Annotated in this window: 56 protein-coding genes and 1 pseudogene (1 of these 57 running past the window's edge); 32 read left to right on the top strand and 25 right to left on the bottom strand. The window is 57.8% G+C overall.

Features of this window, described 5'->3' with window-relative positions; genetic code table 11:
• Both ahcY and JAO32_RS15465 read right to left on the bottom strand, forming a co-directional pair.
• Positions 1 to 1,048 carry the 5' portion of an adenosylhomocysteinase gene (gene ahcY, locus JAO32_RS15470; protein ID WP_334241997.1) on the bottom strand. It extends 389 nt beyond the left edge of the window, so the window shows 1,048 of its 1,437 coding nt (coding positions 1–1,048); the start codon lies at positions 1,046 to 1,048; its stop codon lies beyond the left edge, outside the window.
• Positions 1,049 to 1,179: 131 nt separating this feature from the next.
• Entirely contained in the window at positions 1,180 to 2,292 is a 1,113-nt protein-coding gene (locus JAO32_RS15465; protein WP_334241995.1) for a cellulase family glycosylhydrolase, read from the bottom strand.
• A 206-nt stretch (positions 2,293 to 2,498) separates the two neighbouring features.
• Here JAO32_RS15465 and JAO32_RS15460 point away from each other — a divergent pair, with 206 nt between their 5' ends.
• From JAO32_RS15460 to JAO32_RS15450, 3 genes are all read left to right on the top strand, one after another.
• Complete coding sequence (locus JAO32_RS15460; RefSeq protein ID WP_334241992.1) at positions 2,499 to 2,960, top strand: helix-turn-helix domain-containing protein; 462 nt, start codon at positions 2,499 to 2,501, stop codon at positions 2,958 to 2,960.
• 97 nt (positions 2,961 to 3,057) lie between these two features.
• Positions 3,058 to 4,230 carry a methionine adenosyltransferase gene (metK, locus tag JAO32_RS15455; protein ID WP_334241991.1) on the top strand — a complete coding sequence of 391 codons (1,173 nt, stop codon included), beginning with the start codon at positions 3,058 to 3,060 and terminating at the stop codon, positions 4,228 to 4,230.
• A gap of 298 nt (positions 4,231 to 4,528) precedes the next feature.
• Positions 4,529 to 4,984, top strand: coding sequence for a GNAT family N-acetyltransferase (locus tag JAO32_RS15450; RefSeq protein WP_334241988.1), 456 nt, complete (start codon positions 4,529 to 4,531; stop codon positions 4,982 to 4,984).
• A 46-nt stretch (positions 4,985 to 5,030) separates the two neighbouring features.
• Here JAO32_RS15450 and JAO32_RS15445 read toward each other — a convergent pair whose 3' ends face one another.
• The 6 genes from JAO32_RS15445 to ispD all read right to left on the bottom strand — a co-directional run bounded on the left by JAO32_RS15445 (position 5,031) and on the right by ispD (position 10,475).
• Positions 5,031 to 5,537 (bottom strand): DUF1801 domain-containing protein, encoded by a 507-nt coding sequence (locus JAO32_RS15445; RefSeq protein ID WP_334241987.1) that lies wholly within the window; start codon positions 5,535 to 5,537, stop codon positions 5,031 to 5,033.
• A gap of 41 nt (positions 5,538 to 5,578) precedes the next feature.
• A complete protein-coding gene (locus JAO32_RS15440) occupies positions 5,579 to 6,331 on the bottom strand; it encodes a DUF899 domain-containing protein (protein WP_334241985.1) in 753 nt (250 codons plus the stop codon).
• Positions 6,332 to 6,454: 123 nt separating this feature from the next.
• Positions 6,455 to 6,907, bottom strand: coding sequence for an SRPBCC family protein (locus JAO32_RS15435; protein ID WP_334241983.1), 453 nt, complete (start codon positions 6,905 to 6,907; stop codon positions 6,455 to 6,457).
• 16 nt (positions 6,908 to 6,923) lie between these two features.
• Positions 6,924 to 7,286, bottom strand: coding sequence for an ArsR/SmtB family transcription factor (locus JAO32_RS15430; RefSeq protein WP_334241981.1), 363 nt, complete (start codon positions 7,284 to 7,286; stop codon positions 6,924 to 6,926).
• A gap of 106 nt (positions 7,287 to 7,392) precedes the next feature.
• Positions 7,393 to 9,675, bottom strand: coding sequence for a hypothetical protein (locus JAO32_RS15425; protein ID WP_334241978.1), 2,283 nt, complete (start codon positions 9,673 to 9,675; stop codon positions 7,393 to 7,395).
• 95 nt (positions 9,676 to 9,770) lie between these two features.
• On the bottom strand, positions 9,771 to 10,475 hold the full coding sequence (ispD, locus tag JAO32_RS15420; protein ID WP_334242028.1) for a 2-C-methyl-D-erythritol 4-phosphate cytidylyltransferase: 705 nt from the start codon (positions 10,473 to 10,475) through the stop codon (positions 9,771 to 9,773).
• A 134-nt stretch (positions 10,476 to 10,609) separates the two neighbouring features.
• Here ispD and ispF point away from each other — a divergent pair, with 134 nt between their 5' ends.
• Together ispF and JAO32_RS15410 are read left to right on the top strand one after the other, a co-directional pair.
• Positions 10,610 to 11,047, top strand: a complete 438-nt coding sequence (gene ispF, locus JAO32_RS15415) for a 2-C-methyl-D-erythritol 2,4-cyclodiphosphate synthase (RefSeq protein WP_334241977.1) — start codon at positions 10,610 to 10,612, stop codon at positions 11,045 to 11,047.
• Between the two features lie 5 nt (positions 11,048 to 11,052).
• Complete coding sequence (locus tag JAO32_RS15410; RefSeq protein WP_334241975.1) at positions 11,053 to 11,229, top strand: hypothetical protein; 177 nt, start codon at positions 11,053 to 11,055, stop codon at positions 11,227 to 11,229.
• Positions 11,230 to 11,293: 64 nt separating this feature from the next.
• Here JAO32_RS15410 and JAO32_RS15405 read toward each other — a convergent pair whose 3' ends face one another.
• Positions 11,294 to 11,848: a DinB family protein gene (locus JAO32_RS15405; protein WP_334241973.1), complete on the bottom strand. Its 555-nt coding sequence runs from the start codon at positions 11,846 to 11,848 to the stop codon at positions 11,294 to 11,296.
• A gap of 157 nt (positions 11,849 to 12,005) precedes the next feature.
• Here JAO32_RS15405 and JAO32_RS15400 point away from each other — a divergent pair, with 157 nt between their 5' ends.
• The 5 genes from JAO32_RS15400 to JAO32_RS15380 all read left to right on the top strand — a co-directional run bounded on the left by JAO32_RS15400 (position 12,006) and on the right by JAO32_RS15380 (position 16,643).
• Positions 12,006 to 12,380: a hypothetical protein gene (locus tag JAO32_RS15400; protein ID WP_334241971.1), complete on the top strand. Its 375-nt coding sequence runs from the start codon at positions 12,006 to 12,008 to the stop codon at positions 12,378 to 12,380.
• A gap of 39 nt (positions 12,381 to 12,419) precedes the next feature.
• Complete coding sequence (gene gltX, locus JAO32_RS15395) at positions 12,420 to 13,961, top strand: glutamate--tRNA ligase (protein WP_334241969.1); 1,542 nt, start codon at positions 12,420 to 12,422, stop codon at positions 13,959 to 13,961.
• A 151-nt stretch (positions 13,962 to 14,112) separates the two neighbouring features.
• A complete protein-coding gene (gene lptE, locus JAO32_RS15390; protein WP_334241967.1) occupies positions 14,113 to 14,754 on the top strand; it encodes an LPS assembly lipoprotein LptE in 642 nt (213 codons plus the stop codon).
• Between the two features lie 92 nt (positions 14,755 to 14,846).
• Positions 14,847 to 16,022, top strand: a complete 1,176-nt coding sequence (gene holA, locus JAO32_RS15385; RefSeq protein ID WP_443082604.1) for a DNA polymerase III subunit delta — start codon at positions 14,847 to 14,849, stop codon at positions 16,020 to 16,022.
• A 3-nt stretch (positions 16,023 to 16,025) separates the two neighbouring features.
• Positions 16,026 to 16,643, top strand: coding sequence for an HAD family hydrolase (locus JAO32_RS15380; protein WP_334241965.1), 618 nt, complete (start codon positions 16,026 to 16,028; stop codon positions 16,641 to 16,643).
• Positions 16,644 to 16,859: 216 nt separating this feature from the next.
• Here the strand turns inward: JAO32_RS15380 and JAO32_RS15375 are convergent, their stop codons facing one another.
• The gene (locus tag JAO32_RS15375; protein ID WP_334241963.1) at positions 16,860 to 17,765 is read right to left on the bottom strand and encodes an Fpg/Nei family DNA glycosylase; all 906 of its coding nucleotides are present in this window, start codon (positions 17,763 to 17,765) and stop codon (positions 16,860 to 16,862) included.
• A 39-nt stretch (positions 17,766 to 17,804) separates the two neighbouring features.
• Between JAO32_RS15375 and JAO32_RS15370 the strand changes: the two genes are divergently transcribed.
• Positions 17,805 to 18,281 (top strand): hypothetical protein, encoded by a 477-nt coding sequence (locus JAO32_RS15370; protein ID WP_334241961.1) that lies wholly within the window; start codon positions 17,805 to 17,807, stop codon positions 18,279 to 18,281.
• Here the strand turns inward: JAO32_RS15370 and JAO32_RS15365 are convergent.
• Positions 18,278 to 23,119, bottom strand: coding sequence for an Lhr family helicase (locus tag JAO32_RS15365; protein ID WP_334241960.1), 4,842 nt, complete (start codon positions 23,117 to 23,119; stop codon positions 18,278 to 18,280). The two genes, JAO32_RS15370 and JAO32_RS15365, sit on opposite strands and share 4 nt — an antisense overlap.
• A gap of 85 nt (positions 23,120 to 23,204) precedes the next feature.
• On the opposite strand from JAO32_RS15365, the gene JAO32_RS15360 reads away from it, so the two are divergent.
• Together JAO32_RS15360 and JAO32_RS15355 are read left to right on the top strand one after the other, a co-directional pair.
• Positions 23,205 to 23,660: a cytidine deaminase gene (locus JAO32_RS15360; protein ID WP_334241958.1), complete on the top strand. Its 456-nt coding sequence runs from the start codon at positions 23,205 to 23,207 to the stop codon at positions 23,658 to 23,660.
• 2 nt (positions 23,661 to 23,662) lie between these two features.
• On the top strand, positions 23,663 to 24,997 hold the full coding sequence (locus JAO32_RS15355; protein WP_334241956.1) for a thymidine phosphorylase: 1,335 nt from the start codon (positions 23,663 to 23,665) through the stop codon (positions 24,995 to 24,997).
• On the opposite strand, the gene JAO32_RS15350 is transcribed toward JAO32_RS15355, so the two are convergent.
• The 3 genes from JAO32_RS15350 to JAO32_RS15340 all read right to left on the bottom strand — a co-directional run bounded on the left by JAO32_RS15350 (position 24,994) and on the right by JAO32_RS15340 (position 27,559).
• The gene (locus JAO32_RS15350; protein WP_334241954.1) at positions 24,994 to 25,710 is read right to left on the bottom strand and encodes a glycosyltransferase; all 717 of its coding nucleotides are present in this window, start codon (positions 25,708 to 25,710) and stop codon (positions 24,994 to 24,996) included. The genes JAO32_RS15355 and JAO32_RS15350 overlap by 4 nt on opposite strands.
• Positions 25,607 to 26,413 carry a UDP-2,3-diacylglucosamine diphosphatase gene (locus tag JAO32_RS15345; protein WP_334241953.1) on the bottom strand — a complete coding sequence of 269 codons (807 nt, stop codon included), beginning with the start codon at positions 26,411 to 26,413 and terminating at the stop codon, positions 25,607 to 25,609. Before JAO32_RS15345 ends, JAO32_RS15350 begins: the two co-directional genes overlap by 104 nt.
• 147 nt (positions 26,414 to 26,560) lie before the next feature.
• On the bottom strand, positions 26,561 to 27,559 hold the full coding sequence (locus tag JAO32_RS15340) for an AraC family transcriptional regulator (RefSeq protein ID WP_334241951.1): 999 nt from the start codon (positions 27,557 to 27,559) through the stop codon (positions 26,561 to 26,563).
• Positions 27,560 to 27,680: 121 nt separating this feature from the next.
• On the opposite strand from JAO32_RS15340, the gene JAO32_RS15335 reads away from it, so the two are divergent.
• The 3 genes from JAO32_RS15335 to JAO32_RS15325 all read left to right on the top strand — a co-directional run bounded on the left by JAO32_RS15335 (position 27,681) and on the right by JAO32_RS15325 (position 30,728).
• Positions 27,681 to 28,415, top strand: a complete 735-nt coding sequence (locus JAO32_RS15335) for an SDR family NAD(P)-dependent oxidoreductase (protein WP_334241949.1) — start codon at positions 27,681 to 27,683, stop codon at positions 28,413 to 28,415.
• Positions 28,416 to 28,626: 211 nt separating this feature from the next.
• Entirely contained in the window at positions 28,627 to 29,379 is a 753-nt protein-coding gene (locus JAO32_RS15330) for an SDR family oxidoreductase (protein WP_334241947.1), read from the top strand.
• 92 nt (positions 29,380 to 29,471) lie between these two features.
• Entirely contained in the window at positions 29,472 to 30,728 is a 1,257-nt protein-coding gene (locus tag JAO32_RS15325) for a NupC/NupG family nucleoside CNT transporter (protein ID WP_334241945.1), read from the top strand.
• A 118-nt stretch (positions 30,729 to 30,846) separates the two neighbouring features.
• Here JAO32_RS15325 and JAO32_RS15320 read toward each other — a convergent pair whose 3' ends face one another.
• The 3 genes from JAO32_RS15320 to JAO32_RS15310 form a co-directional block, all read right to left on the bottom strand.
• Positions 30,847 to 31,569 (bottom strand): Stp1/IreP family PP2C-type Ser/Thr phosphatase, encoded by a 723-nt coding sequence (locus JAO32_RS15320; protein WP_334241943.1) that lies wholly within the window; start codon positions 31,567 to 31,569, stop codon positions 30,847 to 30,849.
• A 134-nt stretch (positions 31,570 to 31,703) separates the two neighbouring features.
• Positions 31,704 to 33,347 carry a M28 family metallopeptidase gene (locus JAO32_RS15315; protein ID WP_334241941.1) on the bottom strand — a complete coding sequence of 548 codons (1,644 nt, stop codon included), beginning with the start codon at positions 33,345 to 33,347 and terminating at the stop codon, positions 31,704 to 31,706.
• 86 nt (positions 33,348 to 33,433) lie between these two features.
• The gene (locus JAO32_RS15310) at positions 33,434 to 34,120 is read right to left on the bottom strand and encodes a YqjF family protein (RefSeq protein WP_334241939.1); all 687 of its coding nucleotides are present in this window, start codon (positions 34,118 to 34,120) and stop codon (positions 33,434 to 33,436) included.
• Positions 34,121 to 34,517: 397 nt separating this feature from the next.
• On the opposite strand from JAO32_RS15310, the gene rimO reads away from it, so the two are divergent.
• The 13 genes from rimO (at position 34,518) to JAO32_RS15245 (ending at position 49,918) form a co-directional block, all read left to right on the top strand.
• Entirely contained in the window at positions 34,518 to 36,185 is a 1,668-nt protein-coding gene (rimO, locus tag JAO32_RS15305; protein ID WP_443082605.1) for a 30S ribosomal protein S12 methylthiotransferase RimO, read from the top strand.
• 246 nt (positions 36,186 to 36,431) lie between these two features.
• Positions 36,432 to 36,893: a GyrI-like domain-containing protein gene (locus tag JAO32_RS15300; RefSeq protein ID WP_334241935.1), complete on the top strand. Its 462-nt coding sequence runs from the start codon at positions 36,432 to 36,434 to the stop codon at positions 36,891 to 36,893.
• A gap of 25 nt (positions 36,894 to 36,918) precedes the next feature.
• The gene (locus tag JAO32_RS15295; protein ID WP_334241934.1) at positions 36,919 to 37,347 is read left to right on the top strand and encodes a DUF4760 domain-containing protein; all 429 of its coding nucleotides are present in this window, start codon (positions 36,919 to 36,921) and stop codon (positions 37,345 to 37,347) included.
• A gap of 22 nt (positions 37,348 to 37,369) precedes the next feature.
• On the top strand, positions 37,370 to 37,579 hold the full coding sequence (locus JAO32_RS15290) for a DNA gyrase inhibitor YacG (RefSeq protein ID WP_334241932.1): 210 nt from the start codon (positions 37,370 to 37,372) through the stop codon (positions 37,577 to 37,579).
• A 2-nt stretch (positions 37,580 to 37,581) separates the two neighbouring features.
• Positions 37,582 to 38,160 (top strand): phosphatidylglycerophosphatase A family protein, encoded by a 579-nt coding sequence (locus JAO32_RS15285; protein WP_334241931.1) that lies wholly within the window; start codon positions 37,582 to 37,584, stop codon positions 38,158 to 38,160.
• A gap of 43 nt (positions 38,161 to 38,203) precedes the next feature.
• The gene (locus JAO32_RS15280) at positions 38,204 to 39,247 is read left to right on the top strand and encodes an IPT/TIG domain-containing protein (RefSeq protein WP_334241929.1); all 1,044 of its coding nucleotides are present in this window, start codon (positions 38,204 to 38,206) and stop codon (positions 39,245 to 39,247) included.
• Positions 39,248 to 39,757: 510 nt separating this feature from the next.
• Positions 39,758 to 40,978 carry a competence/damage-inducible protein A gene (locus JAO32_RS15275; protein ID WP_334241927.1) on the top strand — a complete coding sequence of 407 codons (1,221 nt, stop codon included), beginning with the start codon at positions 39,758 to 39,760 and terminating at the stop codon, positions 40,976 to 40,978.
• Positions 40,979 to 41,585: 607 nt separating this feature from the next.
• Positions 41,586 to 42,221, top strand: coding sequence for a glycerol-3-phosphate 1-O-acyltransferase PlsY (gene plsY / locus JAO32_RS15270; RefSeq protein ID WP_334241926.1), 636 nt, complete (start codon positions 41,586 to 41,588; stop codon positions 42,219 to 42,221).
• Positions 42,218 to 43,210: an NAD(P)H-dependent glycerol-3-phosphate dehydrogenase gene (locus tag JAO32_RS15265; protein WP_334241923.1), complete on the top strand. Its 993-nt coding sequence runs from the start codon at positions 42,218 to 42,220 to the stop codon at positions 43,208 to 43,210. Before plsY ends, JAO32_RS15265 begins: the two co-directional genes overlap by 4 nt.
• A 200-nt stretch (positions 43,211 to 43,410) precedes the next feature.
• Positions 43,411 to 44,991, top strand: a complete 1,581-nt coding sequence (locus tag JAO32_RS15260; protein WP_334241921.1) for an OmpA family protein — start codon at positions 43,411 to 43,413, stop codon at positions 44,989 to 44,991.
• A gap of 76 nt (positions 44,992 to 45,067) precedes the next feature.
• Entirely contained in the window at positions 45,068 to 45,871 is an 804-nt protein-coding gene (locus JAO32_RS15255) for an SDR family NAD(P)-dependent oxidoreductase (protein ID WP_334241919.1), read from the top strand.
• A gap of 49 nt (positions 45,872 to 45,920) precedes the next feature.
• A complete protein-coding gene (locus JAO32_RS15250; RefSeq protein WP_334241917.1) occupies positions 45,921 to 48,995 on the top strand; it encodes a TonB-dependent receptor in 3,075 nt (1,024 codons plus the stop codon).
• A 134-nt stretch (positions 48,996 to 49,129) separates the two neighbouring features.
• A complete protein-coding gene (locus tag JAO32_RS15245) occupies positions 49,130 to 49,918 on the top strand; it encodes a glycosyltransferase family 2 protein (RefSeq protein WP_334241915.1) in 789 nt (262 codons plus the stop codon).
• Between the two features lie 119 nt (positions 49,919 to 50,037).
• Here JAO32_RS15245 and JAO32_RS15240 read toward each other — a convergent pair whose 3' ends face one another.
• The 6 genes from JAO32_RS15240 to JAO32_RS15215 all read right to left on the bottom strand — a co-directional run bounded on the left by JAO32_RS15240 (position 50,038) and on the right by JAO32_RS15215 (position 54,737).
• Positions 50,038 to 50,895: a hypothetical protein gene (locus JAO32_RS15240; RefSeq protein WP_334241913.1), complete on the bottom strand. Its 858-nt coding sequence runs from the start codon at positions 50,893 to 50,895 to the stop codon at positions 50,038 to 50,040.
• 78 nt (positions 50,896 to 50,973) lie between these two features.
• Positions 50,974 to 51,888, bottom strand: a complete 915-nt coding sequence (locus JAO32_RS15235; RefSeq protein WP_334241911.1) for a proline dehydrogenase family protein — start codon at positions 51,886 to 51,888, stop codon at positions 50,974 to 50,976.
• Between the two features lie 77 nt (positions 51,889 to 51,965).
• Complete coding sequence (locus tag JAO32_RS15230) at positions 51,966 to 52,820, bottom strand: phosphatidate cytidylyltransferase (RefSeq protein WP_334241909.1); 855 nt, start codon at positions 52,818 to 52,820, stop codon at positions 51,966 to 51,968.
• Positions 52,821 to 52,844: 24 nt separating this feature from the next.
• Positions 52,845 to 53,186, bottom strand: coding sequence for a hypothetical protein (locus tag JAO32_RS15225; protein WP_334241907.1), 342 nt, complete (start codon positions 53,184 to 53,186; stop codon positions 52,845 to 52,847).
• Positions 53,187 to 53,189: 3 nt separating this feature from the next.
• Complete coding sequence (locus tag JAO32_RS15220; RefSeq protein WP_334241905.1) at positions 53,190 to 54,083, bottom strand: isoprenyl transferase; 894 nt, start codon at positions 54,081 to 54,083, stop codon at positions 53,190 to 53,192.
• Between the two features lie 120 nt (positions 54,084 to 54,203).
• Positions 54,204 to 54,737 carry a helix-turn-helix domain-containing protein gene (locus tag JAO32_RS15215; RefSeq protein ID WP_334241903.1) on the bottom strand — a complete coding sequence of 178 codons (534 nt, stop codon included), beginning with the start codon at positions 54,735 to 54,737 and terminating at the stop codon, positions 54,204 to 54,206.
• A gap of 304 nt (positions 54,738 to 55,041) precedes the next feature.
• On the opposite strand from JAO32_RS15215, the gene pncA reads away from it, so the two are divergent.
• Together pncA and JAO32_RS15205 are read left to right on the top strand one after the other, a co-directional pair.
• Entirely contained in the window at positions 55,042 to 55,662 is a 621-nt protein-coding gene (pncA, locus tag JAO32_RS15210) for a bifunctional nicotinamidase/pyrazinamidase (protein ID WP_334241901.1), read from the top strand.
• A 10-nt stretch (positions 55,663 to 55,672) separates the two neighbouring features.
• Positions 55,673 to 56,104, top strand: coding sequence for an acyl-CoA thioesterase (locus JAO32_RS15205; RefSeq protein ID WP_334241899.1), 432 nt, complete (start codon positions 55,673 to 55,675; stop codon positions 56,102 to 56,104).
• Here JAO32_RS15205 and JAO32_RS15200 read toward each other — a convergent pair.
• The gene (locus JAO32_RS15200; protein WP_334241897.1) at positions 56,101 to 56,391 is read right to left on the bottom strand and encodes an HU family DNA-binding protein; all 291 of its coding nucleotides are present in this window, start codon (positions 56,389 to 56,391) and stop codon (positions 56,101 to 56,103) included. The genes JAO32_RS15205 and JAO32_RS15200 overlap by 4 nt on opposite strands.
• A 160-nt stretch (positions 56,392 to 56,551) precedes the next feature.
• Positions 56,552 to 57,016 carry a hypothetical protein gene (locus tag JAO32_RS15195; RefSeq protein ID WP_334241895.1) on the bottom strand — a complete coding sequence of 155 codons (465 nt, stop codon included), beginning with the start codon at positions 57,014 to 57,016 and terminating at the stop codon, positions 56,552 to 56,554.
• A gap of 63 nt (positions 57,017 to 57,079) precedes the next feature.
• On the opposite strand from JAO32_RS15195, the pseudogene JAO32_RS15190 reads away from it, so the two are divergent.
• A pseudogene (locus tag JAO32_RS15190) lies at positions 57,080 to 57,671 on the top strand (1-deoxy-D-xylulose-5-phosphate reductoisomerase); the annotation flags it as partial.

Below are 57,671 nucleotides of genomic sequence, written 5' to 3'. Positions count from 1 at the left end.
TGTCGAAGTGGCCGATGTTGCAAACGATGGCCTGATCCTTCATCTGCTGCATGTGCTCCAGCGTGATGATGTCCAGGTTGCCGGTGCAGGTGACATAGATATCGCCGCGACCCAACGTGTCTTCCAGCGTCGTTACTTCAAAGCCTTCCATCGCAGCCTGCAGCGCATTGATGGGATCGATCTCCGTCACCACAACGCGAGCGCCCATGCCGCGCAGCGAATGCGCAGAGCCCTTGCCCACATCGCCATAACCGCAAACCACGGCAACCTTGCCCGCCATCATCACATCGGTAGCGCGCTTGATGCCATCAGCCAGCGACTCGCGGCAGCCATACAGGTTGTCGAACTTGCTCTTTGTAACGGAGTCATTCACGTTGATCGCCGGCACCAGCAGCGTACCCTTGCGCATCATCTCGTACAGGCGATGCACACCGGTAGTGGTCTCTTCCGAAACGCCGCGCCATTCCTTCGCCAGCTTGTGCCAGTGCTGCGGATCTTCTGCCAGCACCTTCAGCAACAGCTTCTGAATCACAGCTTCTTCTTCACTGATACCCGTCTTGGCATCCACAAAGCTACGGTCGCCATCTTCCAACTCAACGCCTTTGTGGATCAGCAGCGTCACATCGCCACCATCATCCACCACAAGCTGCGGTCCCAGACCGCCGGGGAACGTCAACGCCTGGTACGTGCACCACCAGTACTCTTCCAGCGTCTCGCCCTTCCATGCGAAGACCGGCGTGCCCGTCTCTGCAATGGCAGCAGCCGCATGATCCTGCGTGGAGAAGATGTTGCAGCTTGCCCAGCGAACGTCTGCTCCCAGATCCTTCAGCGTCTCAATCAGCACAGCCGTCTGGATGGTCATGTGCAGCGATCCGGTCACACGTACACCCTGCAGCGGCTTGCCTGCGGCATACTTCGCGCGGATGCTCATCAGTCCGGGCATCTCCTGCTCAGCAATGTCGATTTCCTTGCGGCCCCATGAGGCCAGCGAAAGGTCAGCGACCTTGTACGGGAGAACTTCTTCGGGTGCGATTACGGCAGTAGCCATGCGTCGTGAAACCTCGTGATTAAGAGAATGCTCACTGCCAAGGTTAACACTGCACGGCTTGCAAACTCCGCAAACAACAAACGCCGCGACCACTGCCGAAATGGCTGCGGTCGCGCGTTCATATTTGCTCTCTACTGCAAACCACGCCCGGTCAACTGCCGGATCAAATCGGCCTCATGCTGACGATACGGTGTGCCATCCGCATGAAACACGTCATGGAACCAAAGCACCGGCTGCGACAGCACATAGGGTTTCTGCCATGAATCCCAGGGATAGCGCGTCTGCGTCTTGCCATCCACAAGACCCCAGTTGATTGCGCCTACGTGATACTGCTTCGCGATCGGCAGGCTGTTATCAAACGTGCTGCCCGCACCGCGCGCCATGTACTCCGTGCAGATGATCGGTCGACCATACTGCTGCAGTTCCTTGATCTTCGCCTCAAACTCCTCAGGCCATCCGTAGTTGTGGAAGCTGATCACGTCAGATTCTTCAAGCTGAATCTTCGCGGTCGACTTCAACTTTCCCGGATTCCAGTCGTCATGCCACACGCCACTGGTCAACGGCTGCACCGGATGCACGCTACGCGCCCACGCAAACGCCTTGGGCAAGTAGTAATCAATGCGTGCTGTCTTGTTTGCAATCACACCGTACTGCGGCGTGTCGTTATCGGGCTCATTCCAGATGTCCCATGCCAGGATGCGGTCATCCTTCGCAAACGCACCAACGACGCCCTTCACATACGCTTCCAGCTTCGGCTCATACGCAGGATCAGTCAGCCCCTTGCGGCCAGGGCTCTGCACCCAACCCGAATTGTGCACACCGGGGATCGGCGGATGTTGCGGTCCCAGCTTCGGCTCCGGATCCCACACAGAATCAAACAGCACCAACATCGGCTTGATGTGATGCTTCGCGCAGATAGCCAGAAACTCATTCAACCGCTTCTTGAATCCTTCCGGATCCTGCGCCCACAACTGGTCATGCAGGAACACGCGCATGGTGTTCATGCCAATGCCTTCAGCCCATCCCAGCTCCTTGTCATTCAGCGCCGGATTCCACGTAGCGGCCTGAAACATTTCAAGCTGGTTAATGGCATCGGAAGGCACATAGTTTGCTCCAACCAGCCACGGCTGCTTGGCATACCAATCCTTTGCCTTCTCAGCAGACCAGCGCTCTTGAGCGCACAACGAAATCACCGAAACAAACACCGCAACAAGAACAACGAAAAACAAACGGCAAGCTTTCACAACATTCTCCAAGCAGAATTTCCTGGCCACCCCTTATACCGCACCGTGTTTTGACCCTGCTGGCAATATCAACCGTTCCGTTTCGGGTTCGGTAATAACCTTTTTCTTCTCCTGTTTCTTTGGTTTTTCTCGGCTTACATGTAGCATGACGGCGTAGCGTCAGCGTCGCAAACCTCTGCAGAGCACATATACGAGCAACGGAACGCATGCCATTCGGTCAGGAACTCAGAGAACAGCGAGAATCCCTCGGCATCTCGCTGGACGAAGTCTCGGTTTCCACGCGTGTCTCCCTGCGCCATCTTCAGGCGCTTGAGGGAGACCGATATACTGACCTGCCCGGTGGCGTCTTCAATCGCGGCATCGTCCGTTCCTATGCAAATTTTTGCGGACTCGACGTCGACGAAACGGTACGTCGCTTTCAGGACGCCATGCGTTCCAAAGGCCTCGATACAGAAGGACGGGAAGACGACTGGCGTGAACTCGCCGAAGCCGTACATCGCAGCCGCGTCACCGATGCCCCGGCCCGTCGCCTGCGCTGGCTTGGTGTAGCAGCCATGCTGCTCATCGTCCTTGCCCTTGCAGCCGGAGTTCTGTGGGTTCTGGTGCATCGCGGCATCGTGCATCTGCCGGAAAAGAAATGGGTTCCATCCGTTTACAGGTCGCACTAACACCGATTCCTTTCTAAATCAGCCTTTTCTGCATCCATGACGCGTTAAAATGGATCGAATATCTATTACTCGCTGCAAGCGCCTCAAGGAGCAGTTTTTGTCCACTCGCGATCGTTTCCTCTTTACCTCTGAGTCCGTCACCGAAGGCCATCCCGACAAGATTGCCGACCAGATCTCCGACGCCATCCTCGATGCCTGCCTGGCTCAGGATCCGTATAGCCGTGTTGCCTGCGAGACCCTCACCTGCACCGGCCTCGTCGTTGTTGCTGGCGAAATCACCACCAAGGCCTACGTTGACTTCCAGAAGCTGGTACGCGAGACGGTTGCAGGCATTGGCTACACCCACTCTGAGTACGGTTTCGATAGCAACACCTGCGCCGTCATCTCCTCCATCAACTCGCAGTCGCCGGACATCGCCATGGGCGTGGACACGGGTGGCGCGGGCGATCAGGGCATGATGTTCGGCTATGCCACCAACGAGACCCCGGAGCTGATGCCCACTCCCATCTCGCTGGCGCACAAGCTGGCCGCACGCCTCACCGAAGTGCGCAAGAACGGCAAGCTCGGCTACCTCCGTCCCGACGGCAAGAGCCAGGTCACCGTGGAGTACGACGCGAACCACAAGCCCGTCCGCATCGACGCAGTCGTCATCTCCTCGCAGCATGACGAAGCTGTCACCACGGAGCAGCTCCGCGCCGACGTTCTGGAGCATGTGATCCAGGCTGTTCTCCCTGCTGAGCTTCTCGATGCAGACACCAAGTACCACATCAACCCGACCGGCCGTTTCGTTGTCGGTGGCCCAATGGGCGACTCCGGCCTCACCGGCCGCAAGATCATCGTGGACACCTACGGCGGCATGGGCCGTCACGGCGGCGGTGCATTCTCCGGTAAGGACAGCACCAAGGTTGACCGTTCGGCTGCATACATGGCGCGCTACATCGCCAAGAACATCGTTGCCGCCGGCCTCGCAGACCGCGCTGAAGTTCAGCTTGCCTACGCCATCGGCGTAGCTGAGCCCGTCAGCGTCCTGGTGGACACCTTCGGCACGGGCAAGATCTCTGAAGGCGAAATCACCAAGCTCGTCCGCGAGAACTTCTCACTGACGCCGAAGGCCATCATCGAAACCCTCGACCTGCGCAAGCCCAAGTTCCAGGCCACCGCAGCTTACGGCCACTTCGGCCGCACGGGCGAAGGCTTCACCTGGGAGAAGACCGACAAGGCTGCAGCTCTTAAAGCCGGTGCCGAGCAGCTCGCAGGAGCCGCCCGCTAAATCGCTGTCACCCAATCAGGGCGGCAGCAAAGCCGCCCATCAAGCCAAGTAAGGGCGGCCCACAGGCCGCCCTTCTTCTTTCCACTTGAACTTGAACGACTGTCATTCTGACGCTGAGCCTGTCGAAGGGGAAGAATCCCAACGCACTCGTATCAGCCGATACGCTTCAAAGTTTCTCGCAACTACGTCAGCCAGCGAAGCTCATACGAACGAAGTTCGTCATCCTGAGCGAAACGAAGTGAAGCCGAAGGACCTGCATTCTTTTCGCACCACTGCAATGCTGAAGGAGACCACAGAGATGTCCACCATCCGCCAAGCCACCGTCGAAGACACGAAGCTCATCACCGAACATCGCCACGCCATGTTCACGGCAAATGAGTTCGCAACAGAAGAGCAATTGAACGCGATGGATATCAACTTCGAACCGTGGGTGCGTGAGCGTCTGGCTGATGGACGCTATGTGGGCTTGCTACTGGAAGAAGACGGCAAGGTGATGGCTAGCGGAGGCGTCTTCTTCGCCGACTTCCCACCGCACTATCTGCACACCGAACCTGGCCGCCCCTACCTGACGAACTTCTACACAGCAGACGAAGCCCGTGGCAGAGGCTACGCGAAACTCATCCTGCAAGCGGCCACCGATCTATGCCGTGAACGCGGCTACAAGGTCATCACGCTGCACGCATCGAAGTTCGGCAAACCCATTTATGAGAAAGCCAACTTCACGCAGACAAACGAAATGATGCTGAAGCTTTAATTGCGTTGCATGATTGCAATGCCCGGATCGCTTGAGATCAGCAAGCTTACTCACGATCCAGTCCGTATTGAATTGCGGCTTTCAGAACATCCGTTTTGATGGCCGTGAGTGTTTTGAACTTGATGCAATACCCGGTAATGCTTGCTTTGCCGAGTTGCTCACCAAATGTCCGGGCCAAATAGTTCTTGTCGCTTATACCCATAATGTAGACGGAGATGCCTGTTGTATTCGCACTGATTCCCACTTGATAGAACTCTTTGGTTTTTCCATTCGCATAGGGAATCATTTGCGATCCATAACCAATATTGGGGTTGGAGACGACTTTTCCGTGCTCGTCCTTTCCATCCAGAAACCACAATTTGCAGTCGGGGCTCAACCCCAGAATCATGAAATGCAGTTGTTGCATATCGCCACGTTTGGGTTCCTGCTGCGCGGCGATATACTCCTGAATTTGTTCCTGTATGTTCATGCAGTCCCCCTGACTTAGGAACATAACCTCTACCTGTCGTGGCGCGGCGCTTGTCCGGAACTCCTGCAGCCGAACTGCTGACATATCCTGCTCGTCACGAGCAGGATATGTCTCACCACGAACTCTTACAGATTAAGAAGCACCGTCGCGTTGTCGACAACGTTTGCCCACTTCGCATCTTCTTTGCCGTAAGCATCGTGCCAACGCCACCACTTATACGGTTCCGTCTGCGGATAGCCTTCGGGAGAATCTTCCCAAATCTCCTGCCGTCCCAGTGGTGTCAGATCAAGATAGCTCCACACGCTGCCCATCGCTTCATCACCACGATTATTGGTCCAGTATGTGCGGAAGATCTTGTCGTCTTCATCTCGAAAGAACACGTTATGTCCGTGCCACTCGTCCACGCCGAAGTCTTTATCGAAATCATCCGTGATGGTGTACCAGGGAATCGCATTCCAGCCCATGCGCTGCTTCAGCGTAGCAATGTTCTCCTGCGATCCACGCGACGCATAAACCAGCGTAGTGTCGCGTGCATGCAGATGTAACAGGTTCGAAACCTGATCTGCGCCCATCGAACAACCGACGCACGCATGCTCCGGCCAACCATAGACGTTCGAATCGTAGAAGGCGCGATACAGCACAAGCTGCCGCCGTCCATCGAAGAGATCCAACAGCGAAGCCTTACCCCGCGGCCCCTCAAAGACATACTCCTTCTCCACGGCAAACCAGGGCATCCGCCGTCGTGCTGCTGCCAAAGCATCGCGCGAACGAGTGTGTTCTTTCTCTTTCACCAGCATCTCTTGCCATGCGTTCTGCCACTCCTCGGCAGAAACCACGGACGGCTTCTTCATACGCGCAATCTGCTCATTCGTTGTCACTGTTCACCTCCTGTTTGTGCATCGTTGAGTTCCAAACCTTTACGGCAAGCGCGGAAACTCCACCCGCAGATACAGCACCCGCCGCAATCCATACCGCAGTCGAAATGCAAAAGGGACACATAGCTACTTCCTCGCTCGCTCCGCAACCGCCGAAACAATCCGTACGATCAACTGGCTCCAACCGGCATCCACACCGCGTTCCTGATCGCCAACCCAACCCATCGCACGATGGCGAAAGCGCATCACGGTTTCGCCGTCCTCTTCGGTAAGCCGATACTGCAAATTCGAAACTGCGGGATTCGACATAAACAGAGGCCCTGAGATTTCAAGCAATGCAGGCGCCTTGATGGCCTGCACATGACCCCAGAAGTGACCGGAATCATTGCCCAGATCGCGATACCAGCGTCCTCCGGGCCACGCCTCCAACACCATCGGCATCGGCTTTTCCGGAGTGGAATTAAGTGGTCCCATCTGCTCCAGGATGGTTTCGAAGACGATCTCAATGGGTGCCGCGATCCGCTCTTCCTTAACGATTTCGAAGGCATGCAGAACGCCTTCCATAACTGTGGCTGCCATTGCTCCCCCTTTGGGTTTACTGCTTGTCTTTGTCGAGACGAATCAATCTCTCCAGCGCCTTTTGTTCGGCACGCTGTTTGATCTGGTCCACCTGGTGCGTCCAGTAACGCTCGAATCCTCGCACCCAGTCATGCACCGGCTTAAGAGCCAACGCCTCGAGACGATACATGCGGTGTTGTCCGCGTTTGACCACCGTTACCACCCCGGCCTTGCGCAGGGCGTTCAGATGCTTGGAGACAGCAGGTTGCGCCATCTTCATGCGAAGCACGATCTCATTGACGGCATACTCCTGGCCATCCGCGAGAACCGCGACAACTTCCCGCCGCCGCGGCTCGGCAATAGCGCTGAAGACATCCGCAGAATGTGATCTTCGTGTCATGGCGAGAATATATTCCGATATAGGAATATATTGCAACTAACTTTTCCAAATTATTTTGGGCAGCTTTTCTCTGAGAATCGGTCAGGAAGTGAAGTGCGCTATCTCGCTAGAAAGAAACGACGATCCGCCTCGGCGTGGAGCTCGCAGGAAATTCCAGCAGGACCGTGCCGTCCTCTTCCTTCGCAATCGAAATCGACTTCCCATCCACGGTCGCGCCTTTTGCTGCACGCGGAAGCTTCACTCGAACCGCCGTCAGATCCTGCTCATCACGGGCCTCAATGTTGGTCACTGCAAACTGCAACGAGTTCGAGGTCGATCGCTCATCCACAACCTTTGCGCTCGCAGCAAGAATGCGCGCGTTGTCGGCTCGAAAGAACGCTGTGTCCAACAACAATCGCCGCTCCTCTTCGCCCACCAGCGGATCATGCACCAGTCGCAAATGCGGATCGAACAGATCAACATACTGCCCGCGAATCACTGTGGCAGAAGGCGTCGTATGCGGAAGCGTCGCCGCCTTTTCTGCAACCACATTGCTGGTGTTGTTCTTATCCAACGAAGCCACAGCACTCCCTGCAACGCGCGTAATCGCACGCTCCGGTGTGCCTTCTGGCTTATCAAAACCAGAGGCAATCACAAACGGCCCACGACGCAACACCAGCGCCGACGACTCACGCCACGGCAGATGAATCTGCGCCGCAGCATCTTTAGCCACAGCCAACACAGTAGCCGGCCCGTTCACATCCTGCGCAATTGCAGACGGAGACACCTTGCGGAAAATCACCACGCCCTTTCCCACGCGATGCGTGCCTTCCTTCGCCGCATCCAGCCCAAGCGTGCGGAACAACAGATCACGCGGAATCACCTGCGTCTTGCCGTTGTCATTCCACCAATCCTGCGCGTGGTTGTAGGGATCACCATCGTTATCCATCACTACCAACGCACCGCCAGCCTTTACCCACGCGGCAATCGCACCATGAAACTTGGGCGACGGCGGTTTCTGTCCCTCATAGGTGAGAAACAGAACCTTGTACTGCTTGAGAAAATCCGCCGCATCCTTGCCGCGATACGTGCTTTCAATCTGCACCGGCTCCACTGGCACACCATGCATGATGAGCGGCAACGCCATGCCGTAAAAATTGCCCAGGTCTGCATCGGAAGGCAGAGGCTTCGCGCGTTGAAACATCAACGTGTCTGAAACCAACACGCCAACATTCTGCGTGCCACTCACCTGCCACTTCGCAGCCTGTCCCCGTATCTGCCCCAGCGCATGAAACACCGTCTGCAACTCCGTCTCATACTCGGAAGGGATAAACGTGCGCTGTGGCTTCGGGTTCGCCTCCGTAGGTTCCGTGGAAGGGCGCAACGCCTTCGGCCCGAAGATGCGATCCGGCCAGGGCAGAATCTCGTAGCTGCTCACTTCCGGTTGCAGCAACGAAGCCACCAGCGTCGACTCCCAGTTGCGCTTGTAGTCCGTCCACGAATGGTTGGGATTGTCTTCAATGGGATCGTTCAGGTACCAGATGCGCTTACCGCTGGAACGCGCAATGTTCTGCAACGCTCCGTACTCCAGGAACGCCGTTTCAAACGTGCGCTCTGCCTTCACACCCTGATAAACATTGACCGCACGACTCGTGCCCGTCCATACCTGCGCAATGTATCCATCGGCGCCCACATCCAGCAGCGACGATTCCGGCGAAACAATCTGCCACTGCGCATAGTTGATCAGTGAATGCGTCGCCACATAGCAAGGAACAACCTTGCCATGCTCCTTACCCCACACGCGCACCGCAGCAAACACCTGCGCCAGCGCACGCTGGTACAGGAAATACTTCAGCTTGCTCGCACGGTACTGCGCATCCGGCGAAGAGTCCGGCGCAATCCATGGCTCGTGATAATAAGCAGCCCACTCGCGCTTGAATGATTCCGACCAACCCGCACGCGCCCAGAACTCAGGTTCTTCAAGATAGATCGCTTCCGCACCGGCATCCAAAGCACGCAGCACACCGCGGCTCAGATACTTGCCATAGCTCTCCGAAGGAGCAACATACGGCACCTCTTTACCGCCATGCAGAATCAGCTTTCCGCTTGACTCCTGCTGCGTCTCATCCCAGTGCTGCTTGCCATCAAACTCACCGCGAAGATAGTCGCCATACGTACCCCACGCCACGCCGGTCATCACCGTCACGCGATAGCCATGGTCCTTCCACGACTTAATGCGATCCGGCATGCTCTCGCTGATGCCATAGACCATCACCGAGCCCGCCTCCACGTTCACACGCGGCGACCAGCCATTCTGCGTTTGAAAGATCAACCGATCATTCGCCTGCGGAACGGTTTGACTAAACGCAGTCGAGGCGACAAGAAAAGCAGCAAGAGCAAGTGTCTTCATGGGGTCGTGGCAATGGTATCGCGACCCAACGCGTCACCACGCAAATCACGCGATGGCGATTCGCGCCACAAATGTTTCCACAATATGACGAGCGCTTACCGGCGTGCCTTCAGATAAAACTCCGCCAACTCCAAATCGCCCGGCTGCGTGATCTTCAGGTTCGTCGACGAGCCCTGCACCACGGCAACGGTGACACCCGCGCGTTCCAACAGACTCGCCTCATCCGTCCCGGAGAAGCTATCCGCCTCAGCTTCATCAAACGCACGCAACATATCCGCAAAGCGAGCACCCTGCGGCGTCTGTGCCTGCACCACACGTTCACGCGGCACAGTACCGGTGATGATCGCGCCATCGGCAGTGCGTTCCACCAGCTTGATGGTGTCAATCGCACCCACGCCTACAATCGCCGCGCCATGCTTGGCAATCGCTTCAATGGTGCGTTCAATCGTGGCTGGCTCAATCAGCGGACGCACCGCGTCATGCACCAGAACAATATCGTCATCGCCCGCTTTCAGCGAACGCAGCGCCGCAGCAACGGACTCCTGCCGCGTCTCGCCGCCAGTCACCACGCGAACCTTCTCGCCCAGCCCATACTGCGCAAGCTGCGCGCGAACATGATCGATCTCCGTCGACCGCACAGCCAGCGTCACTGTGGACACATTCGCCTTGTCCGCAAACGCGCGAACACTGTGGATCAGGATCGGCACACCGCCAAGTGAGAGAAACTGCTTTGCACTAACACCGGGCACAGCCATGCGCGTGCCCAAACCCGCTGCCGGAAGAATCGCGTGAACAACCATAGGGAGTGAAGTATATCGGGTTGCGCCGCATCGCGCATCGGCGCGTACTCCCGAAGGCAATGCCATTTATGCTGGAAAGCGACAAGTTTCCCGCTGCGTGACCACACCGCGGCACAAAGAAAGCAGGCAGCACGATGGGCATGAGGATTGGTTACGGCTTTGATTCGCACGCATTCAAGCCGGGCGTACCGCTGGTGATTGGCGGCTTGAAAATCGACCATCCCGAAGGCCTCGCCGGCCACTCAGACGGCGATCTGCTGCTCCACGCCATCACCGACGCCCTACTTGGAGCCGTCTCCGCCGGTGACATCGGCACCTTTTTCCCGCCCAGCGACATGCGCTGGAAGAACGCCGACTCCACCCTCTTTCTGGAAACTGCGCTGGAAGAGATCGCCACCGCCGGTTACCGCATCGTCAACCTCGACTGCGTGCTCATCATGATGCGCCCCAAGATCGTGCCCATCGCAGGCGAAATGCGTGCGCGCGTCGCCGAACTGCTGCACGTCTCCGAACGCGACGTCAGCATCAAGGCCAAAACCCCCGAGGCCTGCCGCAGGAAGGCACCGCCGTAGCCCACGTGACGGTCCTGCTGGAATCCATCGCCGGACTCGACGAGCCCAAGAAGCTGGTCGCCGAAATCGACGACCCAACGGAAGTCGACGTCGTCGTCCGTACCCTCATGGGTGAAGAAGAACCACACAACATGGCGCGCCTGGGCCGCAAACCCACCTTCGACACCGACGACCTCACTTAAATTGAATAAACGATAAAAAGCCCCGCACTTCGCGGGGCTTTTTCATTTCTAGAATGGGGCGACCTTACATCCGCCCACGCATTGCCGTTGAAGGCGGCACAATGCCCTTCAGTCGCATGTACACCACCATGGTGCCGTACATTTCATTGTCGTGAGCTACGTTCTTGTAGATCTTGCCCAGTTGCGAAGCACGCATGTAACCCGCGCCGCTCACCTCGGTAGCATTGGCCTCGGTCACCTTTTCATAGGCGGCGTCGCACAACTCAAACGATGCCTTCAGTGCATTGATCACATCTTCCTTGGTTGTAGCTGTAACAGGAGCGGGGCGAGGCGAACCGGGAGCCGCGCACATACCCATCTGCGCCTGCGCAACGTGTGTAAACAGTTCCGCATAGGTCCGGACTTCAGGCACTGGTTTAAAGCTGAAGTTCTCCGCAGGCATCTTCTCTGCGGATGCCAGAATGATCGTCTTAATCTGCTTGTATTGGGCCACGGCCTCGCTGATCATGCCGCTCACGGAGCCCTTTTCCGGCGCCGGCGGTGTCGCCATACCACCCTGCTGTGCCCACATTGAACCGCTACACGCCACCAACGCCAACACTGCCGCCATCCGCTTCATCACGTCGCTCCCACGCACAATTAATCCGCGTTGCTGCCATCCTAGTGCCCCACTGCAAGATCGGCGAGCAGCGTCGCAAAATATTTGCAAAACGCCATGCGGCAAATCGCCATACCCGGGTGTACGCTTTCAGCCAACACCCGGAGGCCCACCGCGCATGGAGCATACGCCGCCCGATCCAGCCCAGATTCACGCCATGATGATGGCGATGATCCCCTTCATCTTCTTTGGCATGCTCGTTGTCTGGGCAATCGTCATCGTGCCTTTCTGGCAGATCTTCAAGAAAGCGGGCATGACGCCTGCTCTTTCGTTGCTGATGATTCTCCCTTTGGTGAATCTCATCATGCTGTATGTGCTGGCCTTCTCGCGCTGGAACGTGATTCCGGCGGGCCCGGAATATCCGCCGTATCCGCCACCGTACCCGCCCCAGCCCGGCTATGTTCCGCCCGCGGCATACACCCCGCCGCCAGCCTACCCACCCCAGCAGCCACCCTATGTGCCGCCACCAACCGACACCAACCCAACAGCATGACCAAGTTGTTCCCGCCGAAACGGTAGAATCAACGATGGCATGACATCCGAATTCATCAATAAAGCGACGGCGCCAGTCCGCGTCCGTATCGCACCTTCGCCAACCGGCGACCCGCACGTCGGCACGGCTTACATCGGCCTGCTCAACTACCTCTTCGCCCAGCAGCGCGGCGGCAAATTCATCCTCCGCATTGAGGACACCGACCGCACCCGTTTCGTCTCCACCAGCGAGCAGATGATCTTCGACGCCCTGCGTTGGGTCGGCCTCCAGTGGGACGAGGGTCCGGACGTCGGCGGCCCCGTTGGCCCCTATCGCCAGAGCGAACGCACGGAAATCTACCGCGAATACTGCCAGAAGCTCATTGACAGCGGCCACGCCTACCGCGCCTTTGAAACGCCGGAAGAACTGGAAGAAGAGCGCAAGGCCCAGATGGCCGCCAAGACCGCGCCCAAGTACAACGGCCCCAGCCGCTACTACACCGCAGAGCAGGCCGAAGCTGCCATCGCAGCAGGCAAGCCCTACACGGTGCGCCTCCGCGTGCCAAACGGCGAAAAGGGCCCCGGCGTCTCGTCGACCACCTTCCGCGACGAACTGCGCGGCGACATCACCTTCGACCACCACAACGTGGACGACCAGGTACTGCTCAAGTCTGACGGCTATCCCACCTACCACCTCGCCAACGTCGTCGATGACCACCTGATGGGCATCACCGACGTTATCCGCGCCGAGGAGTGGATCAGCTCCACGCCCAAGCACGTGCTGCTCTATCAGGCCTTCGGCTGGGAACTGCCGCGTTTCTGGCACATGCCGCTCCTTCGCAACATCGACAAGAGCAAGATCAGCAAGCGCAAGAACCCCGTCTCGCTCATCTACTACCGACAGGCCGGCTTCCTGCCGCAGGCGCTCCTCAACTATCTCGGCCTCATGGGCGGCGGCATGGCCCAGCCCACCGAGCAGGAAATCGTCAGCAAGGGCCTCGACATGAAGCTCTCTGACATCTTCTCCATCGAAGACATGAAGGAGAAGTTCGACTTCCAGCGCATCTCGCTCGGCGGCCCGGTCTTCGATCTGGTCAAGCTCAAGTGGATGAACGGCGAATACCTTCGCAAGCTATCGCCAGACGAGTTCTTCACCGCACTGCGCCAGACCATCCTCAGCGACGACTACATCAAGGCAATCGCGCCGCTCGTGCAGACGCGCATTGAAACGCTCGGCCAGTTCGGCGACATGACCGGCTTCTTCTTCGCCGACAACATCATGCCCGCACCGGAACTCTTCGTTCCCAAGAAGCGCACGCTGGAAGAAACGCTAGCCTTTGCTACGGATCTGCTCGCCGCTCTGGAAACCAGCGACTGGAACACCGAAGCCATTGACGCAGCCGTCCGCGCAACTCTTACCGCAAAGGAATGGAGCGTCAAAGAAGGCTTCATGCTGCTCCGCGCCATCCTCACGGGCAGCACGGCGTCGCCGCCGCTGCTGGAATCACTGGTCGTCTTCGGCAAAGCGCGTTCGCTCGATCGCTTCCGCCGCTTCATGGAAGCACAGAAGAAGGCCGCTGCACTGGCCAACCGCGGAAAGTAAATGCTGCATGTTGCTGTTCGTAGTACCGCGGCGAACAGCAACATGCCTGCACCACGAATCACAAACGAAAGTAGCTGATCTTTCGGAAGCACAGGGCTTCAGTCCTGTCGTCGAAGCGCTACAAAGAGGGGCGGCTTTAGCCGCTGAGGGAATGCGAATGCTAACCAGCGAAGCTCATACGACCAAAGGTCGTCATCCTGAGCGAAACGCAGCGCAGCGAAGTGCAGTCGAAGGACCTGCATTCCTCTCCCCCCGCTACCACTCTTCAGCAAAACCACAGCAATACCTCTTGCTGCTTTTCCTGCTGCTATCGCTCACCGGCTGCGGCTACCACGTAGCAGGTTCGGCCACGCACGTACCCGCCAACGTCCGCACGCTGGCCGTGCCCGTCTTCAAAACCAACGTGCTGCAATACCGCACGGAAATTGCCCTGACTGACGCAACCATCCGCGAACTCAACACCCGCACGCGTTATCACATCACGTCATCCGACGATCCGGAATCCGCCGACGCCACGCTCACAGGCACCATCCTCACGGAAACCATCGCACCGCTCACCTACGATCCCAGCACCGGTTCCACGTCCAGTTACCTCATCCAGGTCACGGCAAAGATCGTGCTCACCGCGAGCGACGGCCACGTCCTCTACCAGAACGACAAGCTCAGCTTCCGCGAGCAATATCAGTCCACACAGGACCTCAGCGCCTTCATTCAGGAGGACAGCGCCGCCGTCCGTCGCCTCTCACGCGACATGGCCAGTGAGATCGTCGCTGACATCCTGAACAGCTTCTGAGTTTTATCCACGTATTCCACAGCGTCGCGTCGTTGATTCCTGCACAGGATTCGCAGCACAAACAGCCTTAATCTCGTCGAAAATAGATACCAGTGCCGCCGTTACGTTCATTTGCATCCACAGATCGCTTCCTCGCCCAACTCGGCACCGCTGAGATGCGACCGGGCTACGTCCTTCTGGGCGATGAGACCTTCCTCTACGAACGCGCGCGTCAGGGCGTCCTCGAAAAGCTCGTCCCGCAGGACCTTCGCGACTTCTGCCTGCACGACCTCGAACTCGGCACCGAAACCACCATCTTTGAAGCGCTCGACCTCGCACAGACGCCATCGCTCATGGCACCCTTCCAGGTCATCTTCGTGCGCGGCCTGAAGACGCTATATGGTCGCGGCGCAAAGAAGGAAGAGTTCGCAGCACTCGATCGCTACTTCCAGTCGCCAAACCCGCAGGCACTCATCCTCTTCGTAGCCGATCACCTCACGCTGCCCACGGACCTTCGCCGCATGGAACGCGAAGATAAAGATCGCTACGACCGCATCAAGGAAACTCTCGGCGATCACTGCGGCATCGTGGAACTGCAAAAGGTAGAAGAGGGCGACGCTGCACGCTGGGTCATCGGCACCGCGGAAGAACGCAGCGTCAAGTGCGACCCCGAAGCCGCACGCGAACTCGTCGACGCGCTCGCCGTGGACATGATGATCATCCGCAGCGAGCTGGAAAAGCTGCTGCTCTACGTCAGCGCGCCCGTCCGCGAAAACAACCTCGATGCAACACACTTCGGCCACATCACACTCGGCGACGTCGAAACGATGGTGCTCGCAGCTAAGCAGCGTTCACTCTACGAACTGACTGACGCGCTTTCGCAACGCGACCGCCCACGCGCACTCTCGCTGCTGCACGGCCTGCTGCACGCCAGCGACGGTGGCGAAGACTCCGCCATCGGCCATCTCTACATGCTGGCGCGCACCTATCGCCAGATGCTCATCATCCACGAGAAGAACGTGCGCGACTCGCGCGCCATCTGGCAGGTGCTGTGGCAGGGCTTCCGCATGCCGCCCTTCGCTGCGGATGTGCTTATCCAGCAGGCCCGCCGTTACAAGTCGCGCCGCGAAATCTCCCGCGCCATGCGTCTTATCGCCCGCGCCGACATCGAATTACGTAGCGGGCCTGTCGACAAGACACTCGTGCTCGAGCGTCTCATCCTCGACCTCGCCACCGAACCGCGCAACGGCGTCTTCGCTGAATCCGCGCAGTTCGCATTGGAGATGTAAACGTTGTACGAAAAGCCGATTCAACTTGCAGAAGGCTCCTTCGACGCCATTCTCTTTGATTGCGACGGCACACTCGTGGAGTCTGCGCCTGCATGGCATCTCGCCATCACCAACGCGCTGCACCCGCACTCCGCAGCCATGCCACGCGAATGGTACTTCGAGCGCCTCGGCCTCTCCCCCGCCGATCTCATGGACGACTACGAAACAGCCATCGGCGCACTCAACATCACACGTGAAGAGTTCTTCCATCGCTGCACCACCGGCTACCGCGAAGCCGCACACGCACTGGAAGAAGTCACTATCGTCGCGGACGTGGCACGCGCATGGCAGGGCAAAGTCCCCATGGCCGTCGTCACCAACGCGCAACGTGTCGCCGTCAATGGCGCACTCACCGCCACCGATCTCATCGGATACTTCAACACCATTGTCAGCATTGAAGACGTAGAACGCGGCAAGCCCGAACCGGACATCTACCTCAAAGCCGCCGAGCGCCTCAACATCGCCGTCGCCCGCTGCCTGGTCCTTGAAGACTCGAACGAAGGCCTCACCGCCGCCCGCCGCGCAGGCATGCAACACATCGACATCCGCAACCACTGGACCCCACGCTGGAAGCGCAAGTAGCTTCTCAATCGCATCAGCATAAGTGGTCATTCTGAGCGAAGCGAAGAATCCCAGCGGACTCGAACGCGCCACAACCGCGCGCCCCTTCCAGCCACAAATCCAAAACCAGCTTCGCGAAAGCGAAGCTCACACGCACAAAGTGCGTCATCCTGAGCGAAGCCGAAGGACCTGCATTCTTCTCGCACCACTACAATTTCGCGGGAAGCCAAGCAAGCCTCAACAACTCATCTTCACTCGCCGCACAGGCGTATCCAACCCTTTCACCGCAACCCCATCCCCAACCCACGGCTGACAATCCGGGCACCAATAAGTAGACCGAGCACCAGTCCCCTGCTTGCGATACTCAATCACCCCGCCGCAGCGACGACACTCCAACCCACGCCGTCCATACACCCAAAGCCGATCTTCCCTGCGAGTACTGTGCGTTGTGCGACGCTTCCCGGTATAGGTAACAATCCCCTCACCCGAACCATCCGCCACGTTCGCCTTCATGTACCGCTGCGCAACATCAGCCATCTGCCGCATCTCGTCATCGCTGATCGTCTTCATCGCACGAAATGGATGCACCCTCGCAGCAAAGCAAACCTCACTCTTATAAACATTGCCCAGCCCGGCAATCACGCGTTGATTCAACAACACATTCGCGATCTCATCCTCAGGATGCGAAGCCGCACGCGCCTTCAACGCGGCATAACCAATATCCGCGTTATACCCCTCTGACAAAACATCCGGCCCAAGCTTCGGCACACTCGACTTACGCGCAAGCGAAGCAGCGGTATGAAACTCCGCTACCGGCACATTAAAAGCAACCGCCTGCCACCCATCCACCTCAAGCAACACACGCATCGCCTTCTTAGGCATCCACCACTTCTCACCCGTGCGATAGATATGCCACGAACCACTCATCAACATGTGCGTCACAAGAATCAGATCGCCAGAGAGATAAATCAGCAGCCACTTCCCCCGCGCCTCCACCTTCTCAATCAAACGCCCAACCAAGGGCCGGTCATCATGCACCGCAGCCAACTGCGCATATCCCGTATCGAACTTCGTGACATGCTTCCCCACCAGCACCTTCGCAAGCGCCCGCGCAGAACGATAGATGGTATCCCCTTCAGGCATTATGGTTGTACCCTTACTCAAATCAACTTAGAGACTTAGATGCGAATTTATTCGGCTAGCGATTGCCAGCACTGGCTACAAGAACGGAATCGAACGTTGCCTGATGCAACAAACGGAACTCCATCTATTCGATTCGCCACGCAGGACCACCGTGCATTTGCCATGGCGAGCTGGATTGCAAGTCATCTCACATCCAATGAACCGGTCCTGCTATGGATTACGGAATGGGGTATTTGGCCTTCAAGCGAAAATTGGCATGCTTACTATGCCTTAAGACAACTTTCGAGTGACAAGCGTTTACTGCATGAAGCACCTGGCCACCTATTCCTCAATTTCGAAATGAATGAGTTCGCCAGCATCCTGCAGCTAGCCTTATTGAATGGTTGGGGCGGCTACATCTTGTCACATTCAAACGCTGTAAATGCGTTTTTTAGCCATGATGAGTACATCGAATTCTTTGCGGAAAGCGAAAGGCACTTAGTTGACATCAAGGCTAATTTCAAAGATCAGCCTTAATTACTACTGACACCAGAAGACAACGACAGAGGTGGCAAATTGCGCCGTAAATTAAATCCCATCGGGGCCGCCTGAAACCCCGCATCCAGCAACACACGCGCCATGGGATGCTCCGCAACATTCACACCATTGATCGTCTGCACAAACATCCCGGCAGCGGCGCGTTCCGATTCATGCGTCTGCGCCATCACCACAAAATAACGAGCCAGCGCACGCATCACCTGCCCACGTTGCGGCTCTTCCTCCGGCAGAAACACCTGGATATTCGCATTGCCACGACGCAAATAAGCCACCAGCGCACCATCCGCTAAAACCACACGCGCGCCCACACTTCGCTGCAACGAAACACCCTCACCCGCCGCAGGCCAACGCAACAAAGCACCATAAGGATTCGCAGGATCGGTCGCAGCCAATACCACCATCTCCGGATCACTATCCAGCCGCTTATTCCGCAACGACCGCAACAGATCCAAAGCTGCAGGCAAAGCAAACTGCGTAGCCCCAAGCTCTGCCGCAAAGTATCCGCGACGCACCTTGCCACTCTCTTCCAGCGCCTTCAACACGTCATACACCGCAGAGAAACCACCCGGCAGATTCTCTGCATGCGCCGTCTCGCGGAACACCACACCATACCGCTGCAACAACTGTTGAGCTTCTGCATGCGACCACTCCGTCGCATTGCGATTCACCGCACCAAAGGCTGGATGCAGCACCCACCGCCCCTGTGCTGTTGGCGGCGTTGTTCTACGTGAACGAAACGCTGCCTGCTGATTATGCACACGACGCGCAGGCTTCCGCGCACTCGACGATTCACGATTCGTATAAGCCCGCAGCGCCTGCAGCGAATCATTCGTAATCGCGCCGCGCCACACCAGATTCCAAAGCGCCTCAATCGTCTCATTTTGAAATCCGCCACCCGTGCCATCATGCACATTCTGAAAGAACGAAGCACCATGCGCACGCAGATACTCAATGATTCTCTCTTCGCGCTCCCACGTATGACTTCCGCCTTCAATCACAGCAGCAGCTTGCTGCGTATTCACAGCAGGCCACAGCAGCGGCAACTTCTCCGCAAGATACAAACCCACACGCCCATCGCGTTCGCCAATCGGCTCAAACCCGGCCCACGTCACCTCACCCGCAGCAATCAACGTATCCAGATCAGCAGGCCGATAAGTCGCTATGCGAGCAGGCAGTATTTCCGTCTCCAGCAATGACGCAGGCAGCGGCGCACCCTGCAGATTCTCAATCGCATCCAGCAGCGCATCCAAGCCACGCCGCGGCGTCAGCACCCCTTGCCAGTGCGTAAACAAACGCGCCAGCGTCTGCTGTTCCACCGGCTCCACTTCTTTGCGTAACTTGGCTAACGATCTCCGCCGAATGGTGCGCAACACCTCCACATCGCACCACTCGCGCTCCTGACCTCCGGGACAGAATGCGCCTTCCACCACACGCCCCATCCCCACCAGCTTCTGCAACACAGCCTCAACTGTCTCCACCGGCACTTCAAATCGCGCAGCCACCTTCGCTGTGGTGAACGGCCCATGCGTACGACCATAGCGCCGAATCAAATCGGTAATTGCATCTGCAGAAGGTTCAAGAAAAGCAGTCGGCAATCCGGGCGGCAGCGGAACCCCCAACGCATCGCGATAGCGCGCCGCATCCTCCACCGCAATCCATCGCTTCTCTCCACCAATGCGCAACTCCAGCGCACGACGCGCCTTCGCCAAACGATCCAGCGTAATCACCACCTCAGGCGAAACACACCGTCGCAACAACTCCGCACGACTCAAATCACCCAGCCGCAGCAGCATGTCGTGCACGCCATCCATCGTGCGCGCACGATAGTCATCCGCCAGCATCTGCAACTGCTCTTCCGTCTCTTCAATCGCATTGCGATCCAGCAGTTCGCGCAGATCGGCGTCGCCCATCAATTCACGCAACTGGTCCTGATCAATCGCCAGCGCCTGCGCCCGTCGCTCAGCCAACGGAGCATCGCCGTCATAGATGTAGTTCGCGACATATGAGAACAACAGAGCCGAAGCAAACGGCGAAGGTGTGCGCGAATCTACAGTGTGTACACGAATCTGCCGCTGCTCAACATTCCTGAGAATCTCCGCGAGCGCAGGCATGTCAAATACATCACGCAGACACTCGCGATACGCCTCCAGCAACATCGGAAACTCCGGATACCGCGCCGCGACACTCAACAAGTCATACGCGCGCTTCCTCTGTTGCCACAACGGAGCACGCCCATCCGCACGCCGACGCGGTAGCAACAGCGCACGCGCAGCAGCCTCACGAAACTTCGCAGCAAACAAAGCAGTCGAACCCAGCTGCCGCTGCACAGACTCCACCGCCTCCTGCGCTTCAGGAAAGAACGGCTCCACATCCGGCGCATTATCCGCTTCAGGAAAACGAACAACGAAGCCATCCTCGCTCCACATCGTCTCCACATCCGCCGCGCCCGCCGCACGAATGCGGCCCTGCACCGCCATCGCCCACGGCGCATGCACACGCGAACCGAACGGAGTCATCACGCACACGCGCCAATCACCAAGTTCATCGCGCACGCGTTCCACAACAATCGTGCGATCATCCGGCACCTGTTCCGTGGCTACTTCTTGATCCGCCAGGTAACGCATTACATTTTCCGCAGCAAGCTGATCCAGATCATGCTCACGCGTCAATCGCGACACAGCAGCAGCACGCGGCATATCGCGCAACTCACGAATCAACGCACCAATGCGCCGCCCAAACTCCAACGGCCTACCCGCTTGATCGCCGTGCCAGAAAGGCATCTTCCCCGGCTCACCTGGTGCAGGTGAAACCAACACGCGATCATGCGTAATTTCATCAATGCGCCACGTACTCGCGCCAAGAACAAACGTCTCACCGGTGCGCGCCTCGAAGACCATCTCTTCGTCCAACTCACCCACACGAATCGGCTTCGATCGCTCACCAGAAAGAAACACACCATACAAACCGCGATCCGGAATCGTTCCGCCATTCAGAATCGCAATCCTCTTCACACCCTGCCTCGGCGTCAACCACTGCTTCGTCCTGTCCCACGTAATACGCGGACGCAGCTCTCCAAACTCATCCGACGGATATCGCCCCGCCAGCATATCCAACACACCATCAAACACCTGCGTGCTTAAACCCGCATATCCACTGCACGAACGCACCATGCGCAACAACTCGTCATACGCAATTCCCGGCGACTCATCCTCATCACTGCGAAACTTCTTCATGCGCCGCTCTGCTTCCACAACAGGCAAAGGAGGATGCGCAATGATCGCCACCATCTGCTGCGCCAACACATCCAGCGCATTGCGTTGATAGCGCGTGCTCTCCACATGCCCTTCATGCATCGCACGCGTCACCGCGGCACACGCGATCAAATCCGCACGATACTTCGGAAAGATAATGCCCTTCGAAGGCGCGCCCACCTGGTGCCCCGCACGCCCAATGCGCTGCATCCCACTCGCAACCGAAGGCGGCGCTTCAATCTGAATCACCAGATCCACCGCGCCCATATCAATGCCAAGCTCCAGTGAAGAAGTAGCCACCAGCGCACGAATCTCGCCAGCCTTTAACAACTCTTCAATCTCACTACGCTGCGATGCAGCAAGCGAACCATGATGCGCACGCGCAATCGGCTCACCCGCAAGCTCATTGATCGCGCCAGCCAGCCGCTCTGCAATACGTCGCGCATTCACAAACAAAATCGTCGATTGATGCGCACGAATCAGTTCCAACAATCGCGGATGAATACTCTGCCAGATGCTCGTTCGCTTCGGCCCCTGCGAAGCTGGCCCACTCGGCGTCTCCTGAATCTCACCAAGCTTCGCCATATCCTCCACAGGCACTTCCACGGTCAACTCCAGCCGCTTCCGCGCTCCCGCATTCACAATCGCCACAGAACGGTAACGAATCCCACCAACTGCACTCTCATCTTCGCCACGAATAGAACCATCGCCCAGAACGTCGCTGACTTGCTGACTCGCTGACTTGCTGACTCGCTGCCCTTCCGCACCACCAAGAAACCGCGCCACCTCTTCCAGCGGCCTCTGCGTTGCAGACAATCCAATCCTCTGCACCTTACGCCCGGTCAACGCCTCCAACCGCTCTAGCGACAGCGCCATATGCGCGCCACGCTTCGTCGGCACCAGCGCATGAATCTCGTCAATGATCACCGTCTCAACGCTGCGCAGCGCCTCGCCCGCATTGGAAGTCAGCAGTAGATACAACGACTCCGGAGTAGTAATCAGAATCTCGCCAGGATGCTTGCTGAATCGCGCGCGTTCATTCGCAGGCGTATCACCCGTGCGCACACTGATCTCAGGCGTATGCACCGTAACGCCCATGCGCTGCGCCATATTCGCAATGCCCTGCAAAGGCGATCGCAGATTACGCTCCACATCCACGGCCAGCGCTTTCAGCGGCGAAATATAAACAACACGCACGCCCTCTGAAACCGGCGCAACAGCAACCTTGCGCCCACGCTTGGCAACTTCTGAAACAGGGGCAGCAACACGAGGCTGCAACATCAACCGATCCAGACACCAAAGAAACGCCGTCAATGTCTTGCCCGTACCGGTAGGTGCAAGAATCAACGTCGAATCACCGCGCGCAATCGCGGGCCAGCCCTCTCGTTGTGGCTGCGTTGGCCCTTCAAACACCGCACGAAACCACGCCGCCGTCACCGGATGAAACAACTCCAGCACCGAGTCATCCGCACTCGTCTCGGCAGGGTCCACCACCTGCACCGATGCCTCAACATTCTCCGGCTTCGTCGGTTGCTTTCGTTTCGTTGCTGTTTTCTTAGCGGGCATATCTGGCAGCATGTTAGACGCGCAGGTGCCCCTTCGCGCCGCATCGCTTGCAACCTTTCGCGCTTGGGTTTAGCCTCAGCAATCTATGTCGCTGGAAAACAAATCCGCAAACCTGGACGAAAGCGGCATCCGCAGCCTGCGTGAACAGGCCGCCCACGCCGCCAAACATGCCTATGCCCCCTACAGCCACTTCCACGTAGGCGCCGCACTGCTATTGGAGGACGGACACGTCATCACCGGCTGCAACGTGGAAAACGCCAGCTATCGCCTCACCACCTGCGCTGAACAAGCCGCCATTGCACGCGCCGTGGTCGAGCGCGGTGCACACATCCGCATCGTCGCCATGGCCGTCGCCAATGAAAACGCCACCATCGCATGCCAGCCCTGCGGTGCCTGCCGCCAGACCATCGCAGAATTCGCAGATCCCACCTGCCGCATCTTCTTCCCCGGCGAACACGGTGAACCCGGCGAATGCACCTTAGCCGACCTACTTCCCGCATCTTTCAACGCACAAAGCCTGCAACACACAGCATCCAAATAATTATGAGCATTCATCCCATCGACGTCATCCTGCACAAGCGCGACGGCCACGAACTCTCCGAAGCTGAAATCCGCAGCTTCATTGCTGGTGTCGTCGATGAATCCATCACACCCGCGCGCATCGCATCGTTGCTCATGGCCATCTTCCAGCGAGGCCTCAGCCCTCGCGAACTCGCAACACTAACCGACGCCATGCGTCGCAGCGGCGAAGTCTTTGACTCCGCGTTCCTCAATAAATTCACCGTCGACAAACACTCCACCGGCGGCGTTGGCGACAAGAGCTCTCTACTCATCGCACCCATCGTCGCAGCAGCAGGCCTCGCCGATCCCATGATCAGCGGCCGCTCACTCGGACACACCGGCGGCACACTCGACAAGCTCGAAACCATTCCCGGCTTCAACACGCAACTCTCGCTCAAGCAGTTCGGCGAAATCATCCAGCAGTGCGGCTTCAGCATGATCGGGCAAACCAAAAACCTTGTCCCTGCAGACCGCATCCTCTACGCACTCCGCGATCACACAGGAACCGTCGAATCGCCATACCTCATCACCGCCAGCATCATGAGCAAGAAGCTCGCAGAAGGTCTCAACGGACTTCTGCTTGACGTGAAAACTGGCAGTGGCGCATTCATGAAAAAGTACGAGGACAGCGAGCACCTTGCACGCCTCATGGTCAGCACAGGCGAAGGCAACGGCACACGCACTGTCGCCCTGCTCACCACCATGGACGAGCCGCTCGGACGCTTCTCCGGCAACTGGATTGAAGTGTGGGAATGCATCGACATCATGAAGGGCGTGCACCATCCCATGTATGCCGATCTGATTGAACTCTCCGTCACACTCTCCGGGTGGATGCTCTATCTCGGAGGCATTAGCAGCAGCCCGGATGAAGGCAAAACAAAATCCCTCGCACTACTTCACGATGGCTCAGCCTTCACAAAATGGATTGAGATGACGAAGCTGCAAGGCGGCGACATCAAGCCCTTCGACAACCCCGCTGCCTTCCACAAACCAACAGCCACTCGCGTTCTCCACGCAGAGTCCGACGGCTATCTTGCCAGCATGGATTGCACACAGGTCGGGTGGGCGGTGCAGCGTCTCGGTGCAGGCCGAGAGAAACCAGGCGACCCCGTCTCAGCCCACGCAGGCATTGAAATGCACGCAAAAATAGGCGACCGAATCACAGCAGGTCAACCACTCGTCACACTGTTCACAGAAAACGTCGACCTGCTGGACACGCCAGAAGAAATGTTGCGAGAGACCATCCAGATTCAGCAGAAGCCTCCGGCGAAGCAGTCGCTCATCCGTCAGGTCATCACCGCAGACCGCACGCACTAAGCCTTGCTTACAGTCTCCGTAGCGCCATCCCAGTAACCGTGGTCACGTACAAAGTGGCTGCGGTTTCTGCAATTCAAAAGAGTCCAGAAAAACAGAAATACCATGCGCGCATGCCCTGTTCTGCGGAACCTGCGGTTCGATGTGTAGATACATCCATCCAACACAGAAAAGCGCAGCGGCGACACCTGCTTCGTCAGCAGAAAATCCTCAGCAAAAACAGCATCTTCTGCAAAGCCGCCAAGCTCGTGAAAACGACTGCGCTCAAACAGTAGAAACATACCCGTGCCAAACGGCATGCCCCAGGCGCTCAACCGCTGCATTCTGCTGTTGCCCCAATAAAGCAAGCGATCCGCCCACGTACCTTCCGCACATGCAATGTCCACGGTCTGGCAGTGCAGGCGTTGTTTTTGCATCGCAGCTACAGCGCGGCGCAGCAGCGTGCGATCACGCAACTCCACATCCGCATCCAGAAACAGCACATAGCGCGACGTGCTCTGTGCCGCTCCGCGATTCCGTCCCACCGAGGGCAATCCACCCTCAATCACGCGAATGTTCAGCAGGTTGTCATAGCTGCGTGCAATCGCAGCCGTGCCATCGGTCGAACCCGCATCAGCAACGAATACTTCCGTACCCGCCATAGCCGGATAATCCTGCTTCGCCAGCGAACTCAGCAGCGAAGGCAGGTGTCTCGATTCGTTCTTTGCCGGGATCACGATGGACAGTTCCGGGTTGATACTCATGGATCTGGACCCCCTTGCGGTCAATGGTCAAAAATGTGGCGCGTGTATCTGTCCAGCACCCGGAGTTGAAATACTCAATACTGTCTTCCGTACGTTGCATCGCCTCGTGCGTATGCCCGCAGAACACTCGGTCTGCGTGACCTTCCTTCGCATACGCCAGCGCACCTTCAGCAACCTTGTCCGTCAACCGCAACCAACTCGTACTGAAGCGATCAAACCAGCGAGACATCCGCTGTTCCTTACTATCCAGCCGCTGCGACAACTCGTAGAAGCCTTCAAAAAATCGGCTCAACAAAATATTGCGGTTAATAAAACGATCAAACTGATGACCATGCACCGCCAGATGCCGCTTGCCCGCGTACTCCCACACATAACGCTGGTACACCGGCACGCCAACCATGTGCGACATCAACTGCGACAACCCATGGTCATGATTGCCTTCCACCCAAACAATCGTGCGCCGTTGCTTCGGGTTCGAGAGCTTGCGGATACACGACAGGAAATCCCAGTGCTGTCGCTTCAATCGCGCAAAATCAAGACCGCTGAAGATATCACCCAACAGAATCAATTGCCGGAAGTCCACGCCTTCCAGCACGTCGATGGCTTCTTCCGCCCGGCTAACATCGGAGCCCAGGTGGACGTCGGAGAGGATGAGCGTATCGCAGGTCCGCACCATACCCCACCATCTTCCCGCACAGTTATTGCGGCATCGTGACCGCAGTGTGAACTATCCATGACGAGGAGTAACTCTCCAAACACCTCCTGCGCTGCATGAGAAGGTGTATCCCACTGGACCCCGTCGCCAATGTCAGAATCCACCGCTTCAAAAGTCTTTCGCTATTCCGGCATTGCCGTGGCCTTCAAAACCACGCTTGAGGTATTCACCAGGGTTAGCACCAACAACTCGCTTGAACGCCTTACTGAACGCAGCGTCGGACTCGTAACCCACTAACCGAGCAACGTCGATGAGTTTCTTGTCACGCTGTTTTAGTAACTGCATCGCCTTCTGCATCCGCCACTCGGTGACATATTCCAGCGGCGTTTGTCCAAGTAGCTCTTTGAAACGTGCTGCGAATGCCGAGCGGGACATGCCCGCCGCTGCGGCCAGTGATTCAACCGTCCAGGGTGCACTCACACTGTCGTGAATGGCACTCAGGGCAGTGCCCATCTGAGGATCAAAAACCGCACGAAGCCACCCTTTGTTACGTTCTGGTCCCGACGCGATGTGCGCCCGGAGCACCTGGATAAACAAAACCTCGGCCAGTCGAGTCGCGACCACTTCCGATCCCGGTGCCTGTTCTGCCATTTCCAAAGCAAGTGCCTGCACTGTGTTGTGAAGAGCAAGCGTGCGTGCCTCATCAGCTTTCATCAAAATGAAGCTCGGCAATAGCTGAGTGATCGGCTTCAGGCTGGCGTGATCAAAACTCAACGAACCACAGACGATGGTCGTCGGTGCGCCACCACCTCCACAAAGAGCAACGTTGCCGTTGGTCCTGGCCCCGATCTCGCTGAAACTCCACTTCGGACGTGTCCGAGGACTGTCGCGTAAAACAATCGAAGTCCCTTTTGCCAGCAAAAAGCAGTCACCACCGGTGAGCGGAATCGGCTCCGGAATCCCTGCAACACTCAGCCAGCAGTTTCCGCGAGAAAGCATCGCAAAGTGCGCCAAATCGTTGGGCAGCGTCATCTTCTTGCGGGAAAGCGTGACTTTTTCTTCGGCCTGATTTTCCTGTTTCACGCCCCACGGGGCTGTGGCTTCAAGCCTGTGCAGACCGAAAGCGGTCACATGCAGTGTTTTGAAGATGTCTGTGATTGGGTCCACTGGAGTTCCATTTCTTTAGACGAATAGACAAAATTTCTGGACTTATGAGCAGTTCCCGTCCATCTCTAAGGAAATCTACTCTCCTGTACGAATGCTACACATCTACCGAAAGGAAGTAATTATGGGAAAGCTTGAAGGTAAGGTTGCAGTCATCACGGGTGGGTCCAGCGGCATGGCACTGGCAAGTGCCAAGCGGTTCGTGGAAGAGGGCGCCTACGTTTTCATCACGGGTCGTAGGCAGGAGACGCTCGACGAGGCCGTCAAGCTGATCGGCCGGAACGTGACCGGCGTGCGCGGCGACGCGGCAAATCTCCAGGACCTCGACCATCTGTTCGATACGGTCAAGCGAGAAAAGGGCAAGATTGACGTCCTGTTCGCGAGCGCTGGCAGGGGCGAAGCACTGCCACTGGGTGAGATTACCGAGCAACACTTCGATGCCACCTTCGATCTGAATACGCGAGGAACGCTGTTCACGGTTCAGAAGGCGTTGCCGCTGTTTAACGATGGCGGATCAATCATCATGACCGGATCAGTGGCTTCGGTGAAGGGCTTTCCTGGTTTTGGTGTCTATGCGGCAAGCAAGGCTGCATTACGCTCATTCGCACGCACATGGCTAAACGAATTGAAAGGCAGGAATATCCGGGTAAACGTGCTGGGTCCGGGGCCGATTGCCACGCCGATGCAGGAAGAAGTGCTCACTCCGGAGGCGAAGAAAATGTTCGAGTCCCTGATCCCGCGGGGAACGATGGGGCAACCCGATGAAATCGCGACAGTTGCGCTGTTTCTTGCTTCAGACGATTCGAGCTTTGTGAATGGAGTCGAGTTGAATGTCGATGGCGGCTTCTCGGCCATCTGAAATCGGCGAATCTCGTGAATGCATCACAGCCAGGGCATTCACCGAGATTCGATAGATAACCTAAAGTGAGCCCTTTAGACGAGCTTTCCTTCGAGCCAGCAGGCTTTCGGAAAGTTCACCCCTAAAACTTATGAATCCTGAAACGCACTCCGCAATCTATACCGATGCGTACATTTCGACAGTTATCGAAATGTCGAAAGGATTAAACATCATGGGCAAGCTCGAAGGAAAAATCGCACTCGTCACCGGTGGCAACAGCGGTATCGGCCTCGCAACGGCAAAACGCTTCGTGGATGAGGGCGCCTACGTCTACATCACCGGACGCCGCCAAGCCTCACTCGATGAAGCAGTAAAGACCATCGGCAAAAATGTCACTGCCGTTCAGGGCGACGTTTCGAACCTTGCCGATCTCGATCGCCTCTTTGCCCAGATCAAATCCGAAAAGGGCAAGCTCGACATCGTCTTCGCCAATGCGGGCGGCGGCGAGTTCGTTCCCCTCGGCAGTTACACGGAAGAGCACTTCGATAAAACCTTCAACATCAACGTGAAGGGGCTCGTTTTCACCGTGCAGAAGGCGCTCCCTCTGCTGCCCGACGGCGCAACCATCGTCCTCAACGGCTCCATCGTCTCCGTGAAGGGCTTTGAAAACTTCGGTGTCTACAACGCCACCAAGGCTGCTGTCCGCTCCTTCGCCCGCACCTGGACGAACGAGCTGAAGTCCCGCAAGATCCGCGTCAACGTCGTCAGCCCCGGCCCCATCGACACGCCCGCCATCAGCGGTCTCGTCGGCAACGACTCCGAACAGGAGAAAGCGCTGAAGGCAGGTCTTGCAGCAGGCGTTCCTCTCGGCCGCATGGGTGAACCGGACGAACTCGCCAAAGCCGTCGTCTTCCTTGCTTCGGACGACAGCAGTTTCGTCGCTGGTGTGGAGCTCTACGTCGACGGCGGTTTCGTGGCCGTATAAACAATCCGTGAAAAGCCGGAGGCGATTTCCCCATCGCCTCCGGTACACTCTTTCTGCAACGCACCTGATTTGCAGCAGAGGAGGGCCCGCATTTGGCCCGCTTTACCGGACTCATTGGCCTTGTCGTTCTCCTTGGTGTCGCCTACGCCCTCTCCACCGATCGCCGCGCCATCCGTTGGCGCACCGTCGCCTGGGGCCTCTCCCTGCAAATCTTCTTCGCATTCCTCGTCATCAAGTGGAGCTTCGGCCAGCTCATCCTCGCCAAAGGCGCAGGCGCGGTAGCCGGTCTACTCGCGCATTCGGTCGACGGCTCATCCATGGTCTTCGGCAAACTCGGCGACCCCAGCAGCCCGCTCCAGGTCTTCGCCTTCGCCGTCCTGCCCACCATCATCTTTGTGTCGGCATTATTCGCGGTGCTCTACCACCTCGGCATCATGCAGATCGTCATCCGCGGCATGGCATGGGTCATGCAACGCACCATGGGCACCAGCGGTGCAGAATCAACCAACGTAGCTGCCTCCATCTTCATGGGCCAGACAGAAGCCCCGCTCACCATCCGCCCCTTCCTCAACAACGCCACCCGCTCTGAGTTAATGACCATCATGACCAGCGGCATGGCGCACGTCTCCGGCGGCATCATGGCGGCATACATCTCCTTCGGCATCCGCGCGCAGGATCTGCTCAGCGCCGTCATCATGACCGCTCCCGGCACCATCCTCATCGCAAAAATGCTCGTGCCGGAAACCGAAGTCCCTGAAACCCTCGGCACCGTTCACATCAAGAGCGAAGACGAACACAAAAACGAAAACCTCATCGGAGCCATCGCGCGCGGCACCATTGACGGCGGTCAACTCGCCTTCAACGTCGCCATCATGCTCATCAGCTTCCTCGCGCTCGTCGGCCTGCTCAACGGCATTCTCACCGGCATCCACAACCTCATCGGCGTGCACACGGTCGCAGGCCACAACGTCAGCTTCCCATCCACGCTGAACAGCATCCTCGGCTTCTTCTGCGCGCCCATCGCGTGGCTCATCGGCATCCCGTGGCACGACGCCCCCATCGTCGGCAACCTCATCGGCACACGCGCCGTACTCAACGAATTCATCGCTTACACACAGCTAGGCCAACTCGCCAACGCGCATCAGATCAGCACACGCACACTCGCCATTGCCACCTTCGCTCTCTGCGGATTCGCAAACCTCGGCTCAGTAGGCATGCAGATCGGCGGCATCGGCGCACTCATTCCCAACCGTCGCAACGAACTCGCCCGCCTCGGCATGCGCGCGCTCCTCGCCGGCACCATCGCAAACCTGATGAGCGCTTCCATCGTAAGCATGCTCATCCGCTAAGAGACGAGCCGTAAAGAAGAGATCACAAACAGCGAAGCTCAAACCGTCATCCTGAGCGAAGTCGAAGGACCTGCTTTTCTTATCCCGCTCTACGATTTCAAAGCGGAAACAAAAGGCTCTACACCCGTACCAAAACAACGGTGATGTTGTCGGAACCGCCTAGTTCATTCGCCAATCCCACCAATGCATCGGCGCAGCCCTGCAGATCACCGCGACCGCCTTCGTTCAGCACGCGCGCAATCATTTCATCATCCAGTTCGCGAATCAATCCGTCCGAACATAGCAGAAACAGATCACCCGGCATCAACTCGCAACGTATGAGATCCGGCTGCACTTCCACATGCGACCCCACGGCACGCGTAATGATGTTCCGCAGATGCGACATCGAAGCCTCATCCTCCGTCATCAATCCTGCACGCACCTGTTCGTCAACAAAGGAGTGGTCGTTGGTAAGCTGCTCCAACACACCAAGCCGTAGCCGATAGCAGCGCGAATCGCCCACATTCACAACCCACGCTTGCTGCAGGTCGCGGCCAACCTCCAACCCCACCAGCGTCGTTCCCATGCCACGCAACGACATGTCCCGATGCGACTCCATGAAGACAGCGTTATTCGCTTCCATGGCTGCTCGCTCCAGCCGCCAGCGTGCAGGCTGCACATCGCGTCCAAGCCGCGCTTTTTCCAAGAACACGCGCGCCGCCATATGCGACGCCACTTCACCGCCAGCAGCGCCGCCCATGCCATCGCACACCACGAACAGCCCCGCCATCTCGTCGGCAGCACAGGCATCTTCGTTATGTGCGCGACTGCGACCCACGTCCGTCAGCATCGCGTATTCCACGTGTAGCCTCCGGCTCAATCCTGCAATCCAATCCCTGAGCATGTCCCGCTGGAGGTACCTTCCGTACTGCGCCAATCCGCAGCAAAGATACCCTGCGTGCGGTCTACTGCAACTTCCCAACAAACCTTAAAAACTTACTGCCGTTTCCGAGCTGCTTCAAACTCGTCGCCCGGCAACCATTCCATGCGCTCCGGCTGACTCATCACAATCCATCCCAGCTCAAACCCAAAGCGCGCCATGTGCGCATTGCCGGTGAAGTCCATCGAGTCAGAGTACACATCAGCAGGCGTGTGATATTTGTTCTGCCCAAAATCACGCGACTGTTCGCGTCCCCACGCCTCATCATGCCCAACAAACATGCCACCCTGCCCCAGCGAAAACGCCGGAATACCCACACGCGCCAGCGAGAAGTGATCGCTGCGATAGTACCCACCGCCCGCATCCACGCCGCCCTTACGCAGCGTCAGGTTGTCGTGCGCAGCCAGCGCCTCCAAGATGGGATAAGCGGTCGTTCTCTGCGCTCCACCCGCGCCCACGCCCGTCACGTCGCCCAGCGGCAACAGCTCGTCATAATTGATGTCCAGCGAAATATCCTTCGCCGGAACCGGCGGATGCATGCCCAGATACTGCGAACCCAGCAGCCCCTGCTCTTCTGCTGTCACTGCTGCAAAAATCACAGTCGAAGGCGGCTGAATCTTCTTCTGCCCAAACGCCCGCGCCATCTCCATCACAATGGCCGTGCCTGTCGCATTGTCCGCCGCACCATGAAACACCGGATCACCCTTACGCGTGCGATCAATGCCAAAGTGGTCGTAGTGCGCGGTGTACAGCACCGTGCGTCCGGGCTTCGCTCCCGTAATCTTGCCCACCACGTTCGCTGACTCGTACTCGTGAACATGCGTAATCACATGCGCCTTCAACCGCACCGGCAAAGGCTTTGCCACAAACCCGCGCTTACCCGCCGCAGTAATCGCCTCATCCGCCGTCATACCCACCGTTGCAAACAACTTGTCCGCAACGTCGTGCGTAATCCAGCTTGCCGCCTTCAGCTTCGTATCCGGATCATCACGCAGATAGCTGTGTTCGCCGCTCCACGAGTTCTGCACCACCTGCCAGCCATAGCTCGCCAGGTCCGTGCGATGCACAATCAGGCAAGCCACCGCACCATGCCGACCAGCCTCTTCGAACTTGTATGTCCAGCGGCCGTAGTAGGTCATGCTCTTACCGTTGAAAAACTTCGGATCGTCGCTGGTGGGCTCGTTCACAATCACCACCGCAACCTTGCCCTTCACATCCACGCCCTTGTAGTCGTCCCAGTCGTACTCGGGCGCCACAATGCCATGCCCCACAAACACCAGCGGAGCATCAATCTCTGCAATCGGTGTGTGCGTCTGGTTGTTGGCAACATAGTCAGTACCAAAGGTCAGCTTCATCGGCTCACCCTGGGTCGGCACCAGCGCAAACGCGGTCGAAGGATCGGTCTTCACACCCACCATCGGCACTTGCTGGAAGTACGTGCCATGATCGCCCGCAGGCTCCAGCCCCGCCGCCTTGAACTGATCCGCAATGTACCGCGCAGCCTTCTCACCACCCGGCTGCCCCGGCGCACGACCTTCAAACTCATCGCTGGCCAGCGTCTTCACATGCTGCCGCAACCGCTCCGGATCAATTCCCTTTTCTTCCTGCTGCGCTGCATCCGGCAACGTCAGGTTTACCTGCGCCACTACGGAAGGAACCACTAATAACGACGCAAAGACCACCGCAGAAGCAAAACGCATCGGCACAGAAACTCCAAGGGAAAGTGAAAGGAATGATGACAAACGAAATCAGTGTATGCCAATCCCTGTAAAGAACGGCATGCTTTCTACGACACCCGCCGCAGTGTCCACGCCTCCATGTCAAGGACATTGGAATAATGCAGAACCGGTGCTCGATCCGGCAAAGCAAAACCAAAACTCTGCGGAAGTGTATTCACCACTATCTCCGCCTCAGCCTCCATCAGCGACCATGGTGCATGGGATATGTAGCCTGCCTGCACACTTCCAGAGCGCCGCACAAACAATGCATATCGTTCCGTCAAGAATCGCCGCAGATCATCCTGCGCCGCCTCTTTGCCCGTGGACCGATACCGCGCCACAAACTCCGCGGGACGCACGAATCTCCGCGTCGACTGGTAAGACACGACTCCATCGGGGCTCGTACTCTCCCGCATCGACGACCAGAAGTATGGCAAACCAAACCCCAGGCGCGCACCCACCACAGCCAACAGGCTCCCCGCATCCAGCGAAAAGAAGTACACCCCCGCGCGCCCATCCGGAGCCACCACATAGGTCCGCAAATTCAACTCAGGAAACGCATGCGCCGTGGGCACGCGAAATGTCCGCATCCCCACTCCTCGAAACCGAACCTGTTCCATAGTGAATGGCACCACGCCCAGCCAGGCCCAGCCGTCAAAGACGTCTACTTCTAACCCGGCGGGCAGCTTCGCCTGCACCTCCGCCACGGGCACCGGCCAATGCGCAAACAACAGTCTCGACCACCGCTGTCGCATCCGCCACATTCTCTCGGGCAGGCCCCAAGGCAAGTGCGACGTGTCCTTCAGCAGCCTCGTTTCCAGCATGCCTGCATCATAAAGCTCGTGATTCGTAGCCAACCCAAAAACCTGTCAAGCCCCAATCCTCATAACCCAAACAATCCAAAACACTTCCCAGTGCCGATAATTTCCCCAAAAACCGCTACAATAGAGGGTGACCATATAGGAGCACGCACAAGCCTTGGCGGGCGGCTGCTAACTCCAGCAGAATGACGATTTTGCGTGTAACCCCAATCGTATGACGATTTTAGGGGGTACCCTGACGATAAGTCCTTCCGCATGACGATTTTAGAAATTTGAGGGGGGAGGGGGGTACCCCACCACTCACCCCGGCAGGGACACCCGCGTGCCAACCATCACCGAAGCAGAAATCAAAACGAACCTCACCACCGAGACCATCGAACGCCCCAAGATTGGCTTCGTCTCCCTCGGTTGCCCCAAGAACCTCGTCGACTCCGAGGTCATGATGGGCATGGTTCACCACGCAGGCGCGCAACTCACACCCGCCGCAGAAGACGCCGACATCATCGTCGTCAACACCTGCTCCTTCATCGACTCCGCCAAGCAGGAGAGCGTGAACACCATCCTCGAGATGGTGCAGCACAAGACGGAAGGCCGCGCCAAACGCCTCATCGTCACCGGCTGCCTCGTCGAGCGCTACCGCGACGAGATCCAGAAGAACATCCCCGAGGTAGACGCCGTTCTCGGCACCGGCGAACTGGATGACATCCTCGCCGCAGCAGGCCTGCAGCCGAAGCCAGTCCCAAACAACAGCCCATTCAACATCCTCACCTCCGCAAACACACCGGTTCACACGCACGCGCACACCGAACTCGGCGGAGCAGCAGCACTAGAGGTGGAAGTTGCCGAAGGCAATCTCTCGCCCGCAACCATCGCGGAGAGCAGCCTCATCGACCGCGCATCCAGCGCCGTCCGCAAGCACAGCCAGCTCGATGTCCCCGAACAGACCTCGCGCCCCGAAGGCGACCTCCGCGAGAAGCAGGGCCGTTTCGCCCGCACCGACTGGGATGGCGCAACCGCCGAACTCCCCAGCTATCTCTACTCCGACGAGACACCGCGCATCCTCAGCACGCCGCGCGCCTCGGCCTACATCAAGATCGCCGAAGGCTGCGATCATCCCTGTGGCTTCTGCATCATCCCGCAGCTTCGTGGCAAGTTCCGCTCACGCCGCATCTCCTCCATCCTCAACGAGGCGGAGAACCTGGTGAAGCAGGGCGTCCGCGAGATCACCCTCATCGGCCAGGACACCACCTGCTACGGCGAGGACCTCGGCATGAAGGACGGCCTCGCCATGCTGCTGGAGGCCCTCGCTACGTTAGAGGTGGAAGGCATCGGCCGCATCAAGTGGCTCCGCTTCCTCTACGCCTACCCGAACAAGGTGACGACGAAGCTCCTCGAGACCATCGCGGCGCACGACAACATCGCCAGGTACCTCGACGTGCCTCTGCAGCACGCTTCGCCAACCGTCCTCAAGCGGATGAAGCGCGGCGGCAGCGGTGACATCTTCCTCCGCATGCTCGATAAGGCACGCACCATCGTCCCGGACATCGCTATCCGCACCAGCTTCATCGTCGGCTTCCCCGGCGAAACGGATGAGGAGTTCGCCGAACTGGAGGCCTTCATCAAGGCCGCCAAGATCGACTGGCTCGGCGTATTCTCCTACTCTGACGAGGAAGGCTCACCCGCCTTCGACCTCGGCGACAAGGTGCCCAAGCGGACCATCGAAGCCCGCCGTCGCCGCCTGATGCGTACCCAGCTCAAGCTCAGTGCCAAAGCCCGCGCCGCACAGGTAGGCAAGGTAGTAGAAGTCCTGGTGGAAGGCCCCAGCGAGGAGACCGAACTCCTATGGCAGGCCCGCACCCTCCAGCAGGCCCCGGAGATCGACGGCCACGTCCTACTCAACGACTTTGGCCCGCACGAAGCCCTCATACCCGGCACCTTCTACCAGGCCGAGATCACCGAAGCCCACGACTACGATGTGGTCGCAAGGATCCTTGACTAGATTCGGCAAAAGGGAGCATGCGAACTCAAGTTGTTATGACATTCAGCTTCCCCGAAACAGGTGATACTCATCCAGACGTCGTGCTTGAGCCGATAGACATTCTGCTGATACCTTCCGTCGGAGACAAGGTAGTCGTCGGAACCTACTTTGGTAAAGAGATTCTCCGAACGGTAGTAAGTCGATCTTGGAGCTTCCGCCAAGAGGGTGTTCGTGTCGTAATGCTGACGTGCAACTGAAGGAGCATTGATGACGCAACCGGAGTTCCGCCACATCGACACAATCCTCCTCGCAGGCACCATGGTCATCTACGAAGGCCAGGCGGACGCAACAGAGCGCATCCCTGCACAATGGGCTGACCTGATGTCGCGTCCAGTCCCCGAACTCCACACCGCAACGCATCTCTACGGCGCATCGCCATGCACTGCGGACGGCAAGCTCCACTACTTCACCGGCATCGCACTGCCCAACTACGAAGGCGTAAACTCGCCAGCACGCATCACCATCGAGGCCGGCCAATACGCCATCTTCACGGTGCATGACATCGTCACACTCCGCGACACATGGATCTGGGCTCTGAGCGAGTGGCTGCCCCAATCTGGCCGCCGGGAACGCAACGTCCCAGAGTTCGAGCGATTCACGGCACCGTACAATCCACTTAGGGCCAGCGGACCGATCGAGATCGGCATTCCGCTAGAGCCGAGTGAATAGCACTGGAAGAAGGATCATACAGACAATGGCAACACCTGCAGATGCAGACATCGTTCTTAAGCTCTACGAGCTACGCCGCGAAGAGGTAATGCGCAAGGCACGCAACTACGTCGGTATGGAGTTCTGGCCAGCGAACGTGGACGAGTTCAAGCAGATCCACAATCCCACGAACCCCAACAACGTCTACTGGCGTCAGGTGATCAGCTTCTGGGAGATGGCCGCTCAACTTCCTCTGCACGGCGCAGTCGACTCTGACCTCTTCCTCGCTACGCAGGGCGAAGCACTCTTCATCCGCGCCAAGTTCGCCGACATCTCGGAAGAGGCCACCGGAAACACCTTCATGCCCAACACCAAGAAGCTGGTTGACGGCAGCGAGAAGGCACAGGCGCAGTTTGAGGCCGTAAAGAAGCAGCTCGCCGCACGCCGCGCGCAGGTCGTCGCAGCCAAGGCATAACCCGAAGCATCCAATAACTGTTATGGCTACCAAAGTACTCCGCTGTCCCACCTGTCGAACACTGATCACCGAGAAGGGCGATGATTTCCCCTTCTGCAGTGATCGCTGCCGCCGCATAGACCTCGGTAAGTGGGCCAGCGGAGACTACAAGATCACCTCGCCCATCCTGGATCCAGACCTTCTGGAAGACCTGGAACGCGAGCAGCAGCGCCACAACAAGTACGAGAACTAAGCGTGGCTGAGATTCCCAACGCACAACACGACACCATCACCCGCGATGAGGTGCTTCCCGCCGAACATCTTCCTGGCGTGAAACGTACGCGCTGGGCGTGGGTCGTGGGCACCTTCTTCGGCGCCGGCTTCCTCAAGCCCGGCCCGGGAACTTACGGTTCCGTCGCTGCTGTCATCGTGTGGTTCATCGTAGCTCGCCATGTGCCATTCCACTGGCTGCCGCTCATCACACTGGCTATGGCCGCCGCAGCGACCGCTATCGGCATCCCCGCAGCCACCCGCGTAGCCCGCGAGAGTGGCCGCAAGGACCCGCAGATCGTGGTCATCGACGAGGTTGCAGGCCAATGGCTCACGCTCGTCTTCTGCCTGCCGACCATGCCCTTCGCACTGTTGGGCCTGCTCTGCTTCCGTGTATTCGACATCCTGAAGCCACCGCCAGTACGTCGCCTGGAAGGCCTCCCCGAAGGCACCGGCATCGTGGTGGACGACCTTGCCGCAGGCGTCTACGGCCTCATCGTGCAGACCCTGCTGCAACAAGGCTTCATCATCTACCACCTGATCCAGAGCGCGCCGAAGCACTAGCTACGTTGCAAGCGCGACCTATCGAGGCATACCCTCAAAGGTGATGACGCTGCTCTCCCATCTCCGCGGCCACGCCGACCCCAACGCACCGCACCTTGACCGGATCACCCCAGCCGCAGCCATGCCGGACGGCGTTGTGGACATCTACGGCGCACACCTGGCGGACACCACCCGCCCCGACATCACCATAGGCGACGTCCCCGCCGCCCTGAGTTTCACTTCCCCCTCCCGCATCAGCATCCGCGTACCAGATGGTTCCATCTCCGGCGATGTCGTGGTGCGCATCCACGATAACCACAGCAATCCTCTGCCGCTGAACGTCGCTGTCCCCATCGCGGACAACCTGCATCCCATTGCCAATCCCGCTGTGGACAGCGAAGGCAACATATTCGCCACCTTCTCCGGAACGCGCGGACAGGACGTACCGGTGTCCATCTTCCGCATCGACCGCGACTACCAGATGCGTCCCTTCGTGCGCAGCCTGCAGAACGCCAGCGCACTTGCGTTCGGTCCCAACGGGCACCTGTACTGCTCCTCACGCTCAGAGGGTACGGTGTACCGCATCAACCCCGACGGCGCATCCGTGCAGTTTGCCGAGGGTATGGGCGTTGCCACCGGACTGGCCTTCGACGGCAGCGGCAGCCTCTACGTGGGCGACCGCAGCGGCACCATCTTCAAGCTGGACACTCAGGGGAATGTCTTCGTGTTCGCCACGCTGGAACCTTCTGTTTCGGCCTATCATCTGGCCTTCCTCGGCAATGGCACGCTATTGGTCACTGGGCCCACCACCAGCAGCAACGAGGCCATCCACGCCATCACACCCGATGGTGAGGTGAGCGTGTGGTACCGCGGTCTGGGACGCCCACAGGGCATGGCCATCGATACGCAGGACAATGTGTACGTTGCAGCGTCACTGCATGGCGAACGCGGCATCATCCGCATCACGCCGCAGAAGGAAGCATCGTGTGTACTTAGCGGCGCAGGGCTAGTTGGATTGGCCTTCACCGAGGCAGGCGAAGCGGTACTGGCGACGAACAGCGCTCTGTATAGTGTGGTCCTTGGCGTGGAAGGACGGTTGAGCCGTTGAACGAAGCAACGGCTCATGCGACGAGTTATGCTTGGCGGCAAATAAGAATGCTTGTGATGAGGGCAGTACAAATACTGCTCAGTGTGTACTTCGCGTCTGTCGTGACGTTCGTCTGCTTTGTTGTATTTGCTGCGTTCCAAGAATCTGAAGACTTTAAGTTCATCGAACTAGCCAGAGGTTTTGTGGGAGCCTTCATGGTCCCCGTAATCGTGCCAATAGCAGGAAGCACTTGGTTTGTACTCTTCCTCTTATTTGGGATATCTCGGAACAACATCAAGCTACTGCAACGTTCTTACGCGTTCGTAGCAGCGAGCCTATTTTGTGCTGTTCTATCCTTTTTCATCCCGCTACAGGAATTATGGAATATAGCAATCTGGCACAAGAGCTACGAATGGCCTTCCTCATCCGACTGGCGCATTTACTTAATGGGGTTATTCATCGCTGCGATTGCCCCATTGATGCACTTAAGCTTTGAGAGTTTCTCAAGAGAAAGCTCATCTTAAAGGAATCATGATTGCAGAGATTATTGCTGTGGGCAGCGAGATGCTCACGCCCTACCGGCAGGACACCAACTCCCTTGCTCTTACAGCGGAGCTGAACAAGCTTGGCGTCACTGTCGCCTTCAAGACCATCCTTGGCGACACCTTCCAGCATCTTGTGGATGCCGTGAAGATCGCGCTCACGCGCGCGGACATTGTGCTGTTCTCCGGTGGTCTGGGCCCGACAGAAGATGACCTGACGCGCGAAGCTGTAGCGTCTGCACTTGGACTGAGCATGACGCGTAACGAAACCGTTGTAGAAGCTTTGCGGCAACGATTCGCCAAGCGCGGCCTTGTGATTCAGGAGATCAACTTCAAGCAAGCCGATGTAATTGACGGTGCGAAGTTGTTGCCGAATGCCAATGGCACGGCACCGGGTCAGTGGCTTGCCACGGAGTATGAGGGGAAGCCTCGGTACATTGCGCTGCTGCCGGGGCCGCCGAAGGAGCTGCTGCCGATGTTTGTGGAGCAGGTGCGTCCGCGGCTGCAGCAGGTGATTCCGCGGTTGCACATTGCGTATCGCTGGTTGCGTATGGCCGTGGTGCCTGAGAGCGAAGTGGATGCACGCACTTCGCCCATCTACCTTTCCTATCCCGATGTGAGCACCACCATCCTGAGCACAGGTGGCGAGATACAACTGCACTTCCAGTGCGCCAAGCCTACGCTGGAAGAGGCGCAGGAACGCGTGGATGAAGTGCTATCCCGCTGCGAGCACGAGATGATGGACTACGTCTTCTCTGCCGATGGGGAATCGCTGGAGCAGGTGGTGCTGCTGATGCTGGGCATGCGTAACCTGACGTTGTCCACAGCGGAGAGCTGCACTGGCGGTCTCATCGCGGAGCGACTCACTGCTATCTCTGGATCGTCGCGCTCGTTCCTTGGCGGAGCGGTTGTGTATTCCGACGAGTTGAAGACTCTCTTTGCCGATGTGCCAAAGGAGATGATCCAGCAGCATGGTGCGGTAAGCGATCCCGTAGCTAGAGCGATGGCAGAAGGCATCCGCGCTCGCATTGGCTCGGATCTGGCGATTGGTGTGACTGGTATTGCGGGACCGGGTGGAGCGACGCTGAACAAGCCTGTGGGCCGCGTTTATATCGCTCTGGCGGATGCTGACGGAACGCAGGTACGTGAACTTAACCTGAGCGGTGACCGCGACGCGTTCGCTGGTTTGCCTCGCAATACGCGCTGGTGATGCTGCGGCAAAAACTGGTTTAGCCAAGAGGGGTACCCCCTCCCCCTGTTTTTCTAAAATCGTCTTTCTATTGGGGTTACGGCTTTATTGTCGCTAAAATCGTCTGCCCATTGGAGTTAGAGGCAAAATCGTCTTTCTAAAGGATTTAGAAGCAGCAAGTCAGCAAGTTAGCAAGTCAGCGGATTTTGTTGGGCTATTTCTATTTTAGAGAAATGGCGGAAATAGCATGCCAACTCTATTTCTTTTGGTTTGTTTGGTTTGGGTGCTTTAGGGGCTTGACAGGTTTTTGGGTTCCCACCCGATCGCGCTTTTGCGCGATGGAGAGCGGCTGTCTCCAGGTTGGCTTTGTGAAGCTGGAAGTATTTTGGGCTTACCGGGACGTTGTAGAGGGTTGAAAAGAATGCAGGTCCTTCGGCTTCACTTCGTTTCGCTCAGGATGACGGTCTATGACTGTACGAGCTTCGCTCGGGAACGTACTCCGTGCGTTTGATCGCCTCTCGACGCACTCCGTGCGTTTGATGGAGCGTTGCGCGATGACCCAGGTTCGCTGCGCGGACGCGGGGTTCCCGTTTGTTTTGAGGGGAGACTTGCTACACTCTACCGAGTCATGACCCCGACCGTACTTTGGATTGTTACGTTGCTGGTTGCCTATCTGCTGGGGTCTATCCCCACGGGCTATCTGCTTGTCCGCTTCTTCCGACATGAAGATGTCCGCGCCAGTGGTTCCGGCAACATTGGCGCAACCAACGTGGCACGCTCCGGCGGCAAAGGACTTGGGATAGCAACGCTGGTGCTGGATGCATTGAAGGGCGCCGTCGCGGTTTCGTTCGCATGGCACATGGCGCAGCGCCTGGGCTTTCCGAGCGGTTATGACCTGGAAGCGATGGCTGGCCTGTTCGCCGTGCTTGGTCACATGTACACGGTGTGGCTTGGCTTTCGCGGTGGCAAAGGTGTTGCAACGGCGCTGGGTGTGTTCCTGTACCTGATGCCGCTCACCACACTGTTTGCGGTGCTGATCTTCGCCATCGTCTTCGCACTTACGAAGTATGTGTCGCTTGCGTCCATCATCTCCGCTGCAGCGCTTGCAGTACTTTGCATTTTCTTCGATCGACGGCACCAGTTGATTGTGGACCTTGTCTATATCGCGATTCCGCTGTTGGTCATTGTGAAACATCACGCGAATATCTCGCGTCTGCTGAACCGCACCGAGCCCGAGTTCGGCGCAAAGAAAAAGGAAGCATGAGCAGGATTGCAGTTCTTGGAGCGGGCGCGTGGGGTACTGCGCTGGCCCTGTCGTTGGCACGCCAGAAGAAGCATGAACTGACGCTGTGGGCACATACGCCTGCACACGCGGATGCGATGATTGCAACGCGCGAGAACACACAGTTTCTTCCCGGCTACGCGCTGCCGGAAGACCTTCGCATCTCCAGGGACCTGTTGCAGACCGCTGAAGAGCATGACATTCTGCTCTGCGTTACACCGTCTGAATTTGTTGGTGATACCGCGCGTTTCATTGCGCCCGTGCTGCGCGAAGATCAGATCTTCGTCTCTGCATCGAAGGGTTTAGAGAACGAGACTTTTCGTCGCATGAGCGAAGTTGTGGCAGCGGCATCGCCTGTACGTTTTGCTACTCTCGGCGGACCTTCGTTTGCAAAAGAAGTTGCGGCAGCGTTGCCCACGGCAATTGTGCTGGCATCGAAAGATGCCGAAGCTGCACAACAGTTACAACGCGATTTTTCTTCCGACTCGCTGCGCGTTTACGTGAACGATGATGTCACCGGTGTTGAACTAGGCGGCGCATTGAAGAACGTCATTGCGCTTGCTGCAGGTGTGGTTGCAGGTCTTGAGCTTGGCAGCAATGCAGCCGCTGCGCTGATTACACGCGGCATGGCAGAGATGACACGACTTGCTGTTGCTTCTGGAGCGAAGCCGGAAACGATGGCTGGCCTTGCAGGTTACGGCGATCTTGTTCTTACCTGCACTGGTTCACTTTCCAGAAACCGCACGGTGGGCGTGGAGCTTGGCCGCGGAAGAAAACTCCCCGAGATCATTGCGGGATTGAATGGCAAGGTTGCAGAAGGTGTTCGCTGCACTGGATCTGCACTTGGATTGGCTGCGAAGTTAGATATCGAGATGCCGATCACGCGACAGATGTACGCCGTTCTGTATGAAGACAGGTCGCCACTGGAAGCCATTCGTATGCTGATGACACGGCCGGGACGCAGCGAGTAAGTTACTCGCTGCTGTAACTCCATGCCATTTAATCGCGACTTATTGCGTCACAGGCAACCTTTATAAGTACGAAAATTCTGCGCAAGAAACAATCTTTTTTGCGGACTACTTAGCTCGTTTTCATAGCATCTCTTTTTTAGTTGGAAATCTGTCGGTTGCTGAACATACGCGATAGCGACAGGAAATCCATGAGGAGAGTCATGAAACACGACGGAAAACGTTCCTTTCGGTTTGGTGCGGCGGCGGTAATCTCTGGCATTCTTGCCTGCACCATCGGTATTCACGCGCAGGAATTGAATCCCACGGCAGATCCACAAACGTCGCGCACGGGTATCCAAAATGGTGGACGCCCGGTAGGCGAACTGAATGGACAACCTCTCTATCGTGTCAATGTTGTCCGCCGCAATCTGGACGCAGTGAACTATCTGCATCGCAGCGGTGACACGAAGCTGGATATGACCGGCACTGTTCTGCTGCCGAACGCGAAGGGCAATGCGAAAGTAAGCAGCGGCAAGGGACGCATTACTGTTGACCTGGATGTCGATCGGCTTCCTCCTGCGAATGGTTTCGGCCAGGAGTATCTGACTTACGTTCTTTGGGCCATTACTCCCGATGGCTCGCCTGCAAACCTGGGTGAGGTGCTACCCACTGGCGGCAAGCAGCGTGTGCAGATGCAGGTGACGGTGCCGCTGCAATCGTTTGGCCTGATCATCACTGCCGAGCCTTACTTCGCGGTTAAGGTTCCGAGCGATGTTGTGGTGATGGAAAACCACGTTGTTGAGGGCAAGACCAACGGCGTAATTGAACATGTGAATGCGCATTACACACTGTTGCCCAAAGGTATTTATGCGCAAACGGATGGGGCAAAGACAGTGTTCCACCCGATTACTCGCGATGAGCACAGCCCACTGGAACTGTACGAGGCGCATAACGCCTACCAGATTGCAATGCTTGCAGGCGCGGACAAGTATGCGCCGGACATCATGGCGAAGGTGAAGCAGAACCTGGACAGCGCCGATGCGATGGATCAAGCCAAGAAGCGTGACGAAAAAATGCTGATCACGCTGGCGCGCGAAGCAGTACAGCGCGCTGAAGATGCACGCATCGTAACGCTGCGCAAGCGTGAGCAAGAACGGCAGCTTGCGGAAGTGAACGCACGCAAGGATGCACAGGTGGCGGCTGCGGCATCTGCATTAGCGGCGCAACAAGAGGCCATGAACGCAGAGCGTGCGCGTGCTGCTGCTGATCGTGAAGCAGCCGAACGGGCGCGAGCAGAGGCCAATGCAGCTTCAGCCAATGCAGCTGCTGCTGCAGCTCAGCAGGACGTCATCGCAATGCGTCGCAAACTGCGTGCGCAACTGAACGCAGTGCTGGCAACGCAGGAGACACCTCGCGGACTTGTGGTCACGCTGGGTGATGTTCTTTTCGACACGGCAAAGAGCACGTTGAAACAGGACGCGCAGATATCGCTGGCTAAGGTATCCGTCATTCTTCAGCAGTACCCTGACCTGAAGCTGCAGATTGAGGGTTATACCGACTCCGTGGGCAGCGATAACTACAACCTGAAGTTGAGCGAGGACCGTGCCGATTCGACCAAGGCGTTTCTCATCAACAATGGCGTGAATCCGGAGAATGTTTCTTCGCTCGGGTTTGGCAAGGCTAACCCGGTTGCAGATAACTCTACTGCTGCGGGAAGAGCGCAGAATCGCCGCGTGGAGATGGTCGTCTCTGGCCCCTCAATCGGCGTAAAGACGCAGGCTGAACCAACTCCGCAGCAATAACTGCAAGTACACGATTCATTCGCAAAAACGAGCTGCCTCCGGGCGGCTCGTTTTTGCATTTACTTGCAGGCGCGGCATGACGGCTGTTTTACTCAATGACATGGGCATCAGCATTCGCGATCGCATTGCATTCGTCACCGGCGCCAGCGCAGGCATTGGGAAATCAACAGCATTGGCACTGGCGAAGGAAGGCGCAAAGATGTTGCTGTGTGCGCGTTCCACGGATGCGCTGGATGCCATGTGCGACGAACTGCTGCAGGCCGGAGCGCAGGCAGTGCATACGTTTGCGCTGGATGTGCGTGATCGTGCTGCTGTTGCAGATGCCATTGCGAATCTTCCCGAAGCGTGGCGCGCAGTGGACATCCTGGTGAATAACGCAGGATTGGCGCGGGGTCTGGAGAAGTTTTATCTCGACGACATCGACAACTGGGAAGAGATGATCGACACCAACACCAAGGGCCTGCTGTATGTAACGCGCGCTGTTCTGCCCGGTATGGTGGATCGGAATCGTGGCCATGTGGTGAATCTTGGTTCCACGGCTGGCTGGACGGCCTATGCGGGCGGCAGCGTGTATTGTGCGACCAAGGCCGCGGAAAAGATTTTGTCAGAAGGCATCCGCATTGACTTGATGGGCACGGCGGTGCGCGTTACCAGCGTTGATCCCGGCATGGTGGAGACTCGGTTCAGCGAAGTGCGGTTTGGCGGCGATAAGGAGCGTGCTGCCAAGGTTTACGCCAACACGACGCCGTTGACTCCGGAAGACGTGGCTGACGCCATTATGTGGGCTGTTACTCGGCCAGCGCATGTGAATGTCTCTTCGCTTTTGCTGACGTCCATTGACCAGGCCAACGCCGTGACAATTCACCGTCGAAATTCGTAGCATAGTGCGCGAGTCCTTTCGGGCTCTACTACCGTCCAATCGGCATACCATGCGCTTGCTTACTGATGAGAGATTGCTGCCCGCCCGTGGGCGTGGCTTGAATGCGCCTGCCATAGCGCTTGCGTGCGTTCTGCTGCCCGGCGCTGCCATGGCGCAGGGCGCGAATGCTTCGCTGTCAGGCATTGTCCATGACCAGACGGGCGCAGTGGTGCCGGGAGCGCATGTCACGCTGACCGATGCGAACCGCGGCACGGTACGCACAGTGGACAGCAACAGCACTGGCGTCTATGTGATTCCGCAGATTGCGCCGGGCGACTACGTGGTACAGATCACGTCGGCGGGCTTTGCGACCACGGAGCAGAAGCTAACGCTGACTGTGGGACAGCACGCGGCACTGGATGCCGCGCTTCGCGTGGAAGCGTCTGCCAGCGTGCAGGTGCAGGCCGCGCCTGAGACGGAGATTGAACGCGAGGACGCATCGCTCTCCACAGTTACAGGGCCGCGTGCGATTCGTGAACTGCCGCTGAATGGCCGCGATGTTACGCAGCTTGCGTACTTGTCGCCGGGCGTGGTGATGTCGCGCCGCTTGAATCCGGATTCGCAGGGATTGGGTAAGCAGATCAGCATCTCCGGTCGCCGCACGAACCAGGTGGCGTTTCTGCTGGATGGCACCGACGTAAACGACGCCTATAACAACACTCCGGGCGGCGCCAGCGGCACCATCCTGGGTGTGGATTCTGTGGGACAGTTCCGCGTTCTGGTGAGTGGCTATGGCGCGGAGTTTGGACGCACGGGTGGCGGTGTTATCGACGAGATCACACGCAGTGGAACATCGCAGCTTCACGGCAGCGCGTTTGAGTTTGTGCGCAATTCGGCGATGGATGCGAAGAACTACTTCGACTCTGCTTCGCTGCCTATCCCGGCTTTCAGTCGCAATCAGTTTGGCGGGTCGCTGGGCGGTCCCATCTCAAAGCGCGATTTCTACTTTGGCAACTATGAAGGCCTGCGACAGAGTCTTGGCGTAACTACGAGCGCGCTGGTGCCGAATGCAACGGCACGCGCATCGGCTGTGGCAAGCGTGCAGCCGTTTCTTACGATCATCCCTTCGCCGAATAGCACTGTCTTTACGGATGGCACGGGATACTTCAAGACCACGAATACGAATCGCACCACGGAAGACTTTTTCGTGTTGCGCTATGACCATCAGAGTTCGGCACGGACCAGCTGGTTTGCGCGCTACCAGTTCGACAACGCAAATGCGTACACGCCGGATTCGCTGCAGATTTCGCAGTCGCACAATCGCTCGCGCACGCAATACCTGACCGGCCAGATGACACACAGCTTCAACGATCATCTGGTGAACGAAGCTCGTGTGGCTTATAACCGCTCGTATTACACGCTGGAATACACGTTGATTAAGGACATTCCGGATTCGTTGTCGTTTGTGTCCGGAAGGCCCTTCGGATCGATCAGCGTGACGGGGCTGGCGATGATCGGGCCCATGCGCTTTGGTCCGAATGTTAACCAACTGAATTTGTTTCAGGGCGCGGACGATCTGACGTGGACCATCGGTCGCCACACGTTGGCGTTTGGTGTCGATGAGAAGCAGATCATCTTCCCGCAGGAAGCTGCACAGAGCCAGAACGGTTTCTATCAGTTCACTTCTGTTGCCAACTTCATGGCAGGTACTGCTTCCAGCGTTGAAGTTGCGTTGCCGGGTTCGAATCCGCAGCGTAACTGGCGGCAGCACATGGATGCCGCTTACATCACCGATACGTGGCGAGCGAACGACGCGCTTACACTCACTGGCGGCATTCGTTATGAGCACACCAGTGTTCCCAGCGAAGAGAATGGCCTGCAGGCCACGGTGCGCGATGTGCTGCACGATACCGCAGACACGATCGGCCCCATGTACACCGATCCGTCGAAGCTGAACTTCGCTCCGCGCGTCGGTTTCGCGTATGTACCGGGTGAAAAGAACACCAGCATTCGCGGTGCTTTCGGCATTTATTTTGATCCGTTGTGGACAGACTTTTATCTGAATGCGGGTAGTCGTCAGCCACCGTTCTTCACGGTAGGCACGGTAACGCCGCCGACATTTCCGCATGCGAACATCACACCGGCAAACCTGCAGCTGGGACGCATCGACGTTGTGCAGTACAACCCTGCGGCGCCCTACGTGATGCAGTGGAACCTGAGCGTCCAGCAACAACTGCACCGTGGGCTTTCGTTCACTCTGGCCTACGATGCCAATCGCGGCGTACACGATCAACGTATTGTGGACGAGAACCAGTCGCTGCCGACTTACGTGAACGGACGCAAGTTCTTCCCCGTCGGTTCCAAGGTGCGCAATCCGAACTTCACGGCGATTCGTTACAAGGAAACCAACGGCCTCTCCAGCTACAACGCATTGCAGGCGGTGCTGGCATGGCAGTGGCGCGACATTCTGCAACTCCGTTCGACGTACATCTGGGGCAAGAGCATCGACACCAGTTCGTTGGTAACGGCGCAGGGTTCTGAGAACGATGTACCGCAGGATCCGGATTCGTTGGCCGCAGAAAAAGGTCTCAGCAACTATGACCTGCGCAACTACTCCTCGACTTTTCTGACCGCAAACCTGCCACGCTTCCGTGGCCCGAAACTTCTCTCTGATGGCTGGCAGTTCAATGCCATTGCGATCTTTGCGTCTGGCGCGCCGTTCTCTGCCTTGGTCAGCTATGACAGTGCTCGCGCAAACTTTGGCACAGGTCCGTCGCCAGAGCGGCCAGATCTGGTCCCCGGACGCAGTTCGAATCCGATCAAGGGTGGGCCGGTGCAGTACTTTGATCCCACCGCGTTCTCGCTTCCTGCTGCCGGCTACTACGGCAACCTGGGACGCAATACTCTGATTGGCCCCGGATTGGCCTCGCTGGATACGGCACTCGCAAAGAATTTTCGCTTTAGCGACCGCGCACGGCTGCAGCTACGCGCTGAAGTGTTCAACCTGCCTAACCGTCCGAACTTTGGCATTCCTTCGCAACGTAACGTGTTCACCACGACTGGCCGCGTTGCCAGCGCTGGAACCATTACAACGACGCTCACGCCGAGCCGTCAGATTCAGTTGGGAGCGCGTTTCGATTTCTAGGCGCACCGATCGTCTTCATTCGTAGGTCGCTGGCTTTCTTGTGAGAAATTCGCAAACGCATTGCCGCGGGCGAATGCGTTGGGATTCTTCGCTTCGCTCAGAATGACGGCACATTTTCGATATGCTGGAAAGCTGTGAGCGAAAACAACAGACCCACCATCTCCGTGGCCATGATTGCCACGAACGAAGAGAAGAACCTGCCGCGTACGCTGGCTGCTTTGCAGGGATGGGTGGATGAGATTGTCATTGTTGACTCCGGATCGAAAGACCGGTCGCCGGAGATCGCCGTGCAGCACGGCGCGAAGCACAGCTACAACCGCGACTTCAAAGGCCACGCCGAGCAGAAGAACATTGCCATTGCACAATGCACCGGCGATTGGATTCTGCTGCTGGATGCGGATGAAGTGGTCACGCCGGAACTTGCGGTGGAGATTCAGAATGCGCTGCGCAACGCAACGGTGAACGCCTTCTGGATGCCGAGGCTGAACATCTTCATCACACGATGGATGCGTCATGGCGGCCTGTTCCCCGATGAGAAGCTGCGCCTCTTCCGCCGTGGCATGGCAACAGTGGATGAAAGCATTGGGCCGCATGGCACGCCGCAGTACAACGCGGACAAAGGCCACCTGAAGAACCACCTGCAGCACTACGGCTATCCAGACTTTGCCAACTATCTGGATCACATGAACGAGTACTCCACCGGCACCGTGGTGGCGCTGTCACGGCGCAAGGCCGGAACGCCCAGCTGGGCGCTGCTGGCGCAGTCGTTCGTCAATCCGTTTTTTGGATGGGTGAAGAACTACATTTTTCGACTCGGCTTTTTGGACGGCGCGGAGGGCTTGATCTTCCACCTGAACCACGCCGTCTATGCCCACTGGAAATACGTCAAAGTTTGGGAAGCACGCAAGAAAGCAGAGCAGTAAAAGATCGCCACAGGTTCACCTGTGGCGATGCGCTTGAAAAGATTTCAGAAAACCGGAAGCACCTTCGCCACTTGCTGCATTATCGCGATTCTTCGCTACGCTCAGAATGACAACGCTGCTTAGTGCGTGTGGAAGATCTTATGGTTGATGTCCGGCCAGAATTCCTTGAACGTGTAACCTGCGCCGTCAATCAGGACGCTGGTCAGCCACTTCTGCCCCACCTTCGTCCAGGTGCGATAACGCGTGGGGTAGTAGAGCGACGAGATGCCAGATGCGGCACCAGCACCGATGATCTCGGAGTAGTTCGGCATGGCATTGCCGTCATCGCTACGCGAGACGAAGATGCGGGTGGCACCGTACAACGCCCGCTTTTTGAAACCGCCGTGGCCCAGCGTGTAATACCGCGGGTCCTGATGAAACACGACCGGTATGGCTCCTGACACCATAAAGTTTTCGCTGGCTGTGTCGGCAAGGCCGTGCCAGTAGTACCGCGCGTAGCCCTTCACGCCCTGGTGAAACTCAGGATAGGAATTGCCGTTCATCGCGAAGCCTGCCGTAAAGGCAGCAAGCACAAAGCTGGAGTAATCAAAGGAGTTGCGCGTCGCAAGCACAAACTTTTCCTTGACCGTCATGGGAGGGAGTTTAGTGTCGGCGGATACCGCGCTGAAGTTGGGCATGATGCCCAAAATGCGCTGGGTCTGCTGCGGTTCACCGCTGGGGGTATGCCCTGCCTGCCCAGCATTGGAGGCATGCGGGTCCTGCGACTGCTGTGTCTGCTCCATCCCCGGAGCATCTGGCAGGCTGGAGGATTCGGCCTCGCGGTCTACAGGTATGGCCATCGCTACGACAGCATTGTCGTTTGCAGCAGTTTGGACGGGAGCAACCGTCTGCACGGCTGCTTCGGTCTGCTGGGCATGCAGGACAGGGGTGGTACACGCCAACGCAAGAAGTACAGGCGCAAAACGACTACGAATCATAACTTGGGTCACAGAAGTTAAAGACGGGAAATCTCTCCCTAAGATGCAGAAAACGTCGTGAAAAAGCTAGCCGTGGCGTTAATTGGACACGAGGTTTCGCAGGAGGAAAATTACATTTGCGGGACGCTCTGCCAGGCGGCGCATGAAGTACGGATACCAGTCCGTGCCGAAAGGAAGATAAATGCGAACACCGTAGCCTTTGCGGACGAGTTCTCGCTGTAGTTCTCGTTTCACGCCGTACAGCATCTGGAACTCGAATGCGGACCGTGGGATGTTGTTCTGTGCAGCAAATTGCTCGGTTGCCTGGACCATTGCGGGGTCGTGCGTGGCAATGCCGCAGAAGACTCCCGAAGGAAGCATCGTCTGCATCAACTTCACATAGTTCGCGTCGACGTCTGACTTGGCCGGGAAGGCCACGTCGCCAGCCTCTTTGTAAGCACCTTTGCAAAGGCGAATGCGGATGCCTTGGCGCAGAAGGCGCGCCGTGTCGTCCGCCGTTCGATACAGGTAAGCCTGCAGTACAGTGCCTACCGCGCCGGGATACTGCTGCGCAAGACGTTCGGTCAGGGCGATGGTCGCCTCGGTGTAGGGCGTTCCCTCCATGTCGATGCGGACGAAGTTCCCCACGTGCGCGGCGTGTGCCACGATGTCGCCGGTGGTGCGTTCCGCCAGTTCCGGCGAAACATCCATGCCCACGCCGGTTAGCTTCAGGCTCACGTTCGCGTTCATTCCCGCTGTGGTGATGCCGTCCAGCAGGCGGTGGTAGATGTCGGCAGCGGCGAGTGCTTCCGCTTCCGACCGGACGCTTTCACCCAACGCATCCGCAGTGACGGCGAAGCCCTGCGCATTCAGATCGCGGGTGACGCGGAGCGCGTCTTCCACGGTGAGACCAGCGACGAAACGGCTGGACAGCCTGCGGCCCGGAGCTGACCGCTCCATGATGCCGCGCATAGTGTTGTTCTGGGAAAGAGAGATCAGGAAAGAGCGAAGCATCCTGTGGAAAGTCTCATCGGCAAGGGCAGGCGTGTCAAATCGCACAGCCCTCAGCGGGTGGAGGTCTATGTCGTGGGTTAGAATCCGCCGAATCCGGCGGCGTCCTTGAGCAGCAGCAGGTACCAGAGCACCGGAGCCGCTACCAGCAACGCGTCGATACGGTCGAGGATGCCGCCGTGGCCGGGCAGCATTGCGCCGGAGTCCTTCACGCCGACACCACGCTTCAACGCGCTCTCCAGCAGGTCGCCGACCTGGGCCGCGATGTTGACCAGCGCCGCCAGAAGCAGCGTCTGCCACAGCGGTTCAGAGATATGCAGCAGAGTGCTGCCACGACGACCGAAGAGTTCGCAGACACCGGCCAGAACAGCCGCGATGACGACGGCTCCAGCGATGGAGGCCAGCGCGCCTTCCTGCGTTTTGTTTGGACTCAGAGCTGGAGCGAGTTTGCGTTTGCCGAATGCTTTGCCTACGTACAGTGCAGCGATGTCGCCGGTCCACACCACCAACATGAGGAAGATCAGCAGTGTGGGGCCGTTTTCCTTTGCTTCAATCTGCGGCAGCAGTGTGAGCGGGTAGGCAATGTAAATCAGGCCGAAGAAGCCTGCCGCGGCGATGGGAAGAACGCGCTCCAGGTGGCCGTTCTTTGCTTCGCGGAAGGCAACGATGGTCAACAAGCTGAGGCCCAGTGCACTCAATACGGGCAACGGCGAATCCAACGGACGCCAGTACGTCACCACAAACAACAGCACCACGGCCGGCAGCAGCCACCAGGCCGGAACCACTTCGTCGCCTGCCCGCGTCAGCGCCACATACTCATACGCGGCCAGCAGCGCCACCAGCGCCGACATGACGATCAACGCAAGCTGGTTGCCCCAGAAAATGAGGCTGAAGACAACAGCGATGAGAACGATGGCAGTGAGAATTCTTTTCATGGGCCAGTGTTGAGGATACCGCTTTTACATCGGTCGGCTGCGGCGACGTGTCCTCATGCTGAGCAATAGAAGGACGATACAGAGCGCTGCCATGGTCAGCGGCAACGGGAAACTTTCTACCGCACGGCTGAGCGCGCCCATCAGGATCCCGAAAAACGCATTCCCTGCAACGCAGACCTTGGCCAATGTCCGATCATGCGGACGCTCGGCTCGCATCAGGTTCATGGCGCCAAGCAAAAGGCCGCAGAGCGCGGTGCAGAGAACGAGAGGTTCCGTGTTTCCGGAGTAGAAACGATGCAGAAGGACAAACAGTGCGAGACTGCAGCCTATGAAAACCCACCCGGCAATGCGGTCCAGCGTCCGCATCGGCTAGCGGCTAACCATCTCCGGCGTTGTGGCCTGAGGTGTCTGCGGGTCAGGCAGCGTCTCGTCAGTAAATTCTGTATCCAAACCGCCAAAGCGGCGGCTGCGCTGCTGAAATGCTGCGATGCCTTCCAGCAGATGCTCGCCACGGAAGTCCGGCCACAAGCGGTCTGTGACGAACAACTCCGAGTACGCAATCTGCCACAGCAGGTAATTTGAAATTCGCATCTCGCCGCTGGTGCGGATCAGCAGATCCGGGTCCGGCATGTTGCGTGTGTACATATGGTGCGACAGCGTTTCGTCGTCAACGGATTCGACGCCACCCTGCACACTGAGCAAATCTTCTACAGAACATCCGCGACGATGCGCTTCTTCCATGAGGTCGCGCAGGATGGAACGCGTTGCGTCCACAATCTCAGCACGCGAACCGTAGTTCAGCGCGAGCGTGAGTGTGGTGCCAGTGTTCTTCGCAGTCTCTGCCTGCGCCCACTTCATGGTTTCCTGCACTTCTTCCGGCAGCTCGTGTGTGCGGCCAATGTAGTTCATGCGGACATTGTTGTCCTGCATGCGCTTCACATTGCCGACGAGATAGTTCTTGAGCAGCTTCATGAGGAAGCTGACTTCCGCCTTGGGACGACGCAGATTGTTCTCAAGGGAAAACGCATACAGCGTCAGGAACGGAAGATTGATGCGCGATGCCGTTTCGACAACGAACTGGACACTCTCTGCGCCCTGCTGATGGCCAAGGAAACGCTTCATGGCGCGCTTGCCTGCCCAGCGGCCGTTGCCATCCATGATGATGGCGACGTGCTCGGGGATGCGGGCCGGATCCAGCGTGCGATACACCTCGAGTTCCTTCGGGGAAAGCTCGTGGATACGCAAGGGCTGGGTCAGGGGCAAGGGATCGACTCCGGAAGTTTCGTTACCGCTCGACCGTAGCACGTCCGCTCAGGCCGTTGCAATGAAGCAATCGACCTGAGCGCGGTGCCGAGGAGAGAGAAGTCGCGAAAAGTCAGGTTCCTACGCCATCCGGCGACGGCCGCTGGCCAGTTCGCGCACATGGTTCAGGAAGATCGACTTCTGCAGCGCGTCCAGTTGCGAGCAGAACTGGGCGATTTCTGCCAGGAACGGGTCGGCCATCAGAACGGCAGCCTCGTCCTTGTGACGCGTCTTTGCGTCACGCAGAAGGGCGCTGATGTCCACCTGAAGGGCCCTTGCCAGGCGCTCGAGGCTGCTGAGGGTCGGCATCGCCTTGCCGTTCTCAATCTTGCTGATATAGGTACGGGGAACGTTCATGCGGCCAGCAAGCTGACGCTGGCTCAGATTGCGTACGCGACGCAGATCGCGCACGGCGGTAGCCACCTGCAGACCGCCATCTTCCGACGTCTGCGCAGCCGGTGGAACCAGCGAAAGCGCGGGAGCCACAACCGGCTCGGGCTCTTCCACATCCAGGGGCTTGCGGCACTTGCGGCAAAGCGAGTTTGCAGACCGGAACTGAACCAGGCTGCAGTGATCGCAACGAAGTACCTCCCGCTGTTCGACGGGTGCCATCATGGTTGCCATATTGTCGTGTAGCGGATGGGTGCCAGAGCGGGGCCCCATATCGCGCACGTCCGATAAAGAACGACCGCGATGTTCCTACTCTGATACGGGGTAACTGGTAAGTCAAGGGGGAACCGGAATAAATACCCCCGAATTCCAGAAGAAAACCGGAAAGGAACCAAACAAGTAACTATGCCGCGCTTCTGTGAACGTGTAGATACTCTGGGCCAAAGGAAGATGATCAGACGGTAGCGCATCGAAATCGCAGAGCAGAAAATCAAACAGTAAGGTCAGGGAAAGCAAAGGATCGTGTCAGATGTCACAAAGAGCACTACTGGTCGTTGATGTTCAGAGGGACTTTCTCCCGAATGGCGCCTTGGCTGTCCCCCAAGGGAATGAAGTGATCCCCGTCATCAACCGTTTGGGCAGGAAATTCGCTGAAATCGCAGTGACACAGGACTGGCATCCTGCAGGGCATATTTCATTCGCCTCGACCCACGGCAAACTTCCCTTTCAGGACACCGCACAAGCCGCATACGGAGAGCAGGCGCTATGGCCAGACCACACCGTGCAGAACACCCCAGGCGCAGAGCTGGCGCCCGGACTTGATCTTCCCCACACCGGCCTGATCCTACGCAAAGGATTTCGGCTGGATATCGATTCCTACTCTGCCTTTCTGGAAAACGATCACAGCACTTCGACGGGACTTGCGGGCCATTTCCGCGACAAGGGCATTACGGACCTTTATCTGACCGGCCTGGCATGGGATTACTGCGTTGGATATTCCGCGCTGGATGGAAAGCAGCTTGGGTTCAATATCACCGTCGTGATTGATGCTGTGCGTGGCATCGATCCCAAATCCATGGCGACGATGTCTCAGCGATGGAATGAAGCCGGTGTGCGCACGATCACCAGCGAAGCGCTGCTGGGCCATTAGACTTAAAGTCATGCCGCAGCAGCCGTTCCACGCCGAAGCCCGCCTCCGTGTCCGCTATGCCGAAACCGACCAGATGGGCGTGGTTTACCACGCGAATTATCTGATCTGGTTTGAGGTAGGTCGCGTGGAACTGATGCGTTCTTTGGGACTTGCTTACGCGGATCTGGAAAAGGAGCACGGCTGCCTGATCGCTGTGGTCAGCGTGGAAGCGCGTTATCGCGCATCTGCCCGTTACGACGATGAAATCGCTGTACGCACACGTATTACCGCCATGCGCGGCCCAGTATTAAAGATGGCGTACGAGGTTGTTCGCGTGGAAGACGGCAAGCTGCTCTGCGAGGGCTCGACCAGCCACGTGGTGGTGAACCGCGAGATGACCAAACGCGAATTGCCTGAGCCGTATGCCCAGGCATTCCGCAAATTGCTGGAAAAAGAAGGTTAAGCTGAGGGTTCTGTGGCGTTCACCAGGTCGCGGAGTTCCTTGGACGGCTTGAAGTAGGGCACGCGCTTCGCGGGCACTTCCACCTTGTCGCCTGTCTTGGGATTGCGACCAATGCGCGCATTCCGCTGACGGATGCGGAATGATCCGAAGCCACGAATCTCCACCTTCTCATCACTGCGGATGGCATCAATGATGCCTTCGAAGAACGTATCGACAATCACTTCGCCATCGCGGCGGGTAAGGTCGCCGGAGGCGGTCACGCCATCCACGAGATCTGCCTTGGTCATACGGGATGCCTCCTTACGAAACCCTGTCTGCCAACCCGCGATTTCTCACGGGGATGCATGGAGTGTACACCGGACTACGCGCAATGAGATCACGCCAACTTAAACGATCGCAAAGAAAACATGGGAGATCAGCCGACCTGCATGAGGAAAACGGAGTCCCTCAGCAGCGCTTGCGACTCAGGAGACCGAGCGGCACGCCGAAGAGCAGCACCAGTGCCAGCACCCCGTTCACCATGCCGGGACCGGGCTGTGGAAGCGGAATATGCAGGGCCGTATGTGGCAGGACGAGGTAGTTCATTACAACGTAGATCAACAGGCCATAGACCGTGCCGACTGCAAGCGGATAGCGACGAGCCGCAATTGTTGGGCTGATCAACAGCACAAAAAGGCTGGCCCAGAAGGCAGCAATCAGGAAATGCAGTCCTAAACCGAGCAAAGACATGGCGTTACCGCCGCGCATGGCAGCCGGGCCCAAGAGACAGGCGGCGATGGAACGAAGCATCACCAGCGGATTATGCCCGTGGGCAACGGTAAAGATAGCAGCATCAGCGATATCCAGCGTGCCGCAAAGGAGTGTCGCCACTGCGATGACTCGGCCTGAACTCCAGCAACCGCGTGCAGCCATTTGCACCTCGCCCACGAACGATAGCATCCGCGCTGATGCGCCTATCTGAGAAAATGAAACGTGATGAAGAACATCGCTATTCTCGGTTCCACCGGCTCCATTGGAACCAGCACCCTGGACATTTGCGAACGCTACCCGGAGCGTTATCGCGTCGTATCACTCGCCGCCGGGACGAACCTGGATCTGGCTTTCCAGCAGTGTGTGCGCTGGCGTCCTCAGGTGATCTCAGTTGCCACGGAAGAACTTGCTGCGCAGCTAACGCAAAAGCTGAAGGCGGCAGGCGTTACCGGCACGGAAGTTGCCTATGGATCTGCGGGTACGGTCCGCGTGGCCACGCTGCCGGAAGTGAACTTTGTGGTCAGCGCTATTGTTGGCGTCGCCGGTCTAGAAGCTACCTATGCCGCAGTAAATGCAGGCAAGACCATCGGTCTCGCGAATAAAGAAGCGATGGTGGCAGCGGGTGAACTGATCATTGCTGCGGCTAAGAAGAACAACGTCACCATTCTTCCCATTGATAGCGAACACAATGCCATCCATCAGGCGATGCGCGCCGGCACCACCGCGGAAGTGAAGCAGATATGGCTGACCGCGAGCGGTGGTCCTTTCCGCAACACGCCACTGAAAGACTTTGAACACATCACGCCTGCGCAGGCGT

Source organism: Terriglobus sp. ADX1 (genome assembly GCF_036877645.1).
Lineage (GTDB): Bacteria > Acidobacteriota > Terriglobia > Terriglobales > Acidobacteriaceae > Terriglobus.
The sequence above is the reverse complement of the archived record's forward strand: the minus strand, read 5'-3'. Positions and strand labels throughout refer to the sequence as shown.

Coding starts and splice junctions, on each gene's coding strand:
- JAO32_RS15345 (WP_334241953.1), bottom strand. CDS start 26,413: ATGGTGCGGACCTGCGATACGCTCATCCTCTCCGACGTCCACCTGGGC.
- JAO32_RS15425 (WP_334241978.1), bottom strand. CDS start 9,675: ATGAAGACACTTGCTCTTGCTGCTTTTCTTGTCGCCTCGACTGCGTTT.
- ispF (WP_334241977.1), top strand. CDS start 10,610: ATGGGCATGAGGATTGGTTACGGCTTTGATTCGCACGCATTCAAGCCG.
- JAO32_RS15315 (WP_334241941.1), bottom strand. CDS start 33,347: ATGCGTTTTGCTTCTGCGGTGGTCTTTGCGTCGTTATTAGTGGTTCCT.
- JAO32_RS15235 (WP_334241911.1), bottom strand. CDS start 51,888: ATGCTTCGCTCTTTCCTGATCTCTCTTTCCCAGAACAACACTATGCGC.
- ispD (WP_334242028.1), bottom strand. CDS start 10,475: ATGGTTGTTCACGCGATTCTTCCGGCAGCGGGTTTGGGCACGCGCATG.
- JAO32_RS15265 (WP_334241923.1), top strand. CDS start 42,218: ATGAGCAGGATTGCAGTTCTTGGAGCGGGCGCGTGGGGTACTGCGCTG.
- JAO32_RS15405 (WP_334241973.1), bottom strand. CDS start 11,848: ATGAAGCGGATGGCGGCAGTGTTGGCGTTGGTGGCGTGTAGCGGTTCA.
- JAO32_RS15240 (WP_334241913.1), bottom strand. CDS start 50,895: ATGATTCGTAGTCGTTTTGCGCCTGTACTTCTTGCGTTGGCGTGTACC.
- JAO32_RS15205 (WP_334241899.1), top strand. CDS start 55,673: ATGCCGCAGCAGCCGTTCCACGCCGAAGCCCGCCTCCGTGTCCGCTAT.
- pncA (WP_334241901.1), top strand. CDS start 55,042: ATGTCACAAAGAGCACTACTGGTCGTTGATGTTCAGAGGGACTTTCTC.
- JAO32_RS15225 (WP_334241907.1), bottom strand. CDS start 53,186: ATGCGGACGCTGGACCGCATTGCCGGGTGGGTTTTCATAGGCTGCAGT.
- plsY (WP_334241926.1), top strand. CDS start 41,586: ATGACCCCGACCGTACTTTGGATTGTTACGTTGCTGGTTGCCTATCTG.
- JAO32_RS15215 (WP_334241903.1), bottom strand. CDS start 54,737: ATGATGGCACCCGTCGAACAGCGGGAGGTACTTCGTTGCGATCACTGC.
- JAO32_RS15370 (WP_334241961.1), top strand. CDS start 17,805: ATGCGAATTTATTCGGCTAGCGATTGCCAGCACTGGCTACAAGAACGG.
- JAO32_RS15360 (WP_334241958.1), top strand. CDS start 23,205: ATGTCGCTGGAAAACAAATCCGCAAACCTGGACGAAAGCGGCATCCGC.
- JAO32_RS15195 (WP_334241895.1), bottom strand. CDS start 57,016: ATGGCTGCACGCGGTTGCTGGAGTTCAGGCCGAGTCATCGCAGTGGCG.
- JAO32_RS15330 (WP_334241947.1), top strand. CDS start 28,627: ATGGGCAAGCTCGAAGGAAAAATCGCACTCGTCACCGGTGGCAACAGC.
- JAO32_RS15310 (WP_334241939.1), bottom strand. CDS start 34,120: ATGCGACAGCGGTGGTCGAGACTGTTGTTTGCGCATTGGCCGGTGCCC.
- JAO32_RS15450 (WP_334241988.1), top strand. CDS start 4,529: ATGTCCACCATCCGCCAAGCCACCGTCGAAGACACGAAGCTCATCACC.
- JAO32_RS15275 (WP_334241927.1), top strand. CDS start 39,758: ATGATTGCAGAGATTATTGCTGTGGGCAGCGAGATGCTCACGCCCTAC.
- JAO32_RS15290 (WP_334241932.1), top strand. CDS start 37,370: ATGGCTACCAAAGTACTCCGCTGTCCCACCTGTCGAACACTGATCACC.
- JAO32_RS15375 (WP_334241963.1), bottom strand. CDS start 17,765: ATGCCTGAAGGGGATACCATCTATCGTTCTGCGCGGGCGCTTGCGAAG.
- JAO32_RS15355 (WP_334241956.1), top strand. CDS start 23,663: ATGAGCATTCATCCCATCGACGTCATCCTGCACAAGCGCGACGGCCAC.
- JAO32_RS15460 (WP_334241992.1), top strand. CDS start 2,499: ATGCCATTCGGTCAGGAACTCAGAGAACAGCGAGAATCCCTCGGCATC.
- JAO32_RS15300 (WP_334241935.1), top strand. CDS start 36,432: ATGACGCAACCGGAGTTCCGCCACATCGACACAATCCTCCTCGCAGGC.
- JAO32_RS15335 (WP_334241949.1), top strand. CDS start 27,681: ATGGGAAAGCTTGAAGGTAAGGTTGCAGTCATCACGGGTGGGTCCAGC.
- JAO32_RS15400 (WP_334241971.1), top strand. CDS start 12,006: ATGGAGCATACGCCGCCCGATCCAGCCCAGATTCACGCCATGATGATG.
- JAO32_RS15445 (WP_334241987.1), bottom strand. CDS start 5,537: ATGTCAGCAGTTCGGCTGCAGGAGTTCCGGACAAGCGCCGCGCCACGA.
- lptE (WP_334241967.1), top strand. CDS start 14,113: ATGCGAATGCTAACCAGCGAAGCTCATACGACCAAAGGTCGTCATCCT.
- JAO32_RS15255 (WP_334241919.1), top strand. CDS start 45,068: ATGACGGCTGTTTTACTCAATGACATGGGCATCAGCATTCGCGATCGC.
- JAO32_RS15260 (WP_334241921.1), top strand. CDS start 43,411: ATGAAACACGACGGAAAACGTTCCTTTCGGTTTGGTGCGGCGGCGGTA.
- JAO32_RS15230 (WP_334241909.1), bottom strand. CDS start 52,820: ATGAAAAGAATTCTCACTGCCATCGTTCTCATCGCTGTTGTCTTCAGC.
- JAO32_RS15280 (WP_334241929.1), top strand. CDS start 38,204: ATGACGCTGCTCTCCCATCTCCGCGGCCACGCCGACCCCAACGCACCG.
- JAO32_RS15435 (WP_334241983.1), bottom strand. CDS start 6,907: ATGGCAGCCACAGTTATGGAAGGCGTTCTGCATGCCTTCGAAATCGTT.
- gltX (WP_334241969.1), top strand. CDS start 12,420: ATGACATCCGAATTCATCAATAAAGCGACGGCGCCAGTCCGCGTCCGT.
- JAO32_RS15295 (WP_334241934.1), top strand. CDS start 36,919: ATGGCAACACCTGCAGATGCAGACATCGTTCTTAAGCTCTACGAGCTA.
- JAO32_RS15250 (WP_334241917.1), top strand. CDS start 45,921: ATGCGCTTGCTTACTGATGAGAGATTGCTGCCCGCCCGTGGGCGTGGC.
- JAO32_RS15200 (WP_334241897.1), bottom strand. CDS start 56,391: ATGACCAAGGCAGATCTCGTGGATGGCGTGACCGCCTCCGGCGACCTT.
- JAO32_RS15365 (WP_334241960.1), bottom strand. CDS start 23,119: ATGCCCGCTAAGAAAACAGCAACGAAACGAAAGCAACCGACGAAGCCG.
- JAO32_RS15430 (WP_334241981.1), bottom strand. CDS start 7,286: ATGACACGAAGATCACATTCTGCGGATGTCTTCAGCGCTATTGCCGAG.